Consider the following 53,947-nt stretch of genomic DNA (forward strand, 5'->3'; position numbering starts at 1 on the left):
CGCACGCCTGCTTCTCCCTCCCCTTCATGGGGAGGGATGTCGGCGCGAAGCGACGACAGGGTGGGGTGCGTCCGCCATTCCCCACCCGGTCGCTGCGCCACCACCCTCCCACTTCGGGGAAGGGAGAACGCAGTCCCGGTCTTTGAAAATTGAACGCCCTACGGCCTCGGAACCAGACGCCACATCCTCAGCGGATGCCTCACCGTCCCGGCCTCCTCGCCGGCCGCCGCGCCGCGGCCCATGTAGAAGTCGGCGCGGACCGGGCCGCGGATGGCGCTGCCGGTGTCGAGCGCCATCATCAGGCCGCGATAGCTGTCGCGCGCCCCGACCAGTCCGCCGCCCTCGGCGTCGATCCACACCAGGTCGCCATAGCGCCAGCTGGCCGGGTCCACCGCGATGGCGCGCCGCGCCGGCAGGGGGACGCCCGCCGCCCCCGCCGGATCGCCGCCGTCGTCGGGCTGCATGGCGAAGAAGACATAGCGGGGATTCAGCGCGGTGACCGCGTCCGCCTCGGGACCCCGGTGGGCCGCCAGCCAGGCGCGGATCGCCTCGCCCGAGGCTCCGCCGGCGGGCAACAGCCCCTGTTCGACCATGCGGTTGGCGATGGCCACGAAGGGCCGGCCGTTGTTGGCGGCGTAGGCGGCGCGGCCCCGGCCCCCGTCCTCGAACGTCAGATAGCCCGACCCCTGCAGCTGCATGAAGAACAGCTCCTCGGCCTTCATCCAGGCCAGAACCGCGCCAGGGGGCGCCGCCTCGATCGCGGCCCGGTCGGGGTAGGGGCCGGTCGAGCCGTCGGCCCGGCGCTGCAGGACCCGCGACGGGTCGGCCGGGTCGACGACCAGATCGGCCGGCCGGGCCACCACCGGCGTGTCGAACGGCCCCTGCGGCGTCCGCCGGGCGGCGTATTCGGGTGCGAAATAGGCGGTCAGCCGGCCCTCGCCCTCCGAGGCGACGACGGTGAACCGGGTCTCGAAGAAATCGCGCGCGGCCCGGGCCGTGGCGCCCCCGTCCCGCAGCGCGCGGCCCTGGCGGCAGGCGGCGGCTCCCGCCGGGTCGCGGGCCGCGCCGCAGCCGGCGGCATAGGCGTTCAGCGCCGCCAGATGGTTCTCGTTCGCCCACCCGGGCAGGGTCGTCGGCGAGACGCCCGCGGCCTCGACGGGCGCGGGCGACGGGGCGGGAACAGGCGCTGGCGGAGCCGGCGGCGGGGCGGAGGCGCAGCCGGCGACCAGAAACACGGCCGCGAGGGCGGCGCCCAGGCGTCGCCGCGCGCCGCCCGCGATCATGCGGCGGCGGGCTCGGTGCGGGCCAGGACCCAGTTGGGATCGCTGGCGCCGAGGGTCCGTTCGAAGGTCCACAGTTCGGCGACGCGGCGTTCCTCGATCTGTGGTTCGGCGGCGGCGTCCGCCGAGGTCACCGTATTGCGCAGCTCGGCCAGGAAGCGGACCTTGGCCGTGGCCCGGTTCTCCTCGGCCGAGGCCTGTTCCAGGTCGGCGCGGGCCGGATGCAGGAATTCGGCGATCTCGGTCTCGCCCCGGCTCTCGCGGGCGGCGATGCCGGCCTCGAAGGAGTCCATCACCGCCGGGGTCAGCAGCGGCTTCAGCGTCTCGCGGTCGCCGGCGGCATAGGCCCGCACGATGGTCTCATGGGCCTGGCGGGCGCCTTCGAGGAAGCGGACGGGGTCGAAATTCGGATCGCGCGCCTTCAGGCTGGCGATCGAGGCCAGGGTGACGGCGTCGAGGATGCCCGGACGGCCGGCGGCTTGCTCCGGCCGGGCGCCCGCCGGCGCGAGGACGGCCGGCTTGGATCGCGCATCGTCTTCCGGCTGACGGCCGACCTTCTTGCCCAGCACATTGTACAGCTGGAACAGGACGATGGCGGCGATCACGGCGAAGATGATGATCTGGATCTGGACCGGCGGCACTGGCGTTCCCTGGCTGGCGTCCGCGAAACGGCGGGCGCGGCGACTGACGATTAGGGGCTGATATAGGGTCGCGCAACATGAACCGCTGCTGAGGTCGGGCGAGCGTCGTTGCCGCACCCCCGGCCCCGTGCTAGTCGCCGCGCCTTCCGGGGCGTCTCAAAGGGCGCCGTTCACCCTATTCAGACAGACCCGATCGATGACCGACGCCGCCCCTCCCGCCGACGCCAACACGGCCGCGCCCGCCGACAACGCCGCCCAGGGGCCGCAGGGCCCCGGCTTCCGCATCGTCGCCCAGTACGTCAAGGACCTGTCGTTCGAGAACCCCAAGGCCCCCGACAGCCTCCGCGTCGACGGCAAGCCCGCCATCGACATGGGCGTCGAGATGAACGCCCAGGGCCGCCCCGACGGCCTGTTCGAGGTCGACCTGCGCCTGACCATCAAGGCGACCACCGAGGCGATGACCGTCTTCAACGTCGAACTGCTGTACGGCGGCCTGTTCGCCCTGCACGGCGTGCCCGAGCAGGACATCGAGCCGCTGCTGCTGATCGAATGCCCGCGCTACCTCTTCCCGTTCGCCCGCGAGATCATCGCCCGCGCCACCTCGGACGGCGGCTTCTACCCGCCCTTCATGCTGGACCCGATCGACTTCGCCGGCATCTACGTCGCCCGCCAGCAGTCCATCGCCCGCGGCCCGGCCGAAGCCGGCAAGGCCTAGGCCTCAAGCCGCTCGCCGCCGCGCGGCGAGTGGTAGGCCACAAGAAATGAAGGGGCGTCCGTCAGGCGGCGGACGCCTTTTCCATGTCCAGGCCATAGCCCTTCCACAGCGACCAGTCCTTCAGCGTCGCCCGCAGGAAGGCCTCGTGCGCCGCGTGCTCCGCCTCGCCGCCGCGCGGTTCCAGCGGACGCGGCCGGGGCGGATAGCCCGCCGCCGCATGGGCCGCCGCCGCGGCGCTGACGACGCGCGAGGCCGACAGGTCCAGCCGGCGCTCCTTGCCGCCCTTCAGCTCCAGATAGACCTCGGCCAGCAGCCGGGCGTCGATCAAGGCGCCGTGCAGGCTGCGCTCGACCAGGCTGATCTTGTAGCGCTTGCACAGGGCGTCCAGCGAATTGGCCATGCCCGGAAACCGCGTCTGGGCCAGCTTCAGCGTGTCGATCCAGCGGTCCTCGTGGAACAGGGCCCGGCCGCAGCGGCCGAATTCGTGGTCGATGAAATTGCGGTCGAACTGGGCGTTGTGGGCGATGATCGGCGCGTCGCCGATGAAGTCGCACAGATCGATGACGATCTCGGCGAATTTCGGCGCGTCCTTCACATGATCGTCGGTGATCCCGTGCACCCGGATCGCATCGGCCGGGATCGTCCGCTCGGGATGGATCAGCCGGTGAAAGGTCCGCCCCGTCGGCAGCAGATCCTCGATCTCGATGCAGCCGACCTCGATCATCCGGTCGCCCGTACGCGGGTCGAAGCCGGTGGTTTCGGTGTCGAGAACGATTTCGCGGGACATGCCCCCTTAATGGGGCGGTTCGTCCGCTTTCGGAAGACCGCGCCGGGGCGGCGACCACCCCTCGGCCAGAACCATCCCCACGATTTCCTTCACCCGGGCCCGCGCCGCCTCCAGCCCCTCGCCGGTGTCGACGACGAAGTCGGCCCGGCGGCGTTTCTCGGCGTCGGGCAGTTGCCGCGCCAGGATGGCCTCGAACCGCTCGCGGGTCATGCCGGGCCGCTCCAGAACCCGCGCCGCCTGCACCGCGGCCGGCGCCGTGACCACCACCACCGCATCGACGTCGGCGTCCCCGCCGGTCTCGAACAGCAGCGGAATGTCCAGCACCGCCAGCCTGACGCCCCGCGCCTCGGCCGCCGCCAGATCCTCGATCCGACCCTGCAACACCAGCGGATGAACGATCGCCTCCAGCCGCCGGAAGGCCTGATCGTCCCGCCCCAGCGCCTCGGCCAGACGCGTCCGGTCCACGGCCTCGTCCGCGACCACCCCCGGAAACGCCTCGCCCACCGGACCGACCGCCGCACCGCCCCTGGCGTAGAGCCGGTGCACCGCCTCGTCCGCGTTCCAGACCATGGCCCCGGCGTCGGCGAACATCGCCGTCGTCGTCGACTTGCCCATGCCGATGGAGCCGGTCAGGCCCAGGACGATCATTCGGCCTCTCCCAGGGTCGCCAGCGCCACGGCGCGGACATCCACATCCGGCGGTTCAACGCCGAACAGGGCCCGGAACGACGGCCTCGCCTGACCGATCAGCATGGCCAGCCCGTCCACCGTCGTCAGCCCCCGCGCCCGCCCCTCGGCCAGAAACGGCGTGAGCACCGGGCGATAGGTCATGTCCATCAGCACCGCGTCGGCCGGCAGCGCCGCCGGATCGATCGTCGGCGGCACGCTCAGCGCATTGACCACCAGCGCCGCCTCGCCCAGCGCCCGCGCATCGACCACCGCCACGCCCAGATGATCCGCCAGCGCCTGCGCCCGCTCGGCCGTCCGGTTCAGCACTCCGACTTCCGCTCCCGCCGCCTTCAGCGCCGCCGCCGCCGCGCGCCCCGCCCCGCCCGCGCCCAGCACAACGGCCGGCCGGCCTCGCACGTCGAGCCCAGGCGCCTGTTCAGCCAGGGCCGCCATCAGGCCAAGGCCATCTGTGCTCTCGGCCCGGATCCGGCCGTCCTCGAACACCAGCAGATTGGCCGCGCCGCAGGCCAACGCCGTTTCACCGGCCTCGTCCGCCAGCCCCAGGGCCTGCGCCTTGAACGGCGCCGTCACATTCAGGCCGCGCAGGGCGCCGCGCCGCCCCTGATCGACCAGCTCCGCAAAGGCCTCGGCGTTCGCCGGCCCGAAGGCGCGATAGACCGCGTCCAGCCCGGCCGCCTCGATCCACGCTCCGTGTATGACCGGGCTCAGCGAATGGGCGATCGGCTGGCCGGCGACGCCGGCGACCACGGTCATGACCGCAGCACTCCGGCCCGCCGCAGCTCCGCCAGCACCGGCCACAGCGGCAGGCCCAGGACGGTGAAATAGTCGCCCTCCACAGCCTCGAACAGCTGCGACCCCATCCCCTCCAGCCGATAGGAGCCGACGCAGGCCAGCAACCGCTCGCCCTCGGCCTTCAGATAGGCGTCCAGAAAGGCGTCCGAGAAATTGCGCATCCGCAGATCGACCGTATCGACCCCGGCCCAGACCACCTGCCCGTTCCGCGCCAGGGCCGCGCCCGAATGCAGTTGATGCGTCCGGCCCCGCATCGACGCCAGCTGCCTCCGCGCGTGTTCCAGAGACCCGGCTTTCGACACCAGCCCCCCGTCGAAGGCCAGGGTCTGGTCCGCGCCCAGCACCCAGGCGTCGGCGTCATGACGCGACACCGCCAGCGCCTTCACCCGCGCCAGTTCGACCGCCAGCCCCGCCGCATCGGCGGGATCGTGCGTCGCCTTGACGGCGTTCTCGTCGACGTCGGCGACCTGCACCGCGAACGGCACGCCGGCGCCCTCCAGCATGGCCTGCCGGGCAGCGCTCTTCGAGGCGAGGATGAGACGTTCCCCGCTCACCATGCCGCTCCCAGCCGACGCGTACGGCGCTCGTTCAGGACGTTGATGATCGCCGCCGCCGTCTCCTCGACCGAACGGCGGGTCACGTCGATGACCGGCCAGCCGCGCCGCTCGAAAGCGCGCCTCGCCTTGACCGTCTCGTCGCGCACCGCGTCGTGGTCCACATAGGAGGAAGCCCGGGTGGCGTTCAGCCCGTCCAGCCGGTTCTTGCGGATCTGCACCAGCCGGTCCGGCGACACGGTCAGGCCGACGATCAGGGGGTTCTTCAGCCCAACCAGCCGCTCGCCGTCCTCCTGGCCCGGCACCAGCGGCACATTGGCCGCGCGGATGCCGCGGTGGGCCAGATAGATGCAGGTCGGGGTCTTTGACGTGCGGCTGACTCCGCACAACACCACGTCGGCGCTTTCCAGCTGGGCCGTCGTGCCCTGGCCGTCGTCATGGGCCATGGCGAAGTCCAGCGCCGCAATGCGGTTGAAATAGTCGGTGTCCAGCGCGTGCTGCGCTCCCACGCGGGTCGACAGGGCCGCGCCCAGATAGCGTGACAGGGCCCCGACCAGAGGATCCAGGGCCGCGATCTGGGGCATGTCCAGCTTGCGGCAGCCCGTCTCCAGCTGTTCGCGCAGCTCGCGGTCGACCAGGGTGTGCAGAACCACGCCGGGCGAGGCGGCGATCTCCTCCAGCACCCGCTCCATCTGCTTGTCGTTCCGCACCAGGGCATAGATGTGCTCGATCGGAATGACCCCGTCGAAGCGCGCCACCACGGCCTTGGCCATGGCGTTCAGGGTCTCGCCGGTGGAATCCGACACCAGGTGGACGTGGAAATAGGTCGCCAGCCGCGAAGGGCCCGTCGTGCGGCCCGTCCCCGTTGCGCCCGGCGTCATCGGCAGCTGTCCATATGTGCGAGACTCCTGTGGACGGGGCGGGGCGCCGTTGGTCCGGGGCTGTCAGCCTTTTCCTATAGCCGGACCGGGCGAGGGCGGCGAGCGGGGACAAGGGTGGACGGGACATCCATCGCGGGGGCGGTTCATCCCACGGCCGCGACCCGTCGCCGGTCCGCCTGTGGAGATCCTTAACAAGACCTTAATGGCGCCCAGCCTGCCGACAAGGCGCCGGCTCTGAAACCCCGCCCTTGAGGCCTCGTCAGGATTTATCCCCGCTGTCACCAGACCGGTGAACGGCCGTCCGCCGTCTGTGACTGTTTGCGGAAAACCCGTCCGTCCGCGCCCAAATGCGCCAGCTTATCCCCGCCATCCCCCGCCCTGCCTTCTACCTCCCATTCTTCGAATCTTTCCTGAGAAGGATAAGGAGGGTGCGACACGGGCCGGGCTTGAGCCTGGACCGGGCCGCCGGTAGGACCGGGATCACATGATCACCTCGCCCCCCACACCGTTGCTTCTCAAGGTTCTCGCCGGGGAGACGCCGTCGCGTCCGCCGGTCTGGTTCATGCGTCAGGCCGGGCGCTACCTGCCGGAGTACCGGGCGCTCAGGGCGACGACCCCGGACTTCATCTCCTTCTGTCTGGATCCCGAGAAGGCCGCGGAGGCGACGTTGCAGCCGATGCGGCGGTTCGGATTCGACGCCGCCATCGTCTTCGCCGACATCCTGCTGATCCCCCGGGCGCTGGGCCAGGAGGTCTGGTTCGAGGCCGGAGAGGGGCCGCGGCTGGGCGCCCTGCCTCCCGTCGAGGCCATGCGGGACCTGACATCCGGGGCTGGCGAGGCGCTGAAACAGGTCGGCCAGACCCTGTCGATCGTGCGGTCGCAACTGGAGCCTGAGCGCGCCCTGATCGGCTTCGCCGGCGCGCCCTGGACCGTGGCCACCTATATGCTGGACGGCGAGGCCCGCAGCATCGGCAAGGGCGAACGCGCCCAGGCCCGGACCTACGCCTACAGCGAGCCGGAGAAGGTCGCGGCCCTGCTGGACGTGCTGGTCGAGGCCACGGCCCATTATCTGAAGATGCAGGCCGACGCCGGGGCCCAGGTGCTCAAGATCTTCGAAAGCTGGGCCGAGGGTCTGCCGGAAGACCTGTTCGAAAGCCTGGTCCTGCGGCCTCACCAGCAACTGGTTCGCCGGGTGCGCGAACTGGGCGTCACCGTGCCCCTGATCGGCTTCCCGCGCGGCTCGGCGGCCCTGGCGGAACGCTATGCGGCCGAGGTCGACGTCCAGGGCGTGGCGCTCGATACCGCCTGTCCGCTGGAGATCGGACGCCGCGTCCAGGTGATCAAGCCGATCCAGGGCGCGCTCGATCCCCTGCTGCTGCGCGCCGGGGGTCCGATGCTGGATCGCCGCGTCGACCAGCTGCTCGAGGCCTGGGGGCAGGGGCCGTGGATCTTCAACCTCGGCCACGGCATCCTGCCCGACGTGCCGATCGCCCATGTCGAACAGGTGCTGAAACGGATCGGCGCACAATGACCGGAGCGGCCTCCGGACGACGGATCGCGGTGGTCCTGTTCAATCTGGGCGGGCCTGACGATCCGGCCTCGGTGCGGCCTTTCCTGTTCAACCTGTTCCGCGACCCGGCCATCATCGGCCTGCCCGATCCGTTCCGGACCTGGCTGGCGGGCCTGATCTCCAGCCGACGCGAGACCGGCGCCCAGGCCAACTACGCCCTGATGGGCGGCGGCTCGCCCCTGCTGGCCGAGACGCGCAAACAGTCGGCCGCGCTGGAACAGACGCTGAGGACGCGGCTGCCGGACGACGACGTCCGCGCCTTCATCGCCATGCGCTACTGGTCGCCGCTGAGCGAACAGACGGCCGCCGAGGTGACCGCCTTCGCGCCGGACGAGATCGTCCTGCTGCCCCTTTATCCGCAGTTCTCGACCACGACGACGGACTCGTCGTTGAAGCTGTGGAACACGGTCTATGAGGGCCCGGGCGCGAGCCGCACGATCTGCTGCTATCCGCGGGCCGCGGGATGGATTGAAGCCCAGGCCAGGGCTGTGCGTTCGAAGCTCTCGGAGGCGGGTGGCCGGCCCGTCCGCGTCCTCTTCTCGGCCCACGGCATTCCCGAGAGTCTGATCGCGAAAAAGGGCGATCCCTATCAGGAGCAGATCGAGGCCACCTGCGCCGCCATCGCGCAAGCGGTCGGTCTGGGTGAACGCGAGACCGACTGGACCATCTGCTACCAGAGCCGCGTCGGGCCGATGAAGTGGCTGGGCCCGTCGACCCCCGAGGCCATCCAGCAGGCCGCCCGCGATGGCGTCGGCGTGATCGTGACCCCTGTCGCCTTCGTCTCCGAACACATCGAGACCCTGGTCGAGCTCGACATCGAATACGCCGAACTGGCCCATGAACTGGGCGTCGCGCCGTATCTGCGCGCGCCGGCCGTCGGAGTGGCGGCTCCCTTCATCGGGACCCTGGCCGACGCGGTCCTGGAGGCCTTGTCGCGCGAGGGCGTCGCGCCCCACGGTCCGGGATGCCGGGCGGCCTGGAAGGCGTGCCCGGCCCAATGCGCGCGGAGGGCGGCCTGATGCTGGATGGCACGACATTCGAAATCGTCCGGGGTCTGCATATTCTCGCGGTCATCGCCTGGATGGCCGGCATGCTCTTCCTGCCGCGGCTCTACGCCTATGACGCAGAACAGGCGGACAAGGCCGAACCTCTGCGATCGGAGATGCAATCACTGCTCCGGATCTGGCAGCGGCGGCTGCTGAAGATCATCATCAATCCCGCGATGAGCCTGGCCTGGGTGTTCGGTGTCTGGATGATCTTGATCCACGTCTATGGCTTCGGCGCGGGCTGGGGCTTCCTGGCCCAGCCGTGGATGGCGACAAAGCTGCTGGCCGTCCTGGCCCTCAGCGGCTGGCACGGCTTCCTGTCGAAAGAACTGAAGCGCATCGCAGCCGGGACCTCGACCCGCACGGGCCGGTTCTGGCGGATGACCAACGAAATCCCCTTCGTGATCGCCATCGTGGCGGTGCTCTCGGTCACGACCCAATGGACCTTCGGCTAGGTCCCGCTTGACCTGACGGCCCCCGCGTGGTTCCCCTCATCCCGAACCGTTCCTGGCAGCGCCGGGCGGTCCCTCTCTCCCAGCGACGCCGATCGGATCTCTCCCGTCGGACCCCGTCGTTTCCCTGCCGGCCGCGAGGCCAGACATTGTCAGCCCGCCCGGCCTCGCTTGCGCGAGCGCCCGGCTGCGCATGTGTAAGAAGCCTCCCATGACCGACGTCCGCGACACCGATCCCACCGCTCCTGAAGCCGAAAACCTCGACGGCGATCTGCCGACGACGGAAATCGCCGCCGCCGACCTGCCCATGGTCGATCAGGAGTCCGGGGAGGAAGAGGACGACGGCGAACCGATCGTCCCCAACGGCCGCATCACCCTGCAGGAACTCAACGACAAGACGCCGGAGGAACTGGTCGCCTTCGCCGAGAGCCTCGAGATCGAGAACGCCGGCAACCTGCGCAAGCAGGACCTGCTGTTCGCCATCCTCAAGACCCTGGCCGACGAAGAGGTCGAGATCATCGCCTCCGGGACGCTGGAAATCCTGCCCGACGGCTTCGGTTTCCTGCGCAGCCCCGACGTAAATTATCTTCCGGGTCCGGACGATGTTTATGTCTCCCCCTCGCAGATCCGCCGCTTCGGCCTGCGCTCGGGCGACACCGTCCACGGCGCCGTCCGCGGCCCGCGCGAGGGCGAGCGCTACTTCGCCCTGCTCAAGGTCGACACGATCAATTTCGAGGACCCGGAAACGGTCAAGACCAAGGTCCTGTTCGACAACCTGACCCCGCTCTATCCCGAAGAGCGGCTGCACATGGAAATCCAGGACCCGACGCTGAAGGACCGCTCGGGCCGGGTCATCGACATCGTCGCCCCGCTCGGCAAGGGCCAGCGCTGCCTGATCGTCGCCCCGCCGCGCGTCGGCAAGACGGTGATGCTGCAGAACATCGCCAAGTCGATCGAGCGCAACCACCCCGAGGTGACCCTGATGGTGCTGCTGATCGACGAGCGCCCCGAGGAGGTCACCGACATGCAGCGCACGGTGAAGGGCGAGGTCATCGCCTCGACCTTCGACGAGCCGGCCACCCGCCACGTCGCCGTCGCCGAAATGGTGATCGAAAAGGCCAAACGCCTGGTCGAGCACAAGAAGGACGTCGTCATCCTGCTCGACTCCATCACCCGTCTGGGCCGCGCCTACAACGCCACCGTCCCGTCCTCGGGCAAGGTCCTGACCGGCGGCGTCGACGCCAACGCCCTGCAGCGGCCGAAGCGGTTCTTCGGCGCCGCGCGCAACGTGGAGCAGGGGGGCTCGCTGACCATCATCGCCACCGCCCTGATCGACACCGGCAGCCGGATGGACGAGGTGATCTTCGAAGAGTTCAAGGGCACCGGCAACTCCGAGATCGTGCTTGACCGCAAGGTCGCCGACAAGCGCATCTTCCCCGCCATCGACGTGCTCAAGTCCGGCACCCGCAAGGAAGAGCTGACCACGCCCAAGGACCAGTTGGCCAAGACCTATGTCCTGCGCCGCATCCTCAACCCCATGGGCCCGCAGGACGCGATCGAATTCCTGATCGACAAGCTGCGCCAGTCCAAGAACAATGCGGACTTCTTCCAGTCGATGAACACCTGATGCGGCCCCGGCTGTTTCACGTGAAACATGGAGCGGCGGCATGAAGGTCAATATCGAGATCGAGTGCGAACCGGCCGAGGCGCGCGCCTTCCTCGGCCTGCCAAATGTCGAGCCGCTGAACGATCATCTGGTCGCCGAGATGAAGCGGCGCATGGACGAGAACATGAACGCCATGCAGCCCGACGAACTGATGAAGACTTGGACCAGCTTCGGCCTCCAGGCCCAGGACCAGTTCCGCAAGCTGATGGAGACGGCGGTCGGCGGAGCCAGCAAGCCGTGACAGCGTCTCCTTCCCCTTTATGGGGGAGGTGGCGCGCGCAGCGCGACGGAGGGGGCAAACCCCGGACACCGGCGGATGCGGCCAGCCCCCTCCACCGCTTCGTGGCTCCCCTCCCCCATAAAGGGGGAGGATACACATGACCGACACCATCTTCGCCCTCGCCACCCCCCCGGGCCGAGGCGCCATCGCCATCGTCCGCCTCTCCGGTCCGGCGACCGACGCCGCCCTGATCGCCCTCGGTGCCGGAGGCCTCAAGCCGCGCTTCGCCTCCCTACGCGCCCTGACTCACGCCGGCCGGCCCATCGACCAGGCCCTGGTCCTGCGGTTCCTGGCGCCCAACAGCTACACCGGCGAGGACTGCGCCGAACTCCACCTCCACGGCGGCCGGGCGGTGGTCGAGGCGGCCAGCCAGGCCCTGATCGCGCTCGGCCTGCGCCCGGCCGAACCGGGCGAGTTCACCCGCCGGGCCTTCGAGAACGGCCGTATGGATCTGGCCCAGGCCGAAGCCGTCGCCGACCTGATCGACGCCGAAACCACGGCCCAGGCCTCGCAGGCTCTGGGCCAGCTGGACGGCGCCCTGTCGCGGACCTACACGGGCTTCCGCCGCGACCTGCTCAAGGCCATGGCGCTCGTCGAGGCCGAGATCGACTTCCCCGACGAGGACATCCCCGACAATCTGGCCCGCACCGCCGGTCCTGTTCTGGACCAGCTGATCGAGGATCTGCGCGCCGCCCTGGCCGACGCCCGACGCGGGGAGCGGGTGCGCGAGGGCTACCGCATCGTCCTGATCGGCGAGACCAACGCCGGGAAATCGTCGCTGTTCAACGCCCTCGTCGCGCGCGAGGCCGCCATCGTCACGCCCATCGCCGGCACGACCCGGGATGTGCTGGACGCCGATCTGATCATCGGCGGCTACGCCGTGACCCTGTCCGACACCGCGGGCCTGCGGGAGTCGGGTGATATCGTGGAGGCCGAGGGCGTCCGCCGGGCCCGGGCCCGGGCCGAGGCGGCTGAGCTGCGGCTGTGGGTCCGGGGCCCGGGCGATCCGCCGGGCGTCGCCGCCGACTATGTCCGGCCCGGCGACCTGCTGATCCGCAACAAGTCGGACATCGGCCAGGTCGATCCCGTGGAGGGGCTGGAAGACCTTGTGGTCAGCACAACGACCGGCGAGGGTATGGCAGAACTGCACGACTGGATCGCCGCGCGCCTGGCCCGCGACCTGTCAGGCGCCGACTTCCCGGCCGTGACCCGCGAACGGCATCGCCGACGCCTTGGTGAGGCCCTCGCTGACGTCGAGGCGGCCCGCCGCGCGCTCGACCGCGCGCCGGAGATGGCGGGCGACGACCTGCGCCGCGCGGCGGAAACCCTCGGCCGGGTCACGGGCGCCATCGGCGTCGAAGACATTCTCGGCGAGGTCTTCTCGACCTTCTGCATCGGCAAGTGACGTGTTTCACGTGAAACAGCCAAACGGCCCCGGTGGCGTTTCGGGCGCTTTTCCCCTATGTCCCCGGCCATGAAATCCTTTGATGTCATCGTCATCGGCGGCGGGCACGCCGGCTGCGAGGCCGCGGCCGCGTCGGCGCGCGCCGGCGCGAGGACGGTGCTTCTGACCCAGAAGCTCGAGACCATCGGCGAGATGTCGTGCAACCCGGCCATTGGCGGACTGGGTAAGGGCCATCTGGTCCGCGAGATCGACGCCATGGACGGCGTCATGGGTCGTCTCGGCGACGTCTCGGGCATCCAGTTCCGCCTGCTCAACCGCTCCAAGGGCGCGGCGGTCCAGGGCCCCCGCAGCCAGATCGACCGCCGCCTGTACCGCGAGGCCATGCAGGCCGAGCTGGCGCAGACGCCGAACCTGACCCTCATGGCCGGCACGGCCGAGCGCCTGATCCTCGACGGCGGCCGCGTCGTCGGCGTGGTGACGGGCGAGGGGACCGAGGTCCACGCCGGCGCCGTGGTCCTGACCACGGGCACCTTCCTGAACGGCGTCATCCACAAGGGCGACCAGCGCATTCCCGCCGGCCGCCACGGCGAGGCGCCCTCGACCGGCCTGGCCGCCGATCTCTATGGCGCCGGCCTGCAGATGGGCCGGCTCAAGACCGGCACGCCCGCCCGTCTGGACGGCCGCACCATCGCCTGGGACCGGCTGGAAATGCAGTCGGCCGACGCCGAGCCCGTGCCGTTCAGCTTCCTGACCGACCGGATCACCACGCCCCAGATCGCCTGCGGGGTGACCCACACCACGGCCGAGACGCACCGGATCATCGCCGACAACCTGGGCGACAGCGCCGTCTATGGGGGCCACCTGTCCGGCCGGGGCCCGCGCTACTGTCCCTCGATCGAGGACAAGGTGGTCCGGTTCGCCGACAAGACCTCGCACCAGATCTTCCTCGAGCCCGAGGGCCTGGATGACCCGACCGTCTACCCCAACGGCATTTCGACCTCGGTGTCCGACACGACCCAGGCCGCCTTCCTGCGAACCATCCCGGGCCTCGAGGCGGTCGAGGTGTTCCGCTTCGGCTACGCCATCGAATACGACTACGTCGACCCGCGCGAGCTGACCCCGGCGCTGGAGGTCAAGAAGCGTCCCGGCCTGTATCTGGCTGGCCAGATCAACGGCACCACGGGCTATGAGGAGGCGGGGGCGCAAGGTCTGATCGCCGGGCTGAACGCCGCCCGCGCCGCCGCCGGCTCGGACCCGATCGTTCTCGGCCGGGACCAGGCCTATATCGGCGTCATGATCGACGATCTGGTCACACGTGGCGTGACCGAGCCCTACCGGATGTTCACCAGCCGGGCCGAATACCGGCTGACGCTGCGGGCCGACAACGCCGATCAACGGTTGACCCCCCTGGCGATGGAGGCGGGCATCGTCTCTTCCCGTCGTGGCGAGGCTTTCCGGGCCAAGTCCGCCCAGCTGGCCGAGGCGGCGGCTGTTTCACGTGAAACGGTGTTCACGCCCAAGGAGGCTGCGGCGCTCGGGATTCACGTAAACGCCGATGGCCAGCGCCGTTCGATCCGCGACCTTCTGGCCTTCCCCGGTGTGACCCTGGAGACCTTCGCCTCGACCCGTCCGGAGATCGCGGGCTGGTCGAATCAGGTCCGCCAGCAGATCGAGATCGACGCGGGCTACGCCGGTTATCTCGATCGTCAGGCCTCGGACGCCGAGGCCTTGCGGCGCGAGGGGGCCCTGGCCCTCCCGGTCGACCTCGACTACGCCGCCGTCGGCAGTCTCTCGAACGAGGTCCGCGAGAAGCTGACCCTGGTCCAGCCCCGCACCCTCGGTCAGGCCGGCCGCATCGAGGGCATGACCCCCGGGGCGCTGACCGCGCTTCTGTCCCACGTCAAACGGACGCGGGTGGCGGCATGATCCAACGCCCGTCTCCTCCCCATGCCATGGGGAGGGGGACCCCGAAGGGGTGGAGGGGACCCATCCGTCATGCCGCCGCGCGGCGCGGCGCCTCCCCATTTCATGGGGAGGAGACCCGTCGATGACTCCCGAAGAATTCCAGATCCAGACCGACGCGACCCCCGCGCAGATGGCCGACCTCGAGACCTTCATCGCCCGCCTGACCGAGGCCAATGCGGTGATGAACCTCGTCGGGCCCGACAGCCTGCCCGACGTCTGGAACCGCCACATCTGGGATTCGGCCCAGCTGCTGGAGATGAAGCCCACCGCAAAAACCTGGGCCGATCTCGGCGCCGGCGCCGGCTTCCCCGGCTTGGTGCTCGCCATCCTGCTGAAGGACCGGTCCGACAGCCATGTCTGGCTGATCGACAGTCTGGGCAAGCGCTGCCGCTTCCTGCAGGAGGTGGTTGAGACCTTGTCCCTGCGGGCCACGGTCATCAACGGCCGGGCCGAGGAGCAGAGGGTCAAGGTCGACGTCGTCACCGCCCGCGCCGTCGCTCCGATGGAGAAGCTTCTCGGCTATGCACAGCCTTATCTACAGCGGGGCGCACAGGGGCTGTTTCTCAAGGGGGAAAAGGCCGAGGCTGAGTTGATCGACGCCCGCAAGGTCTGGCAGTTCGATAGCGACCTCTCCGTCTCGCGCAGCGATCCGCGCGGCCGTATCGTTTCCGTCCGGAGCCTCCGCCGTGTCCCCCACCGGTAAGACCCGCGTCCTCGCCGTTTCGAACCAGAAGGGCGGCGTCGGCAAGACCACCACGGCGATCAATCTGGGCACCGCCCTGGCCGCGATCGGCGAGAAGGTGCTGATCGTCGACATGGATCCGCAAGGCAATGCCTCCACGGGTCTGGGTGTTCCACGTGAAACACGGCGGGTGACGATCTATGACGTGATCGTCGATGGGCGCTCTGTCGACGATTCCGCCGTCCAGACGTCGGTCCCGGGTCTGCATATCATCCCCGCCGACGCCGACATGTCGGGCGTGGAGATCGAACTGAGCCAGGCCGACCGTCGCTCGTTCCGCCTGCGCGATGCGCTCGCCGGGCAGGGGGCGGACGGCCAGACCCGGTATGACTATGTGCTGATCGACTGCCCGCCGTCGCTGAACCTGCTGACCCTCAACGCCATGGCCGCGGCCGACGCCGTGCTGGTGCCGCTGCAGTGCGAATTCTTCGCCCTCGAGGGGCTGACCCAGCTGATGAAGACCATCGAGATGGTCCGCCAGAGTCTGAACCCGACACTGGAGATCCAGGGGCTGGTCCTGACCATGTTCGACCGGCGCAGCGCCCTGTCGGGACAGGTCGCCAACGACGTGCGGAACCACTTCGGCGACAAGGTCTATGAATCGGTCATTCCGCGGAATGTGCGGGTGGCCGAGGCGCCGTCGTTCGGCAAGCCGGCCCTGATCTACGACCTGAAATGCGCTGGCAGCCAGGCCTATCTGCGCCTCGCCCGCGAGGTGGTGGCGCGCGAGAAATCCCGTCGGCTTCAGGCCGCGTGATTAGAAGAATGGAATCAGTGTCTTGAGCGAACGTCAGCGCGGTCTGGGGCGGGGTCTTTCCGCCCTTCTGGGTGAACAGGTGGCCGAGAGCGCCCCGATCGACGGCGCGCCCGCGCCCGCCGGCGTGCGCATGGCCCCGATCGAGAGCCTCAAGCCCAACCCGGAACAGCCCCGCAAGCTGTTCAACAACGAGGATCTGGCCGAGCTGTCGGCGTCGATCCGCGACAAGGGGGTGCTGCAGCCGATCCTGGTGCGGTCGCAGCCGGGCCATGACGGGGTCTGGCAGATCATCGCCGGCGAACGCCGCTGGCGCGCTGCCCAGCTGGCGCGTCTGACCGAAGTGCCGGTCGTCGTCCGCGAGATGGACGATGTCGAGGTGTTCGAGGTGGCGATCATCGAGAACGTCCAGCGCAGCGACCTGAACCCGCTGGAGGAGGCGGACGCCTATCGCATGCTGATGGAGCGGTTCGGCCGCACCCAGGACGCCGTCGCCGGCGTGGTGGGCAAGAGCCGCAGCCATGTGGCCAACACCCTGCGTCTGCTCCAGTTGCCGGAAGAGGTTCTCTGGTTCGTACGGCACGGCAAGATGAGCGCCGGCCACGCCCGCGCCCTGATCACGGCCCCCAACCCGGGCGTCCTGGCCCAGCAGATCGTCGACGAGGGACTGAACGTCCGTCAGGCCGAGGCCCTGGCGCGGCGCGCCGCCGAAGGGCCGAAGCCCGACAAGGCGCGGGCGAAGGTCTCGTCGTCGGGCGAGGGCGCGGCCGATGTCGCCGCGCTTGAGCAGGATCTGGCCGACGCCCTCGGCCTGAAGGTGCAGCTGGCGGACAAGGGCGGCAGGGGCGAGATCACCATCCGCTACGGCTCGCTGGAACAGCTGGACGACCTGTGCCGCCGGCTGATGCGGGGCTGACGGCAACCTGTGCTAGGCTGGGGTCATGACCGACAAGCCGAGCAATCCGACCGCCGAAGCCATGAAGCGCGCCCTCGCCGCCAAGAAGGCGGGCGGGGGACCGTCCCACGGCGGCCTCCACGGCTCGGCCCGCGCCGAGGAAAAGGCCCAGCAGGCCCGCAGCGCCGCCCTGGCCAAGCCCGCCTTCCGCAAGGCGTCGAAGCGGGGGTGATGGCCGGTCTCCTCCCCACGCGTGGGGAGGTGGCGCGGCTTCGCGCCGTGACGGAGGGGGGGCGACGCCGGTCTCGACCGTCTGTATCCCCTGTCTCCCGTTTCTTCCGATCCGTGGTCGAATTCCTCGCGAATCCGTCGCTGAATTCCTCGGCGTTTTCGGGCGGTTTTAAAGCCCGAGTCGCCGCGCCCGGGCGGAGATTTCCAGCAGCAGCCGTTCGGCGATCAGCTGGTCGGGCGAACCGGTGGTCTTGGTCGCCACGTCGGCCGTGTTGATGCTGTCCAGCACCCTGTCGAGATCCTCCAGCCGCCAGCTGCGCGCCTGACGCAGCATCTCGGCCTCCTGTTTCCAGAACACCCCCGCCGCCTTGGCCGCCTCCTTGGCTCCGGCGCCATTGGCCTGAAGCACATTGATGCGGCGCAGGCGGCCCAGGTGGATCGAGGCCTGTCTCACCGCCATGACAGGCGATTCCCCCTCGGCCAGGGCGCGCCGCAGGCCGGACTGGGCCGGGGCCGGGCGGCCGCCGAAGGCCTGCAGCGCGGCGTCCTGAAGGGAGGCGTCGGCCTCGACCCCCAGGTGCTGCTCCAGTTCGGCCACGTCGATGGTCTTGCCCGAGCCGGGGCCGATATAGAGGGCGAGACGCTCGATCTCCTGCCGCATCAGACCGCGTTCGCGGGGCAGGCGGCTGACGAACCGGTCCAGGGCGTCGCCGGTCAGGCCGACCTTGTCCGCCGCCAGGGCCTCGCGCGTCATCCGGGCCACATCGCCCGTCTCATCCTCATAACAGGCGATGCCGACGGCGCCGGACGCCCCCTCGGCGGCCTTGCGCAAGGCGGAATCCCGGCCCAGGGCCCCGGCCTCGATCACCAGCATGGCGTCAGGATTGTAGGCGCCCTCGGCATGGCGCTTGAGCGCCGCGGCCAGCATCTTGTCGATCGAGGCCTTCTCGGACCCCAGCCTCACCCGAACCAGACGGCGGCCGCCGATCATGCTGAGCGCGGTCAGGGCCTCCTCCAGACGCGCCTCGTCGCCGTCGATGTCGCTGTCGGTCAGGACGGTCACGTTGAAGGGGTCGTTCAGGTCGGGGGTGATCGCCCTGCACAGGATTTCGGCGCGTTCACCGACGCCCGAGCGGTCCTTGCCATGGATGACGGCGGCGCGGACGCCGCGGTCGGGCGCGGACAGAAAGCGGTCGACCTCCGGCCGTTTGGTCAGGATCATGCGGCGACCCTCAAGGCCGCGCCGACAGCGCCCGCAGGATGTCCAGCCGGATCAGGCGCGCCAGTTCGGCGGCGGCGCGTTCCTCGCCGTCCTGCTGGGCGGCGATGGCGGCATAGGGCTGGTCGGCGGCGGCGTAGGTGGTGGTGACGGTCTCGACGCCGGCGATCGGTTCGCCGCCGCCCACGGGGGTCAGGGTCCAGGCCCCGCGCACGGTCAATTCATAGCGGGTGGCCGTGTCGTCGATCCGGCGTCCCAACGACTGACGCGACTGCTCAAGCGTGGTCTGCAGCCGCCACAGGGGCTCTCGCGACCCGTCGCGGCCCAGGGCGTCCTGCAGCTGCTCGCGCACGCGATAGCCGAGCCGGTCGTCCTGGGTGGCCACGGCGATCCGCGACAGGGACGAGCCCGCCCCCGCGTCGCCGTACAGGGGCGTGAAGCCGCAGCCGGATAGTCCCACAAGAGAGACAAGCGCGATTACAGACGCCAGTCGGGAGCGAAGCATCAGCCGACCACCAGATTGACGATGCGATCCTTGACCACCACGATCTTCCTCACCGTCTGACCCTCCAGTCGCGCCTGCACATCGGCGTCGGCCATGACGATCGCCTCGACCTCGGCCGGCTCCAGGCCGCGGGCGACGCGGATTTCGCCGCGGCGCTTGCCGTTGACCTGGATCGGCAGGACCACTTCGTCATCCGCCGCCAGGGCCGGATCGAACGCCGGCCAGGGCGCGTCCAGCACCATCCCCCGTTCGCCGAGGCGCGTCCAGCACTCCTCGGCCAGGTGGGGGGTGAAGGGGGCGATCAGCCGGGTCAGGGCGGACAGGGCCTCGCGCCGCGCCGCGCCGCCGGCCCTGGGCGTGTCGCGGATGGTGGCGATGAAGCCGTACAGCTTGGCGATCGCCGAGTTGAAGCGGAAGGCGGCGACGCCTTCGGACACGGCCTTGATGGCCTTGTGCGTCTCGCGGACCAGAGCCGCGTCGGCCTCGGGTTCGCCGGCGGCGGCGGCGTCGAAGCCATCGACCTCGGCCCAGACGCGCTGGACGAACCGGCCGGCGCCCTCGACCCCGCCGGGGGTCCATTGCACGTCGCGTTCGGGTGGACTGTCGCTGAGCACGAACAGGCGGCCGGCGTCGACGCCGTACCCCTCGACGATCTCCTGCGGGGCGACAACGTTCTTCTTAGACTTCGACATCTTCTCGATGTCGCCGATGATCAGGGTCTCGCCGGTCGACAGCTGGCGGGCCGAGCGTTTGCCGGCGTCATTGGTCAGTTCGACATCGGTGGGCTCGACCCAGCCGCCGTCGGCGCGGCGGTAGGTCTCGTGCACCACCATGCCCTGGGTGAACAGGCCGGCGAACGGCTCGCGCACCGACATCAGGCCGGCGTCGCTGAGGGCGCGGCTGATGAAGCGGGCGTAGAGCAGGTGCAGGACGGCGTGTTCGACGCCGCCGATATACTGGTCGACCGGCAGCCATTTGTCGGCGGCCGCCTTCGAGATCGGCTCGGCGGCGGTCGGGTCGGTGAAGCGGGCGAAATACCAGCTGGAGTCGACGAAGGTGTCGAGCGTGTCCGTCTCGCGCACCGCCTCGCCGCCACAGGTCGGGCAGGGGACATGCTTCCATGTCGGGTGCCGGTCCAGCGGATTGCCGGGCGTGTCGAAGGTCACGTCCTTCGGCAGTTCGACCGGCAGCTGGTCGGTCGGCACGCCCACCGGGCCGCATTTGGCGCAGTGGATCACGGGGATGGGACATCCCCAGTATCGCTGGCGGCTGACGCCCCAGTCGCGCAGGCGATAGATGGTCGCGCCCTGGCCCTGACCCGCCGCCTCGACGCGGGCGATGGCCGCGGCCTTGGCCGCTTCGATCTCCATTCCGTCCATGAAATCGGACTGGAACAGGCGACCCGGCCCGACATAAGCCTCTGTAGCGACAGCGAAATCATCGCCCGTCCCGTCGGGCCTCACGACCGGGATCACGGGCAGGGAATATTTGCGGGCGAAGTCGAGGTCGCGCTGGTCGTGGGCCGGGCAGCCGAAGATAGCGCCGGTGCCGTATTCCGACAGGATGAAGTTGGCGATCCAGACCGAGACCTCGCGGCCGTCGAACGGATGGAGCACCTTCAGGCCAGTGTCGAAGCCGATCTTCTCGGCCTGTTCGATCTCGGCCTGGGTCGAGCCGCCCTTTCGGCATTCGGCGATGAAGGCGGCGGCTGCCGGATCGGTTTCGGCGATCTCGCGGGCGATCGGGTGGTCGGGGGCCACGCCCATGAAGCTGGCGCCGAACAGGGTGTCGGGGCGGGTGGTGTAGATCTCCAGACCGTCGGGCGCGGCGGCGGGCGCGTCGCCGGCCCATTTCCATGTCATCTGCAGGCCCTTCGACCGGCCGATCCAGTTCTCCTGCATCAGCCGGACCTTGTCGGGCCAGCGGCCTTCCAGTTCCTTGAGCCCCTCGATCAGGTCGTCGGCGTAGTCGGTGATGCGCAGGAACCACTGGTTCAGCTTGCGCTTCTCGACAATCGCGCCCGAGCGCCAGCCGCGGCCGTCGACGACCTGCTCATTGGCCAGGACGGTGTTGTCGACGGGGTCCCAGTTGACCACCGAGTCCTTGCGATAGACCAGGCCGCGCTTGAACAACTCCAGGAACCAGGCCTGCTGCTTGCCGTAATAGGCCGGGTCGCAGGTGGCGAACTCTCTGGACCAGTCCAGCGACAGGCCCAGCAGCTTCAGCTGGTCGCGCATGGCCGCGATGTTGGACCAGGTCCAGTCGCCGGGATGGACGCCGCGTTCGATGGCCGCGTTCTCGGCGGGCAGGCCGAAGGCGTCCCAGCCCATCGGGTGCAGGACGTCGAACCCCTGCGCCCGCTTCGAGCGCGCCACGACGTCGCCCATGACGTAGTTGCGGGCGTGGCCCATGTGGATGGCCCCCGACGGATAGGGGAACATCTCCAGCACATAGTATTTGGGCTTGCCCGTGCTTTCCGTGGGCGTGCGGAAGGCGTCGGCGGCCGCCCAGCGGGCCTGCTGGCGGGGTTCGGCGGTCTTGGGCTCGTATCGGGCCACGGGAATCCTTCAGGCGTCGCTCCTGAAGGCCGGGCCAGAAGGAGGCGGGGGTCGTAGGGGGAGGGTTAGCCGGCGTTCTGGAGGTTGAGCTGGCGCGCCTTGGTCAGGATGGCGTTTTCCAGGTCGGTCTCGGTCTGGGCCGCCACGCGTGCGCCGATCCACTGGCCGGTCGCGTCGCGGACTTCCTTGGTCACGGTCACGTTCAGCGCGTCGGCGCGCAGACGCGTGTCGAGGATGAAGACCGTGGCCTTGAACCGCTCGTTCGGCGTCGCCGGGTCGGTGTACCAGTCGTAGTTGATGACGCCGCCCCAGGGATCGGCGTTGGCCAGGGGCATGAAGGCCATGGTGTCGAGGGTGGCGCGCCACAGGAAGGCGTTGACGCCGATGCCGGGCTGGCTTGAGGCGGCCGACCGTCGGGCGCCGTCCATGCCGAACACGTCGCCCACCGTGGGCCCGAAGGGGCGTTCGGCCGTGCAGCCGCCAAGCAGGACGCCCGAGGCGATCAGGGCGAGCGTCGCGCCGCGAACCAGCACCATCGAGAAACTCCATTCGATCGAGACGTGCGGCGGACCGTTTCCACCCACGCGCTGGCTCGCCCGAACGTGGGTCGCAGCCGAAGCGAGGCTCTATAACACGGCGAAAAGGGGCGATGACAAGGCGAAGACGCGTCCGGAGCCCAAGGATCGTGTCGGGCGGCGGGCGTTCGCGTGTCGCGAGAGCCGGCGGGCCGTGACGCTCGCGCCACAGGAGTCTTCCAGAGTCGCGCGGAACCCCCCTCCAGCGGCGCCGTTTCGTTGACCGGGCTGACCAGCGGTGTCTAGTTGCTGGAAGAGATCGCGGCGGGACCCCGTCGCGGCGTGAAGGGCAGGACATGCGCGGAAAAAGCGCCGTCATCGCTGGACTGGCCGCGGGGCTTGCGCTCCTGGCCGTGGCCGACGTCGCGTCGGCCCAGACCGCTGCCCGGACCCGCGCGCCCGCCGTCTCCCTGACCGAAGCCCAGTCCGCCCGCGTGGTCGGCAGCCCTTCGCGCCTGCGCTTCACCGAACGCGGCCGCTGGGGCCTCGACCTGAACCTCAGCCAGCCGGAAACGCGCGACAGCAATGTCGGCGACGTCGAGGCCGGCGCCTATTACCGCGTCAATCCGCGCCTTCGCGTGGGCGCCGCCGCCGGCCTCGCCGAGACCGACACCGATCCGGCCCGCGGCCCCCAGACCGAGCGACGCTCGGCTCCGCGCTTCCGGCTGGAATCGATCTTCCGCTTCTGACGCGGGTCAGGCGCTGAACGCCGCCTGGATCGCCGACACCCCCGCCAGACCGCACGCGCCCGAGCCGATGAGGCCGCGCGCGTTCCCGGCGTCTATTCCGCCCAGGGCGTAAACGGGGACGGCCGCCGCCGCCGCCAGCGCCCGGAAAGCCGCCAGTCCCAGCGCGGGCGTATCTGACGAGGCGCCGCCCGCCGCGAAGACCGGCGACAGGACCCGCGCGTGGAGATGCGGGGCGTCCAGCGCGGCGCCGGCGTGAGCCGCGCCGGTGATCAGCCAGTCGGGGCGCGTCTCTGACAGGGACCGGGCCTGATCCAGCGCCCGTTCGGGCAGATGAAGGCCGTCCGCACCGACGGCCCCGGCCAGATCCGCATCGAGACCGATCAGCAGGATTACACCGCCCGCCGCCGTGGTCTCGCGCAGCCGCAACGCCGTTTCACGGGCGTCCGGTCGGCCGAAATGGCGGAACACGACGCCGGAGCCCGCGGGCAAGCCCGCGGCCGTCTCCCAGGGACGCGGGGTGCGGACAGGGTCGGTGAAGAACAGCAGGGGCGGCAGAGGCCGCGGCGAGCGGCTGACTTTGGCGGCGTCGCGTGCGAGGACACGGGCGACTTCCCACAGGGTTTCGGCGTCCGAGCGGTTCATGGCCTCCTCATCCCCCGATCACACGGGCGCGTCCAGCGTCGCCCGCCGCCTCGAGGCGGTCCAGCGGCGGATGGCCGAGGCCAGCGCCGCCGCCGGCCGCGCGCCCGACAGCGTCGTCCTGACCACCGTGACCAAGACCCAGCCGCCCGAGGCGATCGACGCCATTCTCGCGGCCGGCCAGCGGGTGTTCGGCGAGAACCGGGTGCAGGAGGCCCGGGCGCGATGGGCGGAGCGCCGCGCGGCGACGCCTGATCTCGAACTGCGCCTCATCGGGCCGCTGCAGACCAACAAGGCCGCGGACGCCGTCGCCCTGTTCGACGTGATCGAGACGCTGGACCGGCCGAAATTGGCCGAGGTCCTGGCGGCCGCGGGCGCGAAGGCCGGCAAGACGCCGCGGGTGCTGGTCCAGGTCAACACCGGGGCCGAGCCGCAGAAGGCCGGCGTCCTGCCCGGGGACGCCGACGCCCTGATCGCGCAGGCCCGGGCGCTGGGCCTGAGGGTCGAGGGGCTGATGTGCATTCCGCCCGCGGACGAAGAGCCGGACTCCCACTTCGCCCTGCTGGGAGAGATCGCCCGTCGCAACGGGCTGGCGGTCCTGTCGATGGGGATGAGCGGCGACTATGAGACCGCCATCCGCTTCGGCGCGACCCATGTGCGAGTCGGTTCGGCGCTGTTCGGGGAACGAAACACCCTTCAAACACCCTCTATGGACTGAAAACCGCGCCGCTTGCGGTCCAACCCTTGGCGGAACCGCCGACGCTCGCCATTCTGGTACCCATGCCCACGCCCAAGACCATATTGATCATCGACGACGACGACGACCTGCGCGAGGCGCTGGCCGAGCAACTCGCGTTGCACGAAGCCTTCCGGCCGGTGCAGGCCTCGACCGCCGCCGAAGGCGTCCGCATGGGGCGCGAGGTGCGCGCCGACCTGATCCTGCTGGATGTCGATCTGCCTGACATGGACGGCCGCGAGGCCTGCCGGCTGCTGCGCAAGGACGGGGTGTCGACGCCGATCATCATGCTGACCGGCCAGACGTCGGATTCCGACACCGTGCTGGGGCTGGAGTCGGGGGCCAACGACTATGTCACCAAGCCCTTCCGCTTCGCCGTCCTGCTGGCCCGCATCCGGGCCCATCTGCGCAGCCACGAACAGTCCGAGGACGCCGTCTTCCGCATCGGCCCCTATGAGTTCCGGCCCGCCGCCAAGGTCCTGGTCGACGACAAGGCGCGCAAGGTGCGCCTGACCGAGAAGGAAACCAGCATCCTGAAATACCTCTATCGCGCCGGGGCCAAGGCCGTGTCGCGCGAAGAGCTGCTGACCGAGGTCTGGGGCTATAACGCCGGGGTCACGACCCACACGCTGGAAACCCACATCTACCGCCTGCGCCAGAAGATCGAGCCCGAGCCGGGCCAGGCGCGGCTGCTGCTGACCGACGCGGGCGGGTACCGGCTGCAGCCGTGATCCGGTGGCGTTGGGCCGAAACGGCCTTCCGCATCAGGATTGTCCGCCGGCCTGCCGGGGAAGCGCCGGAATGGGTGCGGGACGCATGGATCGGCATCGAGATCCCGCTGCTGGTCGCGGAGCCGGTGTCGACATCCGGCTTCGGCGTTCTGACCGGTCCCAAGAATATCGTTCTCGACTGGTTTCTATGCCTTGCCGGACGAGCGAAGCCGGTCGCAGGCTATGTGGTCGCGGCGGATACCGCGGTCGCCTGCTTGGCCGAGCATGCGCCCGCCGCTGCCGACTGGTGGCGAACCGAGGTCCCTTATCTTGTCAGACCGGGGGCGCGGTTCGTGTTCGATGAGCCGTCCTCTGAACGGATTGGCTAGACCGCCAGATCGACCGTGACCGGCGCGTGGTCGCTGGGCTGGGTCCATTCGCGGACCGTGTCGTGGATGCGGGCCGAGCCGGCGGCGACCGCCGGGGTCAGGCCGGGCGAGGTCCAGAGGTGGTCGAGGCGCAGGCCGCGGTTGGACTTGCGGAAGTCGGCGGCGCGGTAGCTCCACCAGCTGGCCAGTTTGGTCGGTTCGGGGATCTGGTCGCGGACCACGTCGGCGAAGCCGCCGGCGGCCTGGAGGCGGCGCAGGGTCTCGACCTCCAGCGGCGTGTGGCTGACGATCTTCGACATGTAGCGGTGGTTCCAGACGTCGTTCTCGCCCGGGGCGATGTTGAAGTCGCCCGCCAGCACCAGCGGGCGCTGTCTGTCCCGGCCCGCCATCTCGGCGGTGAGCCGCTCGTAGAAGTCCATCTTGTGATCGAATTTCGGGTTCAGCGCCCGGTCGGGCGTGTCGCCGCCGGCGGGGATGTAGAAATTCTGGATCTCGACACCTTCGACGACCACCCCGACGCAACGGGCGTGTTTCTCACGGCAGACGTCGAGCGCCGGGGCCGCCGTGATCGGCTTGCGGCTGGCGATGGCGACGCCGTGCCAGCCCTTCTGGCCGCCGATCTTCAGGTGGGGCAGGCCCATGGCCTCGAAGGCGGCGCGGGGGAACTGGTCCTCGAGGCATTTGATCTCCTGCAGGCACAGGACGTCGGTGCCGCTCTCCTCGACGAAGCGAGCGACCTGGTCGATGCGCAGGCGGACGGAGTTGATGTTCCAGGTGGCGATGCGAAGCATGGCTGGGCTCTAGCACACAAAAAAGCGCCCGATCGGAGGGACCGGGCGCTGGAAGGTTCGTCTCTCGCCGCCGGGAAGGGGATGAAATCCGTAGCGGTCAGGCCGACTCCCGCCGACCTGTTGCCAAAGTGCCACGCGCCGGAAAAAATGTCAAACTCCCCTCGGGCGGGAATCAGCTCCGGCGGGGGCGGCGCGTCGGATCGCTGAGCTGGAACAGGCTGGCGGCGAGGCCGGGGGCCGGCTGCAGAGAGGTCAGCTGGGTGCGGGTGCGGCCGCCCTGGGCGTCGGTGATCGTCCATTCGTGCAGACGCAGGGGCGAACCCGCGAAGGACAGGATGACCGAACCGTCATTGGGACGACGGTTGTCCCGGGCGGTGATGGCGAAGGCGCCCGAGGCCATGCGGGTCACGCGGTCGATGCGCACGCCCTGGTCCAGACGCACGGTCCGGGCGAGGAAGGTCGACAGCGGGGTCGAACCCAGCGGCACCTGACGGAAGACGTTCAGGCGCGGGTCGTAGCGTTTGACGTTCGAACCGTCCGACACGACCAGCAGGCCGGCCGGGTTGGTGTATTCGAAGCGCATCTTGCCCGGGCGCTGCAGCCAGAAGCGGCCCTCGCGGCGCTGGGCCCCCGAGGTCTCGACGAAATTGCCCCGGGCCGAGGTCAGGCCCTGCAGATAGGCCTGGGCCTGGGCCACGACGGCGCGGTCCTCGGCCGACAGGCCGGACTGGGCGGCCGCCGGCAGGGCGGCGACCGCGGCGAGGGCGGCGGATCCAAGAGCGAAGGCGCGGCGCGAGACGGTCATAGGGGTCTTCTCCCGTTCGGGATGGTTGTCGATCATGCCGTCATGCGGAACGCGAAAGGCCGGGGCATGGCCCGAGCCTGACCATATTCCGGCGCTGCGATGAAGCCCTGTTCAGCTTCACCCGGGGACGGCGGGCCCTGACGAACGCGGACAGGGCCGCTCCGTTGCGCAGAACCGGAGGGAGAGTCCGCTCGCAAACAGGGGACATTGCGGACACATCGGACTCTTTTCCCTCTCCTTCCAGCGCCGCGAAACAGCGACCCTCCATCATACCGCCGCCGCCGAGGGCGCCAGGAATAAGGGCGAAAAAAATGGAAAGCCGTGTGAAATCAGCGCGATGGGCTCCCGCCGACTGCTACATTGGCGGCGGGCCGGCGAGGATGTCGCGCTTGCCGGCGTGGTTGGCCTGGCTGACGACGCCTTCCTGCTCCATCCGTTCGATCAGGGAGGCGGCGCGGTTGTAGCCGATCTGCAGGCGGCGCTGGATGTAGCTGGTCGAGGCCTTGCGGTCGCGGGTGACCACGGCCACGGCGCGGTCGTAGAGGTCGTCGCCCGAGCCGCCGCCGCCCTCGTCGTCGAAGGCCGCGTCGCCGTCGCCGTCCGGATCGTCGGTGATCAGGTCGAGGTAGTCGGGCTCGGCCTGGCCGCGCAGGTGTTTGCAGACCTCGTCGACCTCCTGGTCCGTCACGAACGGGCCGTGCAGGCGGGTGATGCGGCCGCCGCCGGCCATGTAGAGCATGTCGCCCTGGCCCAGCAGCTGTTCGCCGCCCTGTTCGCCGAGGATGGTGCGGCTGTCGATCTTCGAGGTGACCTGGAAGCTGATCCGGGTCGGGAAATTGGCCTTGATGGTGCCGGTGATGACGTCGACCGACGGGCGCTGGGTGGCCATGATCAGGTGGATGCCGGCGGCCCGGGCCATCTGGGCCAGACGCTGCACCGCGCCCTCGACGTCCTTGCCGGCGACCAGCATCAGGTCGGCCATCTCGTCCATGACGACGACGAGGAAGGGCAGGGGTTCGGGGCGGATCTTCTCGGACTCGTAGACGGGACGGCCCTGGTCGTCGAAGCCGGTCTGGACGGTGCGCTCGAAATGCTCGCCCTTGGCCACGGCCTCGCGGGCGCGCTCGTTGTAGGAGGCGATATTGCGCACGCCGAGCTTGGACATGCGGCGATAGCGGTCCTCCATCTCGCGCACGGTCCATTTCAGTGCGACGACGGCCTTCTTGGGATCGGTGACGACCGGGGCCAGCAGGTGCGGGATGCCGTCATAGACCGACAGCTCCAGCATCTTGGGGTCGATCATGATGAAGCGGCACTCGGCCGGCGTCATCCGGTAGAGGATCGACAGGATCATCGCATTGACGCCGACCGACTTGCCCGAGCCGGTGGTGCCGGCGATCAGCAGGTGGGGCATGCGCGCCAGGTCGGCGACATAGGGCTCGCCGCCGATGGTCTCGCCCAGGGCCAGCGGCAGCAGGTGGGCGGGCTTGTCGTATTCGGTCGAGGCCAGCAGGTCGCGCAGATAGACGGTCTCGCGCCTGGCGTTGGGCAGTTCGATGCCGATGGCGTTGCGGCCGGGGACGACCGAGATGCGGCAGGCGCGGGCGGACATGGAGCGGGCGATGTCGTCGGACAGGGCCACCACGCGGCCGTGCTTGACCCCGGGCGCGGGCACCAGTTCGTACAGGGTGACGACGGGGCCGGGGCGGATCTGGTCGATGACGCCGCGCACGCCGAATTCCTGCAGCACGCCCTCCAGCATCTTGGCGTTCTGCTTCAGCGCCTCCTCGTCGACCGAGGCGACCCGCTTGGCCGGCTTGGTCAGCATGCCCAGCGGCGGCAGTTCGAATCCGCCGGAAGGCCGGGCGAAGTCGAAGGCGGCCTGGCTGTCGTCGAGCTCGCGCTTCGAGGCCTTGGGGGCCTTGGCGGCGGCGACCTTCGGCTCGGGCGCGTCGCGGGCGGGGACGGGACCGTCCCACGGCGGCTCATCCCGCGCGTCGAGCCCGATCGGGGCATAGTCGTCGGGTTCGGGCGCCGGGCGCGGGCGGGGCGGCGCCTTGACGGCGGCGCGGCGGGCTTTCGCCGGAGGCGGGGCCATGGAGCGGCCGCTGCGGGCCCAGGCGAAGGCGTCGCCGAGGTCGGACGCGCGCAGGCCGATGGCGTAACCGATAGCCCACAGCGCCATGGGCAGGAATAGCACGCCGGCGATGACCGGAGCGCCGGGAAGGCGCAGGGCCGTGCAGGCCATGCGGATCAGGCCGACGATGGCGTCGCCCCACAGGCCGCCGAGGCCCGCGGCCAGCGGCCAGGCAGCGGGCGGGGCCAGCGCCGACAGGGCCGCGGACAGGGCCAGGACGCCGCCGGCGGCCGAGAGCGCCTTCAACGCCGTGGGCTTGAGCCGTTGCTGGATCACGTCGCCGATGGCCGCGGCCAGACCGAAGGCGATCAGCAGCAGGGCGGCGGGAAAGGCGGCCAGGCCCAGCGACTGCATGAACAGGTCGGCGAACAGGGCGCCGTTCAGGCCCAGCCAGTTGGTCGGGGCGACGCCGGAGGCGGCGTTGAGGCTGGGATCGGCCGGATTCCACGACACCAGGGCGGCCAGCAGCAGCGCCGCCAGCAGGGCCTGGAGCACGCCGCGGAATTTGATGGCGATGGGCGCGCCCCAGACGATGCGGGCGCTCTCGAAGGCGCGATGGCCGATGGCGAGGGCGGCGGACATTGCGGCGACGGACTCCGGAGGATCGAACTGAACCGTCATTGTCGCCCTCGCAGGGTTAAGAGGCTGTTTACCAGCTCCGTCGAACCGCGACCTTGCGGCACTGGACGCGCCCCCGATCCGGCGCGACAACCGCGGCATGAGCACGCCCGACCGTCATGACGTCATCATCGCCGGCGCCGGCCTGGCCGGGGCGACCTTCGCCCTTGCCGCCGCACAGGGCGGGCTGAAGGTCGTGCTGTTCGATCCGCAGCCGTTCTCGCTGCAGCTGGCGCCGACGTTCGACGGACGGTCGACGGCCATCGCCTTCTCGACCTTCCGCATGCTGGACGCGCTGGGGGTCGGCGCGGCCCTGCGGCCCCACGCCTGCCGGATGGACCGGATTCTGGTCACCGACGGGCGGCGGCCGGGGGCGGCGTCGCGGCCCGCCGGATCCGCCTTCCTGCGCTTCGACGCCGACGAGATCGGCGACCGCACCGACGGCGAGCCCCTCGGCTATATGGTCGAGAACCGGCGTATCCGGACGGCGCTGGCCGAGGCCGTCACGGCCGCCGGGATCGAGATCCGGGCGCCCGCCGCCGCCGCCAGGATCGAAGCCGGGCCCGGTCTTTCGACCGTGACGCTGACGGACGGCTCCCGGCTTCAGGCGCCCCTGGTCGTGGGCGCGGAGGGCCGCTTCTCGCCTGTGAGACAAAGCGCGGGCATCGAGACGGTCGGCTGGGGCTATGGACAGAGCGGGGTCGTGGCGACCGTGTCCCTGGGCCGGGACCATGGCAATGTCGCCCATGAGTATTTCCTGCCCTCTGGCCCGTTCGCCATCCTGCCGCTGACGGAACAGCGCGCCAGCCTGGTGTGGACCGAGACGACGCGCCGGGCGGAGGCGCTGAAGGCCGCCTCGGACGCCGCCTTCCAGTCGCATCTGATGCGGCGGTTCGGCGACTTCCTCGAGGATGTGACGGTGGTCGGGCCGCGCTTCGTCTATCCGTTGTCGCTGCAGCTGGCCGAGGCCCTGACCGGCCCGCGCGCCGCCCTGATCGGCGACGCCGCCCACGGGGTGCATCCGGTGGCGGGCCAGGGGCTGAACATGGGGCTGAAGGACGCGGCCGCCCTGGCCGAGGTGCTGGTCGAGGCCATGCGGCTGGGCGAGGACATCGGCTCGGAGACGGTGCTGGACCGCTACGCCCGCTGGCGGCGGTTCGACAACGTCGCCCTGGCGGCGGGGTTCGACGCCTTCGTGCGGCTGTTCTCGAACGACGTCGCGCCGGTGCGCCTGGCCCGGGGTCTGGGCATCGCCGCCGTCAATCGCATCCCGGCCCTGCGCCGCGCCTTCATGCACGAGGCGGGCGGGGCGACGGGGGACTTGCCGCGGTTGCTGAGGGGCGAGGCGGTCTAGTTTTCTCTCCGCTCAACCCGGCTTTCGCCGGGATGAGCGGAGTGGCGTTAGTCCAGCGTCCGCGCCTCTTCCGGCAGCATGATCGGCACGCCGTCGCGGATCGGATAGGCCAGCTTCGCGCCCTTCGACACCAGCTCCTGACGCTCGCGGTCATAGGTCAGCTTGCCGCGCGTGACCGGGCAGACCAGCACTTCCAGCAGGCGGGGATCGACCGAGGCGGGGGTGTGGAAGGTGTCGGACATGGCTCGGTGGCTAGTGGCTGGTGACGAGGAAGACCGTAGGGCGCCGAGGCAGTGTTGGCGACAGCCGGAATGCCGCGCACCAATCACCAGCCGCCAGCCCCTGCCCTCACTGGATCGACGGCGTCTCGCCCTCGCCGTCGCTGGCGGCGTCGATGGTCAGCAGGGCGGTCAGGACGGCGGAGCGGTCGGTCAGGCTGACGGCTTCCAGCAGGGCCTGTTTCTCCGGCGGCTCGAACGGCAGGGCCATGGACAGGCTGTTGATCAGGGCCTCGGGCGGGGCGGTCTCGGCGGTGTCCCAGTCTATGTCGAGGCCGCGCGTCTCGAGATAGGCGCGCAGGGCGTCCAGCAGGCCGTCCCGGTCAAGGCCGACGTCATCGACGGGCGGCGCGCTGAGGTCGTTCTCGAAGGGGGCGAAGTCGGCGCGGATCTGGCGATAGGGCGTCTGGGCGGGCAGTTCGCTGGCCAGACGGAAGCGGGCGCAGCCGGTCAGGGTGATCAGATAGCGGCCGTCCGAGGTCTCGGCGAAGCTGGTGATGCGGCCGGCGCAGCCGACCGGGGCCAGGCTGGGCAGACGGCGCGGCCCCACCTGGGGCTGCAGCATGCCGATGATGCGGTCGCCGGCCATGGCGTCGTCGACCATGTTCAGATAGCGCGGCTCGAAGATGTTCAGGGGCAGCTGGCCGCGCGGCAGCAGGATGGCGCCCGGCAGCGGGAACACCGGGATCACCTGCGGCAGGTCGACGGCCTTCACATATCCCTGCGCCACCCGGGTCTCCTATGCGAACAGGATGGAGGACAGGCGGCGGCGCCCGTCGCGGGCGACCTCGGACGCCCCGCCGGCGGCGTCGAACACGACCAGCAGCTGTTTGCGGGCGGCCTGGTCGTTCCACTCCCGGTCGGCGGCGACGATGGCCAGCAGGCTCTCGACCGCCCCCTGCAGATCGCCGGCCGCGGCCTGGGCCAAGGACAGGTCGTAGCGGGCCTGATGGTCGGCCGGATCGGCGGCGACCCGGGCTTCCAGTTCGGATGCGGCGCCGCTCGGGGCGGCCGAGGCGAGCGACAACTGCGCACGCACGCTCTGGACCGTCGGCTCTCTGGAATCCTGCGGCGCCATGGCGATGGTCTGGCGGGCCTGGTCCGTGTCGCCGTCGGCGAGATAGACGCGCGCCATGCCGGCGATGGCCTTTTCGTTGGCCGGCTCCAGCGTCAGCAGCTGGGCGAAGGCCTGGGCCGCGCCGCCGAGGTCGTTCAGCGACAGGGACTCCTCGCCCAGGGACAGCAGCTGTTCGATGTCGGAGTTGGCGCTCTCGCCGCCGGTCAGCTTGTCGATGAAGGCCTTGAGCTGGCTGTCGGGCACGGCGCCCTGGAAGCCGTCGACCGGCTGGCCGTTGACGAAGGCGTAGACGGTGGGGATCGACTGGACGCGCAGCTGGCCGGCGTAGGCCGGGTTCTTGTCGACATCGATCTTGACCAGTTTGACGGCCCCGCCGGCGGCGCGCACGGCCTTTTCGATCATCGGCGTCAGCGTCCGGCACGGCCCGCACCAGGTGGCCCAGAAATCGACCAGCACGGGCTGGGTCTTCGAGGCCTCGATGACGTCGGTCATGAAGCCGGCGTCGGAGCCGTCCTTGATCAGGTCATCCGGCAGGGTGATGGGGTCGGCGAGGCTCATGATCGTCCTTGGGGGGTCGGTGGTCCGAAAGGTAACGCGGCAGTCCCCAGATGGTCGCGGCGACCGTTCGTCTCAAGGGCGGCGGTCAGGAAGGATCGCCGCCCGCCCCGGCGGGGCTCAGTTTCCAGCGGATCTTGGTTTCGGAATCGGTGCGGGCCGAGCCGCGCACCACGATCTGCAGCGAGCGACGGCTCAGCCCCTCGTCGATATGGACGGAAGGCTCGATGGCCACGTCCGGCCCGTCGGTGCGGAACCACCAGCCCCGGCCTGAATGGCCGCGCAGCAGGATGGAGCGGCGGTCGCGGGCCAGAGAGGCCTGAACGCCGGGTTCGAGCTGGAAGCGTACGGCATAGGGGGCGGCGATGGCGCGGACCACGTCCCTGTGGCCGGGGGCGGGGTGCAGCCGTTCCTCGGCGCGCAGTTCGTCGAGCCGCTGGTCCAGATAGAGGCGGCGCTGGTGCAGCAGGCCGTAGTCGTGAACCCAGCCGTCGTGTTCGACCTCGAGCCAGACCGCGCCCTCGCCGTCGCGCTGGTCGACGGCGAGGTGCAGCGGCCGGCCGACCAGACGATGGCCCAGCAGCTCGCCGCGCCAGCCGCCCAGGGGTTCGCCGGTCGAGCCTTCTCCCAGGGTGAGGGTCGAATGGCCGGGGGCGAGGCGCAGGCCCTGGCGATCGGGGGCGCGCGGGGTCCAGCCGCAGCCGGTGACGATCCGGTCCTTGCCGCAGACGATCTCCAGCGCCATCGGCTGGGCGCAGGCCGCGCCGGACCAGGCGCCGCGCGCGGGGGCGGCGATGTCGGCGGCGATCGTCAGCAGGGGGCTGCGGATGCGGGCGACGCCGGCGACCGTGCCGCTGACGGCGTCGCTGTGGGCGTCGTCATGGGCCCGGCCGGCGGCGACCCGGGCGGCCGTCGAGGGCCCGCCGCCCTGCAGGGTGATCAGCCGGCCGTCGGGCAGGGTCTGCAGCCGCAGGGCGTGGGTCAGGCGCCGGATCGTGGCGCGCACGGCGTCGGGGGTCGCTTCCGAGACCTGCGACAGGGCGTCGTCCAGCGTCAGCAGGTCGAGCAACAGTTCGAGCCCGGCTTCCGGGCTGCGGCTGGCGTGGCCGCCGTCGGGGCCGACGGTGCGGTCCAGCGCGCCGGGCAGGCCGCGCAGGGCGGAGCGCCGCAGACCGGCGCCCGTCCCGCCGGCGAGGGTGCAGCCGGCGATGGCGGCGGCGGTCAGGCGCCCGGCCTTGCCGGCGAGACCGCCGGGGGGCCGCAGGAGCTGACGGCCTTGCCGGCCGAGGATGTCGGCCAGCCGGAGCCGCTCGGCCTCCGTCGCCACCTGGCCCATGCGGCGGGCGGCGCAGGCCAGGTTGATGGTGCGCCGGGCGAGGATCTCGGGACCCCAGGCGAAGGGCGACCAGCGGGCGAAGGCGTCGGCCCATGCCAGGGTCAGCCGCACCGCCTCGCGCGCGCCGCGCTCGCCCTGCAGCATCAGCGACGGCAGCCAGGCGAAGCTGTGCAGCTCGACCGCGAAGGCGCGGGTCGGGCTGGCCCGGTTCCAGGGGTCGGCGGGCGCGGCGGCCTCGAGGCTGGATCCGGCGAGCGCGAATTTTCCGCCGAGCACCGTCTTGCCTTGGGCGGGATCGACCGGACGGAAGTCGCGCGGCGTGGCCGCGAAGCCTTGGGCCGGGCGGCCCTTCAGGGTCAGGCTGTAGCCGGGCAGGCCATAGAGTTCGATCCACAGCTGGCGGGTCAGCAGGCGACCGATGACGGCGGGCCAGAGGCCGGGTCCGCTGGACGCGCCGCTGGTCCGGACCGGCGTCCGCATCGGGGCGCCGCGCAGGCCCGGAATCTGTCCCGGCGCGGGACTGTCGGCTTCGGGGCGGGCGAAGGGGCCGAGAGGGCTCACGCTGCCTTCAGGGCCTGGATGTTGGCGGCGTAGGCGGACGGCCCGCCCCGGAACACGGCGGTGCCGGCGACCAGGGCGTCGGCGCCCGCGGCGACGCAGGCGCCGGCGTTGGCGGCGGTGACCCCCCCGTCGACCTGCAGGTGCGCCTTTGATCCGGCGGCGTCGAGCAGGGCGCGGGCCCGCTCGATCTTGCGCAGGGTGGCGGCGATGAAGGACTGGCCGCCGAAGCCCGGGTTGACCGACATCAGCAGCACCAGGTCGACCAGGTCGATGACGTCTTCCAGAACGCCGAGCGGCGTCCCCGGATTCAGGACCACGCCGGCCTTCGCCCCCAGCTGGCGGATGCGGCCCAGGGTCCGGTGCAGGTGCGGCCCGCTTTCCGGATGGACCGTGAGGATATCGGCCCCGGCCTCGCGATAGGCCTCCAGCCAGGGATCGACCGGGGCGACCATCAGGTGGACGTCGAACGGCAGGGCGGTGTGCGGACGCAGCGCCTTCACCACATCCGGGCCGATGGTGATGTTGGGCACGAAATGCCCGTCCATCACGTCGACGTGAATCCAGTCGGCGCCCGCGGCGTCGAGCGCGCGAACCTCCTCGCCGAGGCGGGCGAAGTCGCTGGCGAGGATCGAGGGGCAGATCAGGGGCGCGGCCATGTCAGCGGGATAAGGCGGGTCGGGGGCGGGAGCAAGGCGCAGGCTTGGGTCGGGAGGGTTCCGGCGCTACACGGTTCGGTCATCACCGCAGGGAAACCGTCATGAGTGAACATCTCGCCACCGTGGAATGGAGCCGCGGCGATCAGGATTTCACCGGCGCCCGCTACTCGCGCGCCCACGACTGGCGCTTCGACGGCGGGGCGGTGGTGCGCGGCTCGTCTGCGCCGTCCGCCCTCGTGCCGGCGCCGCTGTCGGATCCGGCCGCGGTCGACCCTGAGGAGGCGCTCGTGGCGGCCCTGAGCAGCTGCCACATGCTGTTCTTCCTCGCCTTTGCGGCCAGGGCCGGCTTCACCGTCGATTCCTACCGCGACGAGGCGGTCGGAGTTCTGGCGCGGGACGAACGCGGCAAGACCTCGATCACGACCGTCGCGCTGAGGCCCGCCGTCGTGTTCTCCGGCGACCAGACGCCCGACGCCGTCGCCATCGACGATCTGCATCACCGGGCTCACAGCGCCTGCTACATCGCGAACTCGATCCGGGCCGAGGTGACGATCGAGCCGCGCTAGACCTTCGGCGCCACGGCGACGTCGTTCAGCAGGGCGGTGAAGCGCCGCACGGCCTCGTCGGCCAGTTCGGGATGATAACGCATCGGCGGCGCCGTCATGGGCTCGTCGAAGGAATGGGTGCCGTCGGCGATCCAGGTCTCGACCTCGACCCCGCAGCGGCGGACCATGTCGTGCACGCGCTCGGCGTTGCGGACGGTGGTGAGGTGATCGGTGCGCGAGATCACGGCCAGGGTCTTCGGACAATGGGTCCATGGCCGCATCCGGTTCACCGCGCCGACGCCGACGTAGGGATAGGCCAGATAGGCGCCGACCACGCCGTCGAGCGGGACAGCCCCGGGGTCCTCGACGCCCAGCATGCGGCGCCCGCGTGGCGAGCTCATCGCCTCCATGATGCCCCAGCCGCCATGGCTCCAGCCGGCCAGCACGATCTTCGAGGCGTCGACGTCGGGCCGTCGCGACACGCCGTGCAAGGCGGCCAGCACGTCGCCCGCCCTCTGCGAGCCGTGCAGCAGGACGCCCGTGCAAACCATGGCCATGGCGAACTGGCGGCTCCAGCCGCGCGGCGCATAGGAGTCGACGATCACGGCGCGCCAGCCCGCGGCGACAGCGGCCGCGGCGTAGCGGGGCAGGTGATCACGCAGGCCGCCGCAGCCGTGGAACAGGATGACGGTCGGGCGCGCCCGGTCGTCGTCGGGGCCGACGACGGTCGTGTGCGGCTCGAGCATCGACCAGCGCTGGGAGAGGGTTTGCATGGCTTTCACCTATCCCTTCTCCCCTTGCGGGAGAAGGCGGCCCGCGTAGCGGGTCGGATGAGGGGTTTCACGGGCGTTGCCGGGCCGGCGGTGCGACCCCTCGCCCGTCGGCGCAAGGGGAGAGGGAGCGCGGCTAGTGCCGGAAGACCCGCACTCCCGTAAAAGCCATCGTTACCCCGGCCTCGTCGGCGGCGGCGATGACCTCGTCGTCGCGGATCGAGCCGCCGGGCTGGATCACCGCCGTTGCGCCCGCCGCGACCGCTTCCAGAAGACCGTCGGCGAAGGGGAAGAAGGCTTCCGAAGCACAGGCGGAGCCCTCCGCCAGCGAATGCGCCAGACCCTTGGCCTCGCCAGCCTCGCGGGCGCGGATGGCGGCGATGCGGGCCGAGTCGCGGCGGTTCATCTGGCCGGCGCCGATGCCGGCGGTCTGGCCGTCCTTCGCATAGACGATGGCGTTGGATTTCACATGCTTGGCCACGGTGAAGGCGAACAGCATGTCCTCGATCTCCTGCGGCGTCGGCTGGCGACGGGTGACGATCTTCAGATCGGAGGCGGCGATGCGGCTGCGGTCGCGCGACTGGACCAGAAAGCCGCCGGCCACCGAGCGGAACACCTCGCCGGCGGCCAGCGGGTCGGGCAGGCCGTCGGTCAGCAGCAGGCGCAGGTTCTTCTTGGCGGCGAAGATCGCTTGGGCCTCGTCGTCGGCGCCGGGGGCGATGACCACCTCGGTGAAGATGTCGGTGATCAGTTTCGCATCGGCGCCCGACAGCGGCCGGTTCACCGCGACCACCCCGCCGAAGGCCGAGACGGCGTCGCATTCCAGGGCGCGGGCGTAGGCGGCCGACAGGTCATTGCCCACGGCCACGCCGCAGGGATTGGCGTGTTTGACGATGACGCAGGCGGGGCTCTCGAACTCGGCCACCAGCTCATAGGCGGCGTCGGCGTCGGCGATGTTGTTGTAGCCCAGCTCCTTGCCCTGCAGCTGGCGGGCGTGGGCGACGCCGGGTCGCGCGTCGCCGGTACGGTAGAAGGCGCCGGTCTGGTGCGGGTTCTCGCCATAGCGCAGCGTCTGGGCCAGGGCGCCGCTGATCGATTTGCGCGCCGGGGCGGCGTCGCCGACCTGGCCGGCGAACCAGCCGGAGACGGCGGCGTCATAGGCGGCCGTGCGGGCGAAGGCGCGGGCGGCGAGGCGTTTGCGCAGGGCCAGGGTGGTGGCGCCCTCGGCCTTCAGGGCCTCCAGCAGTTCGGCGACCGAGGCCGGGTCGACGCAGACGGCGACATAGCCGTGGTTCTTCGAGCCCGAGCGGATCATGGCCGGGCCGCCGATGTCGATGTTCTCGACCACGGCGTCGAAGCCGCCGCCCGAAGCGACCGTGGCCTCGAACGGATACAGGTCGACCCAGACGATATCGATGGGGCCGATGCCGTGGGTGGTCATGGCCTCGGCGTGGGCGGCGGCGCCGCGCACCCCCAGCAGGCCGCCGTGGACCACGGGATGCAGGGTCTTGACCCGGCCGTCCATCATCTCGGGGAAGCCGGTCAGGTCGGCGACGTCCTTCACCGGTACGCCGAAGCCGGCGATCGCGGCGCGGGTGCCGCCGGTCGAGACCAGTTCGACGCCGAGGCCGTGCAGGGTGCGGGCGGCCTCTTGCAGCCCGGCCTTGTCGGACAGGGAGATCAGGGCGCGCTTCGGCGCCACGCGGTCCGGCGCGGGGGGAAAGTCGGGAGCGGCGGGCATGGCGGCGTCCGTATCTGGCGTGAGGGGTCGGGGAGACGCGCCGCCTCTAGCACCGGACGCGCCGCGATAGAACCGCCGGGGTGGATCAGACCGCCGAAATCGACCCCGATCGGCGCGTGGACGGGAAGAGCGGGTCCGGCTGGAGAAGGCCGGATCTTCCGGATGTCGCAGGGGCTTAAACCGGCATCAGATCATGGCGAACATCGCAATCGCCGCAGCGGCCATGCAGCCGGTCGCGAACCAGCCCGTCAGGCGCAGCGGCAGCGGGGCGACGAACGCGCCCATTTCGTCGCGACGCGACGCGACGATCATCATCGCGGCCATCAGGGGCACCGCGATCACGCCGTTGACCACGGCGCTCCAGAACAGCGCCTTGATGGGATCGAGCGGCGAATAATCGACCGCCACGCCGACCAGGACCGCCAGCCCGATCACCGCGTAGAAGCCCACCGCGTCGCGCGGCTTGTGCTCGAGCCCGACCGGCCAGCCGCGCGATTCGCAGACGGCATAGGCCGCCGATCCCGCCAGCACGGGCACCGCGAGGAGGCCGGCGCCGATGACGCCCAGGCTGAACAGCCCATAGGCCAGGTCGCCCGCGATCGGACGCAGCGCGCGGGCCGCGTCAGCGGAGGTCTGGATGTTGGTCACGCCCGCGGCGTGCAGGGTGACGGCCGTGGTCAGGATGATGAAGAAGGCGGCCAGATTGGCGAAGCCCATGCCGAAATAGGTGTCCCAGCGGATGCGGCTGAGCTGGGAAGGCCCCTGTTCGGGATGCTCGATCAGCGGGTCCGTCGTCGGATCGGCCTCGTCGTCCTCGACTTCCTCGGACGCCTGCCAGAACAGCAGGTAGGGACTGATCGTGGTGCCGAAGAGCGCCACGATCATCGTCACCGCCGCCCCGGTGAGCGAGAGCTGCGGCATGACGGTGCGCCGCGCGACTTCGCCCCAGTCGACATGCACCGTGAGCGCGACGGCGAAATAGGCCAGCAGCGCCAGCGTCAGCCATTTGAGGAAGCGGACATAGCGATGATAGGGCACCAGGATCTGAAGCGTCAGGGATACGCCCGCGAAGACCAGGGTGAAGACGTGACGCCCCCAGCCCAGGGCCAGTTCCGCCGCCGCGCCCATCGCGGCGAGATCCGCGCCGATGTTGATCGTGTTGGCGATGAACAGGAGCGCCACCAGGGCGGTGACCACGGGCTGTGGAAACACCCGACGCAGATTGGCGGCGAGACCATGTCCGGTGACGCGGCCGATCCTGGCGCTGATCAGCTGGATCGAGGACACCAGCGGATACAGGAAGACCATGGCCCAAAGCATGTTGACGCCAAACTGCGCGCCGGCCTGCGAATAGGTGGCGATGCCGCTCGGATCGTCGCCAGCCCCGCCCGTTATGAGCCCCGGGCCCAGCCGCTTGAGCAACGCCGCGCGGCGCAGTCTGCCGGAGGTCGGTTTCATCGTCTTGTCCCGTCCCGCCGGCGCCCCGGGCGCATGCTCAAATCCAGACGTGCGCTTAATCGATAGGGGAGGGCGCCGCATAACAGCGCGATCCCGCCCACAATGATGGCTTGGCCATACCGAGTCTATTCCATGATCTGGATGAGGGATGTGGGCCGCGAGAGGCGCATGCCGGAATCCGCTGCGCGGCGTCGGCGCCGGGTTCGCACGCGGATCCCTTGGGCCGGTCCCGGAAGCGGGCGTCAGGCCGCCAGTTGACTGAAATCCACCACCATCGGCTCCCGCCCGATCAACGACAGAAAGCGCCGGAACGCGGCCTGATCCAGCGCCGTCGTCGCGGTGTTGGTCAGGGGATGGAAATTGACGATATCGGCATCCCACAGGGCCTTGTCGAGGACGAAGGTCACCCGCCGGTCGGGGTCGTTGATCAGGCCCAGGGCCGTGACAGAGCCGCCGCGCACGCCCAGGGTCTCGTACAGCAGGGCCTCGGCGCCGAAGGATAGTTTGTCCGAGCCGATCGTCCGGGGCGCGCGCTTCAGATCGACGACCGTGTCCTGACGCGCCGAGATCAGCCACAGCCGGCCCTTCCTGTCCTTGAGGAACAGGTTCTTGGTGTGGGCGCCGGGCATGGCGGCCTTGAGCTCCAGCCCCTCCTCGACGCGGAAGACGGCCGGGTGGTCGTGGGTGGTCCGGGCGACGCCATGGTCATCCATCCACGCCATCAGGCGATCGCGGTCGAAGGCGGGCTCGGGCGTCTTGTCTTCGGTCATGAGGGGCCGCTAGGGATGGAAACGTCACTCGATACCGCCCGGAGCCCGCTCGTGGAACTCGAATGCTATCCGATGACGCAGACGCCGCCGGACCTGGTGCCCGGACGCCAGTCGCGCAACTGGATGGACGCCTTCGCCAGCCGCCACCCCTATCGCTGCCTGCCGCTGACCATGGCCAACACCACGGGCTGGGAGCTCCTGTGCCCCCTGACCTTCACCGCCGAATGGAACGGCGGACCCAGCCAAGCGGACATCGTCATCACGCCCGAGCGTCCGACCGCCGACCTGACCCATGTGGTGACCTCGCATTTCTCGCGCGGGGTCCTGACCATGCATCCGCAGTATCTGTTCCGCACGCCGCCGGGCTGGGGCCTTCTGGCCGGCGGCTCGCCCAACCACATGAAGGACGGCATCCAGCCGCTGACCGGCCTGATCGAGACCGACTGGCTGCCCTTCCCCTTCACCATGAACTGGCTCTTCACCCGGCCCGGCCGGGTGAAGTTCGAGAAGGGCGAACCCTTCTGCTTCATCACCCCGATCGAGCACCGCAAGGTCGAGACCATGCAGCCGGTGATCCGGTCGCTGGAGTCCAATCCGGTCATGCACGGCCAATTCGAGGCCTGGAACCGGGCCCGCACCGACTTCAACAAACGGCTGGCCTCGGGCGACCCGGACGCCGCCAAGGAGGCGTGGCAGCGCTATTATTTCAAGGGCGAGATTCCCGAGGATCTCGGCGCGGCGCCGGAAACCCACGTCAACAAGCGCCGGCTCAAGTCGCCGCGCGTGGGCTGAACTCTCCCCGCCGAAGCGGGGAGGTCAGGGTTACATCGGCCGGGTGACGCGGGGGCCGAGGTTGGAGATGACCTCGCCAGCGTCGAAGGCGTTGGGGTCGCCGGCCGGTTTGGGGCCGCGGCCCATGACGATCTCGGCGGAGGCCTCGAAGCGGTCGATCTCGCGCACGTCGAAATCGCGGGCGAACGGATCGCCCCACGGGCTCCAGTAGCCGCGGCGATAGTAGCGCCACGACGGACCCCAGTAGGGGCCGTACCGGTCGTAGTAGAAGGGGTCGGGCGTGGCCTGCAGGCGGACGTCGCGGTCGGTGGCGCGGTTGACCGTGGCGAACCAGTCATAGCCGTTTTCGCGGGTGATCTCGGCGGCGCGCAGCAGCAGGGCCATCTCGACCTGGTCGCGCGAGGTGACGGAATTGCCCGAGAAGCTGACGCGGTAGCGGTCGGCGTCGACGCGCTGTTCGGAATAGCCATAGCGGCTGTCGACGCCGGCGGGTCCGTAGGGGGTGGCCGTGGCGCAGGCGGACAGGGCCAGGGCCGCCGTCGCCGCCAGTAGCACGGGCTTGAGGAACCGGTATCTCATGGGAACTCTCCTTGACGCGTCATGACGCGCCCTGCCTGCTGAACGGGACATGAACAGCGCGGTTCCGTCTGGCCGCAAGCCCTTATAAACGCGAAACAATAAGGACGGCGGCGGCCAGCAGCAAAACACCGGTCATGAGGGCGAAACCCTTGCGGAAACGTGGCTCGTTCATGCGCCGCGCAAGGGCGGCTCCCCCCAGACCGTAGGCGGACATCGAAAGCACGTCCATGCCGATGGTGGCGAGGGCGAACAGGGCCAGCTGGGGGACCGCGGGGCGGTTCACGTCGAGGAAGGGCGGCAGGACGGCGGTGAAGAAGAGTATGGCCTTGGGGTTGGCGATCTGGACCATGAAGCCGTCGACCAGGGCGCTGCGCCCCATCCGGACGGTCGGCGCATCGGGGTCCGCGGCGGTGCGGAAGGCGCCGCGCAGGGCGTTGAGTCCCAGCCAGGCCACATAGAGGGCGCCGCCGATCGAGATCAGCCGGAACACCTGCGGAAAGGCGATCACCAGGGCCCCCAGCCCAAGGGCGGCGGCTGCGAACCAGACCAGGGTGGCGGCGTTCATGCCGACCACGCCCAGAAGCGCCCCGGCCTTGCCGCGCTGGACCCCGTTGGCGACCGAGAAGATGTTGGCCGGCCCCGGGGTGATCGCCATCACCGTCATGACCCCGAGGAAGGTCAGATACAGGTGCGGATCGACGGGAAGGCTGGCCATGCCGTCCTGTCGGGCGGGCGGCGGTTGCGGTCAAGCCTGTCGGGCGGCTCAGTAGCCGGTGGAGGGCTGGGTGTTGCGCGGTTGCTCGGGCGCGGAGCGGGCCTGTTGCGCCAGACCGGCGCGGACCTGATCGGGGACGCCGCGGACCCGGGCGACGCTGGCGGCGCCGGTCTGGACGATCGAGGCGCGGGCTTCGTCCGTGGCCGCCGCCGCGGCGCGCCGGCTGAACCAGGCCTCGAGCTGGACGGCGAAACTCTCGAACCCCGGCTGATACCGCGCCAGGACTTCCTCCACGCGCGCCGACGCCCGGCGGCGGCTGGATCCGGCGGCCTGCACGGCGGCGCGGACCTCGGCGTTCATCGCCTCGACCTGGGTGCGAAACGCATCCGCCGCGGTGTTGATGTCGGCGTCGGACGGGGCGAGGGCCCGGGCGGGCGCCGGCGCCGCATCCTGTGCGAGGGCGGGAGCGCCGATGGCGAGGCCGGCGGCAAGGGCGAGGATCAGACCGGAAGGCATGGCTCTCTCCTGTCGGCGCGCCCCCCGGGCGCCATGTCAGACCGGCCGATCAGGTCCCGTCGTCGTGTTCCGGGGCTTCGTCCGTTTCGTCAGCGTCTTCGGCGCGGCCGGCGGCGACTTCGACCTGCGCTTCGTCCAGCGAATCCATGGCCTCGCCGACGGCGTATTCGGCGACCAGGCCGTAGGTGACCATGTGTTCCGGATCGTTGGAGGCCCAGGAGCCGTTCGTGGCGATGCCCTGGGCGACGGCCAGGGCGCCCGGGACCTGGGCCATGGCGTCCGAGACGACCGCGCCGACATCGACCCCGGCCAGGGCCTCGGCGACGATCGCATTCACATCGATCGCGGCCAGGGCCTCGGCGGCGATCGACGAGGCGTGCTGCGTGGCCACGGTGGTGAAGGCGGTGACGTCGGGCTGATATTCGGTCCAGAGAGCGGCGATGCGGAGCTCGCGCTGATCCTCGGTCAGGCTCTTGTCTTCGGAAATGGCCTCGGCGCGTTCGCCGAAGGCCTCCATGCGCGCCTCGAATGCGTTGGCGGCGGCTTCCAGCGCGTCCTCGGACGGGCCGCGCGCGTCCTCGGCGACGGCGGCCGAGAGCGGCAGCAGGGCCAGGGCGGCGGCGAGGGAGAGGGCCTTGATCATCGGTCGGGTTCCTTGAGCGAGCCCACCGAGGTTCCGCCGAACGCCGTCCGCTCTCAAGTGAAATCGCGGTAAGGCGGCGGACCCGGAGCCGCCGCCTTCCGGATCAATAACTTATTGCGGCGTCGCAGGCGCGGCGGGCGCCGCCGCGGCCGCGGCGGCCTGTGTGATCTGGCCGCGCACCATGGCCGGCAGGCCCTGGATCATGGGCACGACGGTCGAGGCCGCCGACGCCATCTCCGCCTTCTCTTCCTCGGTCCCGGCGGCCGCCTTCGCGTCGAAGAACGCCTTGAGCTCGGCGCTGAAGGCGTCGGCGTCAGGCTGGTAGCGCGCGACGATGGCGTCCAGCGCGGCGTCGGCGGCGGCCGTATCGCCCGCCGCAGCGGTGACGGCGGCCTGCATTTCACCGCCCATGGCTTCCATGCGGGCGCCGAAGGCTTCGCCCTTCGCGTCCAGCGCGGCTTCGGCCGGATCGACCGCTTCGGCGGCCGGCGGCGCAGCGGGCCCGTCCTGGGCGAAGGCGGGGACGGCGAAGGCCAGGGCGGCCGAGGCGGCGAGGATCATTCGGATGGACATGACGGTTCCTGGTGCGGGGAAGGAGCCCGTGCTCCCGTCCGCAGGATGACGGATATTCCGGAACGGAGCGAGGCCAATCTCCCGGGATCAGCCCCGGTCGCGCGCGTCCCGCTTGCCCAGCACCCGAAGGCGCAGGGCGTTCAACTTGATGAAGCCGGCGGCGTCCTTCTGGTCATAGGCCACGGCGCCGTCCTCGAAGGTGACCAGCTCCTGGTCGTACAGGCTCTCGGCGCTCTCGCGACCGATGACGGTCGCGTTGCCCTTGTACAGCTTGACCCGCACCGTGCCCGAGACCTTCGCCTGCGAATGGTCGATGGCCGCCTGCAGCATCTCGCGCTCGGGCGAGAACCAGAAGCCGTTGTAGACCAGATGGGCGTATTTGACCGCCAGCTCGTCCTTCAGATGCATGGCCCCGCCGTCGAGGGTGATGGACTCGATCCCACGGTGGGCGGCCAGCAGGATGGTCCCGCCGGGGGTCTCATAGACGCCGCGCGACTTCATGCCGACGAAGCGGTTCTCGACCAGGTCCAGCCGGCCGATGCCGTTGTCGTGGCCGTACTGGTTCAGGGCGGTCAGCAGGGTCGCCGGCGACATGGCGTCGCCGTTGATCGAGACAGGATCGCCCTTCTCGAAGCCGATGGTGATGACGGTGGCGACGTCGGGCGCGTCCTCCGGCGACAGGGTGCGCTGGTGCACGAATTCGGGGGCCTCGACCGACGGATCCTCAAGCACCTTGCCCTCGGAGGAGCTGTGCAGAAGGTTGGCGTCGACGCTGAACGGGGCCTCGCCGCGCTTGTCCTTGGCGATCGGGATCTGGTGCTTCTCGGCGAAGTCCAGCAGGTGCTCGCGCGACTTGAAGGCCCATTCGCGCCACGGCGCGATGACGCGGATGTCGGGCTCGAGCGCATAGTAGCCCAGCTCGAAGCGGACCTGATCGTTGCCCTTGCCGGTGGCGCCGTGACAGACGGCGTCGGCGCCGACCATGCGGGCGATCTCGATCTGGCGCTTGGCGATCAGCGGCCGCGCGATCGAGGTGCCCAGCAGATACTGGCCCTCGTACAGGGCGTTGGCCCGGAACATGGGGAAGACGTAGTCGCGCACGAACTCCTCGCGCAGGTCGTCGATGAAGATGTTCTCTTCCTTGATGCCCAGCTTCAGCGCCTTCTCGCGCGCCGGCGCCAGCTCCTCGCCCTGGCCGAGGTCGGCGGTGAAGGTGACCACCTCCGCGCCGTATTCGGTCTGCAGCCATTTCAGGATGATCGAGGTGTCGAGACCGCCGGAATAGGCGAGGACGACCTTCTTGGGCGCGGACTGGGTCATGCGGAATCCTTCGTAGAACGCGGGGAGGCGTTCGGCGGCGTTGCGCGCGCTTAAAGGACCAGACGCCCCGCGATGCAAGGGCGGGAATGCGGCAGGATCAGCCCCAGGGGCCCGAGCGGCCGGCGGGCGTGACGGGGACGCTGGTCGTCGCCGTCCCGGGCGCGGCGTCTGCGAAGGCTGCACGGCGCGGCGCCCGACCGATCTTCGTCCCCATCTCCATCAGCGCCTTCACCCGGTTGCCGGTGGCCGGATGGGTCGAGAACAGGTTGTCGGCCCCGCGGCCTGCCAAGGGGTTGATGATGAACAGCTGGCCCGAGGCCGGATTGCGCTCCGCCGTCGGATTGACGATCCGGCGGGCCGAGGCGTCGATCTTCTGCAGCGCCGCGGCCAGCGCATGCGGATCGCCGGCGATGTCCGCGCCGACGCGGTCGGCCTCGTATTCGCGCGAGCGGCTGATGGCCATCTGCACCAGGCCGGCGGCCATGGGCGCGAGGATCATCAGGGCCAGGGTCCCGACGACGCCACCCGGCCGTTCCCGGTCGTCGCCGCCGCCGAAGAACATCGCGAAATTGGCCAGGGCGGCGATGGCCCCGGCGACGGTGGCGGTGACCGTCATGGTCAGGGTGTCGCGGTTCCGCACATGGGCCAGTTCGTGGGCCATGACGCCGCGAATCTCGTCGCGCGTCAGCATGTCCAGCAGGCCGGTGGTGGCGCAGACGGCGGCGTTGGCCGGATTGCGGCCGGTGGCGAAGGCGTTGGGCTGGTCGTTGGGGATGATGGCGATGACGGGCCGGGGCAGGCCGGCGTTCCGGGCCATCTGCGCCACGTCGGCGACATAGGCGCGGACCACGGCGTTGGGGTGCTGTTCGTCGACCGGCTGGGCCCGGTACATCTTCAGCACGATCCTGTCGGCGTTCCAGTAGCTGAACAGGTTCAGGCCGCCGGCGACGACCAGGGCGATCAGCATCCCCGTCGCGCCGCCGATCATGTAGCCGACGCCCATGAACAGGGCGGTCAGGGCGGCGAGAAGAATGAAGGTCTTCAGGTGGTTCATGTCGGTTTTACCGGAACGCCGCTGGCGCCTTCGGGGAGAAGGCCTAACTTGTGGGGTTCAACGCCCAGGCTCAAGGCGAGGCCGCTGTGACCGATCATCCCACCCCCGAACCCGGCGCCGCGCCGCAGCTGAACCAGGACGTGCCCCACGCCGCGCCCGACCGGCCGCTGAGCGACGCCGCGCGCCGGGCCCTGCTGGAAGCCGCCGGGCGCCGCGCCGCCGCGACGGCAGCCGAGCCCCAGACCGAACACGGCGGGCCGCGCGGGCCCGAACCGACCCGCTACGGCGACTGGGAGAAGAAGGGTCTGGCGGTCGATTTCTAAGCCGATTTCCAGGCCGGGCGAACGAAGGCGGGCGAACGGCGTTAACCGTTCCGTTCAGGAGACGCCGCCGATGTTACGACCGCTCGCCGCCGCAGCTCTCGCCACGCTCGCGCTCGCCGGGGCCGCCTCGGCCCAGACCTACGGGCAGCCGATCTATCTCAATGCATACGGCCGGCCCGTTGGCGGGACGCCGCTGTCCGAGGTGGAGACCCGCTCCTACGTCGAGACCGGACGCTGGGGCGACGGCTATTCCGATCGGCCGCAGGTCTATGTGCCCGCGCCCGGCTATGGGCGGCCCTATGTCCGCTACGGCAGCGGCTACCGGTCCTACGGCTCCCATGGCCATGGCGCCTACGGCTATGACCGGGGTTATCGATATGGCGGCCATTACGACCCGCCCCCCCGCCCCGGCTATCGGGACGCGTGGGGTTACAACGACGACCGGCCGCCGTCGGCCTGGAGAGGGCGCGGCGAGCGGCGGGTGCGCCATCAGCATGACCGCGATTGCGGCTGTCCGGATGTCTATTTCTATGACCGCTGATCCGGCGGACATCGCGCCGGCAAGGTTAAATTGGAGGGTCACAGGGGAATGAAGCCGTCCCGGTTTCACCCCTGCGGTGTAATCCGAACCCTTTTCTTTCCAGAGACTTAGGATGGCTCCAACACCGGAGCCTGTCTCATGCGTATGCTTACCGTCGCGGCCGGAGCCGCCTTCCTGATCCTCGCCGCCGGCCCCGCCATGGCGAGCGGCCCCACGGGCGGTCATGGCGGCCATCCGGGCGGCGGTTGCGGCAGCTGCGGCGGCGGCGGGAACCGCAACATCAACGTCAACGTCAATGCGAACGCCAGCGCCAGCGCATCCGCGAGCGCCTCGGCCCGCTCGTACCTGAACGCCCGCGCCTACAGCGTCGGCGGCGCGCGGGGCGCGGTCGGCGGCGGAACGGTCTATGTCGGCGGCGGCTACGGCGGGGACGCCGGCGGCTATTACGGCGGGCCGGTCCATTACAACGAGGTCGCCTATGAGGGCCGCGCCTGCGCACCGGCTCCGTTCGGCTATGTGCTGGGCGGCTTCGGGCGCGACGAGCGCTACGCCCCCGTCTGCGGCAATCGGTACTATGAGGATGCCGACCGGGGCGGCCGCTACGGCTACAGCGAGCGGCGGGATTCCTATGCGGAGAGCCGGTACGAGGAAAACCGGTACGAGTCCCGGGAGGCGTACAGTTCGTTCGAAGGCGGGGCCGTCTGGCGAGACGCCGACCATGGGCGCCGGGAAGAGCGGTACGAGGACCGCGGCGGCCATGACGTCGAATATGGCGCCCGCGAGTACGACCGGGGCTATATGGACGGACGGCGCGATTGCGATTGCCGCCCGGACGGTCGGGACGGCGAGCCCTATGTCCATGCGCCCGAGCCGGCCCCGTATGGCTATGCGCCCGAGCCGCCGCCCGCGCCCGTCTATGAAGCGCCCATGACCCCGAACCAGTACTATGGCATCGGCGGTGAAGCGCCGCCGCCCCGGCAGTATTACAGCCAGGAACCTGGCGAGCGCGGCTAGGCGGCGCTCATCTCGGCGACGATGGCTGCCGCGGCCTGAGCCGGATCGTCAGCGCCGACCACCGGCCGGGCGACGACCAGATGGGTCGCGCCGGCGCGCAGGGCGTCGGCGGGCGTCGCCACGCGCTGCTGGTCGCCCCTGTCGGCGCCGGCGGGCCGCACGCCCGGGGTGACGATCAGGAAGTCGGGCCGGCCCGCCGCGACGGCGATCTCGCGCACCCGGGCCGCCTCCAGCGGGCTGGAGACCACGCCGTCGACGCCGCAGTCCAGCGCCTGTCGCACCCGCCGCTCGACAAGCTCGGCCGCCGAGAAGCCGTAGCCGAGCTCGGTCAGGTCCGCGTCCGACAGGCTGGTCAGGACGGTGACGGCCAGCAGTTTCGTGTCCGACCCGGACGCGTCCCGGCCCCTGACCGCGCCGCGCATCACCTGGGGTTCGGCGTGGACGGTCAGCAGGTCGCAGCCGCCCTCGGCCACGGAGCGCGCGGCGCCTTCGACCTGGGCCCCGATGTCGTGCAGCTTCCAGTCCTGAAACACGGATTTGCCCGCCGATCGGAGTTCATGGGCGAAGGCGACGCCTCCGGGACGGGCCAGGAGGGTCAGGCCGATCTTGTAGGAGATCACCGCCTCGCCCAGCCGGTCGACCATGGCGCGGGCGGCGTCGACGGAGGGCAGGTCCAGGCCGACGATCAGGCGGGGGTCGGTCTTCGCAGCCGTCATGACGTCTCCGTTCCGACGCAGGGGGTGGACGCGCGCGATCGCGTCGGCCCTTATGCGTTCGATTCAATTGGGGGCGAGGTCAGCACATGGACGCGGTCGATCTGGGGGTCAACCTGTTCGTGGCCCTGTTCGCCCTGGTGGATCCGATCGGCAATATCCCGATCTTCGCCGCGGCGACGGCGGGAGCCACGACGCGCCAGCGGCTGTCGGTCGCCGCCCTGATCTGCCTGTTTGCGGCGGCCTTCCTGGCCTTCTTCTTCTTCACCGGTCTGGGCCTGCTGCAGTTCTTCGGCATTTCGCTGGCGGCGTTCCGCATCGCCGGCGGCATCCTGCTGCTGCTGCTGGGCCTCGACATGACGCGCGGGGACTTCCTCAAATCCTTCGCTGACAACGACCCGGACAGCAATCCGGCCGACGTGCGCGGCTATGCCCGACGGCGGTTCCAGCGGCTGGTGGTGCCCTTCGCCATGCCCCTGATGATCGGGCCGGGGGCCATCTCGACCATCATCATCCAGGCCGGCGAGGCGTCGAAGATCGGCTATCAGGGCCAGGTCGCGGGCATGGCGGCCATCATCGCGGCCTGTATCGCCACCTTCCTGTGCTTCGCCCTGACGGGTCCCATCAGCCGCATGCTGGGCGAGGTCGGCATGTCGATCATCGTCCGCGTGCTGGGCCTGATCCTGTGCGCCCTCGCCGTCCAGTTCATCCTGATGGGCCTGTCCGAAGCCCTGCCCGGCATGATCTCGGGCGCCGTGACCACGCCCTATCCGACGGGCGGTCACTGACGCCGAAAGACCTGCGGAAGGCGGCGAATTCCGTCGAGGAATTGGAAGACGGTTTTCGGAGGAATTCGAAGACGGTTTCCGGCCCGAAAGTGCGACATGGAATACAGCGGAGACTGCGTCCGGGTCAGATCCGCTTCAGCCGCTTCGCATGGCCGCCGACCATGTTCAGGGCGACGCGATCCGGCAGGTGTTTGGCCAGCCCGGCCAGCAGATTGTTCATCACCCCCGGCGTGACCTTCGGGCGGTTGGCCTCGCAGGCGGCGTAGCCGACGCGGGCGACGTGGTCGGCCGTCTGCCACATCCAGGCGGGATAGGCGGTCGAGACCTCCTCGCGCGTGCCGTTGACGTCGTGGAACTCGGTCAGGGTGTAGCCGGGGCACAGGGCGGTGACGTGGACGCCCGTTCCGCGCAGCTCGAGGTACAGGCCCTGCGAGGCCTTGATCAGGAAGCTCTTGATGGGCCCGTACAGGGTGTCGCCGCCGGTGGCGGGCATCTGGCCGGCCAGGGAGGCGACGTTGAGGATGCGGCCATAGTCCCGCTCGACCATGCCGGGGGCGAACAGCCGGGCCAGTTCGACCGGGGCGGCCAGCATGACGCGGATCATGGCGGCGTGGGCCGCCGGGTCGGTGTTGAGAAAGCCCGCCGTGCGGCTGAAACCGGCGTTGTTGACCAGACCGTCCACCGTCAGGCCCCGCTGCGCGATGGCGCCGAACAGGCGGCGGGGCGCTTCCGGGTCGGCGAGATCTTCCGTCAGGACGGTGCTGGCCGCGCCCGCATGGGCAAGCTCTTCGGCGAGGGCCTTCAGCGGCGTCTCGCGCCGCGCCGTCAGCACCAGGTCCCAGCCGTGCCCGGCATAGACCCGGGCGAGGGCGGCGCCGATGCCGGCGGACGCGCCCGTGACCAGCATGACCGGCCTCGGCCGCGAGGGCAGGCTCATCTCAGGCGGCGACCGGGCAGGATGGGTGCGGAGCGAACGCCTTCAGCGAGACGGGGTCCTGGTCCAGCAGGTCGGCGATGGTGATCTTCGACAGGGCCGCGCCGGCGGCCTGGTCGGCGGCGGTCAGGGCCCTGGCCACCTGACGGGGGATGTGTTCGCTGACCGGACAGCCCTTGGCCCCCGCGGGCGGCGAGCCGAGGTGGGCGCAGCCGTTGACGGCGCGCAGCACGGTCTCGAGCGAGATGTCCTCCGGCCGGTGCAGCAACCAGGCGCCGCCCGAGGCCCCCGGACGGGTGGCGATCAGCCCGGCCTTGGCCAGCAGGGCGGTCACGCGCCGAACGACGACGGGATTGGTCGGAATGGAGGCCGCCAGAATCGCGCTCGCCGCCGCGTCGGCGGGCGAATAGGCGCCCTTGTGGGCCAGATAGGCCAGGGTGTGGGCGGCGACGGGGAAACGTTGGCTGTCTGACATGATGCAGCCTCCAAGATAGGCGTTGCCAAGCTCTTTCACAAACCGGACATCTTCAGGGCGGCGCCCTTGCAACCTTCGCACTCGCAGTACGATTGAACCGCGGAATGAAAGAGCCTAAAGGCTCGCCGCTCTTTTGATGGGAACCGCGTTGTGCGGGGTCCCGGAGGAACTCTATGGCCGGGGCCTCTCCCCAAGGTGAAGACGGCGCCGGCGCCGCCACCTCCAATTCGCAAACTCCCTCCGACAAGTCCGTCGCTCCGGCCCATCCGCATCCCGCGGCGGCCGGCGAGGGCGGTCACGTCAAGGCCGGCAAATGGGGCCTGATCATCGGCGCCATCGGCGTGGTGTTCGGCGACATCGGCACCAGCCCGCTCTACGCCATGCGTGAGGCCCTGCACCACTCGAGGGGCGGCGGGGCGGAAGAACTGGCCGTCCTGGGCGTCGTCTCCCTGGTGTTCTGGGCGCTGCTGCTGGTCGTGACCCTGAAATACGTGGTCTTTCTGATGAAGGCCGACAACAAGGGCGAGGGCGGGACCCTGGCTCTGATGGCTCTGGCCCAGCACGCCATCGGACGGCGCTCCGGGCTCATCTTCATCCTCGGGGTTTGCGGCGCGGCCCTGTTCTACGGCGACGGGGTGATCACGCCCGCCATCTCGGTCGTTTCGGCGGTGGAAGGTCTGCGCGACGCGCCGGGCGTCAGCGACGCCCTCAGTCCCTACGTCGTACCGATCGCGGCCGGCATCCTGATCGCCCTGTTCCTGATCCAGTCGCGCGGCACCGCCAGCGTGGCGCGGTTCTTCGGCCCCCTCACGCTCGTCTGGTTCCTGATCCTGGCCGCGTTGGGCGTCTATCACATCTTCGACGACCCCTCGATCCTGCGCGCCCTGTCGCCCCACTACGGAGTGCTGTTCCTGTTCGACAACGGCTTCCTGGGCTTCGTGATCCTCGGCAGCGTCTTCCTCGCCGTCACCGGGGCCGAGGCTCTCTATGCCGACATGGGCCATTTCGGAAAGGCGCCGATCAGGCTGGGCTGGCTCTGGGTCGTTCTGCCCTGCCTGACCCTCAACTATCTCGGTCAGGGCGCCCTGGTGCTCGACACCCGCGCCGCGGCGGCCAATCCCTTCTGGATGATGGTCCCGGACGTCGTGTACTGGCCGGTCCTGATCATGGCCACGATCGCCACCGTTATCGCCTCGCAGGCGGTCATCACCGGCGCCTTCTCGGTGACGCAGCAGGCGGTGCAACTGGGTCTGCTGCCGCGCATCGACATCCGCAACACCTCGGAAAGCCAGGCCGGCCAGATCTTCGTGCCCTCGATCAACATGATGCTGATGGTGGGGGTTCTGGCTCTGCTGGTGACCTTCCAGACCTCAACCAGTCTGGCCGCCGCCTACGGCATTGCGGTTACCGGATCGATGTTCGTCGACAGCCTGCTGGCCTGGTTCATCGTCCGCAAGCTGTGGAAATGGAGTCTGCCCCTGTCGCTGGCGGCGATCAGCCCGCTGGTGGCCATCGACCTGGTCTTCCTGACCTCCAACATGCTGAAAATCCCGCAGGGGGCGTGGTTCCCGCTGGTGCTGGGCGCGGCGCTGGTCCTGCTGATGTGGACCTGGGTGCGCGGCACGCAGATTCTGTCGGAAAAGACCCGCAAGGACAGCCTGCCGCTGACCGATCTGATCGAGATGCTGCGGGCCCGCCCGCCGCACCGGGCCCCTGGCACGGCCATCTTCCTGACCAGCGACCCCGACGTCGCCCCGGTCGCCCTGATGCACAATCTCAAGCACAACAAGGTGCTGCACGAGAAGAACGTCATCCTGACCGTCCGCACCACCGACAGGCCGCGCGTGCCGGACAGCCAGCGGGTGACGATCGAGCCGATCTCGGATGACTTCAAGAAGCTGACCATCAGCTACGGCTTCATGGAACAGCCCAACATACCCAAGGCCCTGGGCGTGTGCCGGAAGCAGGGGCTGAAGTTCGACATCATGTCGACCAGCTTCTTCCTCGGCCGGCGCTCGGTGGTCGCCTCGGCGTCGCAGGGCATGCCGCTGTGGCAGGACCGGCTGTTCATCTTCCTGACCCGCAACGCCGCCAACCCGACCGACTTCTTCCACATCCCGCCGGGCCGGGTGGTCGAGCTGGGTACACA

At 70.1% G+C, this 53,947-nt stretch carries 57 protein-coding genes and 1 pseudogene (1 of these 58 cut by a window edge); 24 read left to right on the forward strand and 34 right to left on the reverse strand.

Annotated features, from left to right (window positions below):
- Nucleotides 1-158: 158 nt before the first annotated feature.
- The gene (locus ASD59_RS11520; RefSeq protein ID WP_055831796.1) at nucleotides 159-1,283 is read right to left on the reverse strand and encodes an MltA domain-containing protein; all 1,125 of its coding nucleotides are present in this window, start codon (nucleotides 1,281-1,283) and stop codon (nucleotides 159-161) included.
- Nucleotides 1,280-1,921 carry a TIM44-related membrane protein TimA gene (gene timA / locus ASD59_RS11525; RefSeq protein ID WP_156377020.1) on the reverse strand — a complete coding sequence of 214 codons (642 nt, stop codon included), beginning with the start codon at nucleotides 1,919-1,921 and terminating at the stop codon, nucleotides 1,280-1,282. The genes ASD59_RS11520 and timA overlap by 4 nt, the downstream gene beginning before the upstream one ends.
- A 196-nt stretch (nucleotides 1,922-2,117) precedes the next feature.
- On the opposite strand from timA, the gene secB reads away from it, so the two are divergent.
- Nucleotides 2,118-2,636, forward strand: a complete 519-nt coding sequence (secB, locus tag ASD59_RS11530) for a protein-export chaperone SecB (protein WP_055831797.1) — start codon at nucleotides 2,118-2,120, stop codon at nucleotides 2,634-2,636.
- A gap of 61 nt (nucleotides 2,637-2,697) precedes the next feature.
- Here the strand turns inward: secB and dnaQ are convergent, their stop codons facing one another.
- From dnaQ to ASD59_RS11555, 5 genes are read right to left on the reverse strand one after another with little or no spacing between them, the layout of a single operon-like run.
- The gene (gene dnaQ, locus ASD59_RS11535) at nucleotides 2,698-3,423 is read right to left on the reverse strand and encodes a DNA polymerase III subunit epsilon (RefSeq protein ID WP_055831799.1); all 726 of its coding nucleotides are present in this window, start codon (nucleotides 3,421-3,423) and stop codon (nucleotides 2,698-2,700) included.
- Nucleotides 3,424-3,429: 6 nt separating this feature from the next.
- Nucleotides 3,430-4,071: a dephospho-CoA kinase gene (gene coaE, locus ASD59_RS11540; protein WP_055831801.1), complete on the reverse strand. Its 642-nt coding sequence runs from the start codon at nucleotides 4,069-4,071 to the stop codon at nucleotides 3,430-3,432.
- Nucleotides 4,068-4,865, reverse strand: a complete 798-nt coding sequence (locus tag ASD59_RS11545; RefSeq protein ID WP_055831803.1) for a shikimate dehydrogenase family protein — start codon at nucleotides 4,863-4,865, stop codon at nucleotides 4,068-4,070. Before ASD59_RS11545 ends, coaE begins: the two co-directional genes overlap by 4 nt.
- Nucleotides 4,862-5,461: a Maf family protein gene (locus ASD59_RS11550; protein WP_055831804.1), complete on the reverse strand. Its 600-nt coding sequence runs from the start codon at nucleotides 5,459-5,461 to the stop codon at nucleotides 4,862-4,864. Before ASD59_RS11550 ends, ASD59_RS11545 begins: the two co-directional genes overlap by 4 nt.
- Nucleotides 5,455-6,339, reverse strand: coding sequence for a pyruvate, water dikinase regulatory protein (locus ASD59_RS11555; protein ID WP_055831805.1), 885 nt, complete (start codon nucleotides 6,337-6,339; stop codon nucleotides 5,455-5,457). The genes ASD59_RS11550 and ASD59_RS11555 overlap by 7 nt, the downstream gene beginning before the upstream one ends.
- 484 nt (nucleotides 6,340-6,823) lie before the next feature.
- Here ASD59_RS11555 and hemE point away from each other — a divergent pair, with 484 nt between their 5' ends.
- The 11 genes and pseudogenes from hemE to ASD59_RS11610 all read left to right on the forward strand — a co-directional run bounded on the left by hemE (nucleotide 6,824) and on the right by ASD59_RS11610 (nucleotide 17,346).
- Nucleotides 6,824-7,870, forward strand: coding sequence for a uroporphyrinogen decarboxylase (gene hemE / locus ASD59_RS11560; RefSeq protein ID WP_055831806.1), 1,047 nt, complete (start codon nucleotides 6,824-6,826; stop codon nucleotides 7,868-7,870).
- A complete protein-coding gene (hemH, locus tag ASD59_RS11565) occupies nucleotides 7,867-8,928 on the forward strand; it encodes a ferrochelatase (RefSeq protein ID WP_055831807.1) in 1,062 nt (353 codons plus the stop codon). Before hemE ends, hemH begins: the two co-directional genes overlap by 4 nt.
- Complete coding sequence (locus tag ASD59_RS11570; protein WP_055831989.1) at nucleotides 8,928-9,410, forward strand: CopD family protein; 483 nt, start codon at nucleotides 8,928-8,930, stop codon at nucleotides 9,408-9,410. The genes hemH and ASD59_RS11570 overlap by 1 nt, the downstream gene beginning before the upstream one ends.
- A gap of 322 nt (nucleotides 9,411-9,732) precedes the next feature.
- Nucleotides 9,733-11,034, forward strand: a pseudogene (gene rho, locus ASD59_RS11575) (transcription termination factor Rho); the annotation flags it as partial.
- A gap of 40 nt (nucleotides 11,035-11,074) precedes the next feature.
- A complete protein-coding gene (locus ASD59_RS11580; RefSeq protein WP_055831809.1) occupies nucleotides 11,075-11,314 on the forward strand; it encodes a DUF6489 family protein in 240 nt (79 codons plus the stop codon).
- A 136-nt stretch (nucleotides 11,315-11,450) separates the two neighbouring features.
- Nucleotides 11,451-12,758, forward strand: a complete 1,308-nt coding sequence (gene mnmE, locus ASD59_RS11585; RefSeq protein WP_055831810.1) for a tRNA uridine-5-carboxymethylaminomethyl(34) synthesis GTPase MnmE — start codon at nucleotides 11,451-11,453, stop codon at nucleotides 12,756-12,758.
- Nucleotides 12,759-12,827: 69 nt separating this feature from the next.
- Nucleotides 12,828-14,684 carry a tRNA uridine-5-carboxymethylaminomethyl(34) synthesis enzyme MnmG gene (mnmG, locus tag ASD59_RS11590; RefSeq protein ID WP_235561812.1) on the forward strand — a complete coding sequence of 619 codons (1,857 nt, stop codon included), beginning with the start codon at nucleotides 12,828-12,830 and terminating at the stop codon, nucleotides 14,682-14,684.
- A gap of 121 nt (nucleotides 14,685-14,805) precedes the next feature.
- Nucleotides 14,806-15,426 (forward strand): 16S rRNA (guanine(527)-N(7))-methyltransferase RsmG, encoded by a 621-nt coding sequence (gene rsmG, locus ASD59_RS11595; protein ID WP_055831813.1) that lies wholly within the window; start codon nucleotides 14,806-14,808, stop codon nucleotides 15,424-15,426.
- Nucleotides 15,410-16,222: a ParA family protein gene (locus ASD59_RS11600; RefSeq protein ID WP_055831815.1), complete on the forward strand. Its 813-nt coding sequence runs from the start codon at nucleotides 15,410-15,412 to the stop codon at nucleotides 16,220-16,222. The genes rsmG and ASD59_RS11600 overlap by 17 nt, the downstream gene beginning before the upstream one ends.
- Nucleotides 16,223-16,244: 22 nt before the next feature.
- Nucleotides 16,245-17,135: a ParB/RepB/Spo0J family partition protein gene (locus tag ASD59_RS11605; protein ID WP_055831818.1), complete on the forward strand. Its 891-nt coding sequence runs from the start codon at nucleotides 16,245-16,247 to the stop codon at nucleotides 17,133-17,135.
- Nucleotides 17,136-17,160: 25 nt separating this feature from the next.
- Nucleotides 17,161-17,346, forward strand: coding sequence for a hypothetical protein (locus ASD59_RS11610; RefSeq protein ID WP_055831819.1), 186 nt, complete (start codon nucleotides 17,161-17,163; stop codon nucleotides 17,344-17,346).
- Between the two features lie 168 nt (nucleotides 17,347-17,514).
- Here the strand turns inward: ASD59_RS11610 and holA are convergent, their stop codons facing one another.
- The 4 genes from holA to ASD59_RS11630 all read right to left on the reverse strand — a co-directional run bounded on the left by holA (nucleotide 17,515) and on the right by ASD59_RS11630 (nucleotide 22,163).
- Nucleotides 17,515-18,567, reverse strand: coding sequence for a DNA polymerase III subunit delta (gene holA, locus ASD59_RS11615; protein WP_055831822.1), 1,053 nt, complete (start codon nucleotides 18,565-18,567; stop codon nucleotides 17,515-17,517).
- Nucleotides 18,568-18,577: 10 nt separating this feature from the next.
- Nucleotides 18,578-19,069, reverse strand: coding sequence for an LPS assembly lipoprotein LptE (gene lptE / locus ASD59_RS11620; protein ID WP_055831823.1), 492 nt, complete (start codon nucleotides 19,067-19,069; stop codon nucleotides 18,578-18,580).
- Nucleotides 19,069-21,627, reverse strand: coding sequence for a leucine--tRNA ligase (gene leuS / locus ASD59_RS11625; protein WP_055831825.1), 2,559 nt, complete (start codon nucleotides 21,625-21,627; stop codon nucleotides 19,069-19,071). Before leuS ends, lptE begins: the two co-directional genes overlap by 1 nt.
- Nucleotides 21,628-21,692: 65 nt before the next feature.
- On the reverse strand, nucleotides 21,693-22,163 hold the full coding sequence (locus ASD59_RS11630; protein ID WP_055831827.1) for a DUF3576 domain-containing protein: 471 nt from the start codon (nucleotides 22,161-22,163) through the stop codon (nucleotides 21,693-21,695).
- 335 nt (nucleotides 22,164-22,498) lie between these two features.
- Here ASD59_RS11630 and ASD59_RS11635 point away from each other — a divergent pair, with 335 nt between their 5' ends.
- The gene (locus tag ASD59_RS11635; RefSeq protein WP_055831829.1) at nucleotides 22,499-22,891 is read left to right on the forward strand and encodes an NtrZ family periplasmic regulatory protein; all 393 of its coding nucleotides are present in this window, start codon (nucleotides 22,499-22,501) and stop codon (nucleotides 22,889-22,891) included.
- Nucleotides 22,892-22,897: 6 nt separating this feature from the next.
- Here ASD59_RS11635 and ASD59_RS11640 read toward each other — a convergent pair whose 3' ends face one another.
- On the reverse strand, nucleotides 22,898-23,533 hold the full coding sequence (locus ASD59_RS11640) for a thiamine phosphate synthase (protein ID WP_055831831.1): 636 nt from the start codon (nucleotides 23,531-23,533) through the stop codon (nucleotides 22,898-22,900).
- Between ASD59_RS11640 and ASD59_RS11645 the strand changes: the two genes are divergently transcribed.
- From ASD59_RS11645 to ASD59_RS11655, 3 genes are all read left to right on the forward strand, one after another.
- The gene (locus ASD59_RS11645; RefSeq protein WP_055831834.1) at nucleotides 23,532-24,248 is read left to right on the forward strand and encodes a YggS family pyridoxal phosphate-dependent enzyme; all 717 of its coding nucleotides are present in this window, start codon (nucleotides 23,532-23,534) and stop codon (nucleotides 24,246-24,248) included. The two genes, ASD59_RS11640 and ASD59_RS11645, sit on opposite strands and share 2 nt — an antisense overlap.
- A gap of 62 nt (nucleotides 24,249-24,310) precedes the next feature.
- Nucleotides 24,311-24,997: a response regulator transcription factor gene (locus tag ASD59_RS11650; RefSeq protein ID WP_055831835.1), complete on the forward strand. Its 687-nt coding sequence runs from the start codon at nucleotides 24,311-24,313 to the stop codon at nucleotides 24,995-24,997.
- The gene (locus ASD59_RS11655; protein ID WP_055831837.1) at nucleotides 24,994-25,365 is read left to right on the forward strand and encodes a hypothetical protein; all 372 of its coding nucleotides are present in this window, start codon (nucleotides 24,994-24,996) and stop codon (nucleotides 25,363-25,365) included. The genes ASD59_RS11650 and ASD59_RS11655 overlap by 4 nt, the downstream gene beginning before the upstream one ends.
- Here ASD59_RS11655 and ASD59_RS11660 read toward each other — a convergent pair.
- From ASD59_RS11660 to ASD59_RS11670, 3 genes are all read right to left on the reverse strand, one after another.
- Entirely contained in the window at nucleotides 25,362-26,156 is a 795-nt protein-coding gene (locus tag ASD59_RS11660; protein WP_055831840.1) for an exodeoxyribonuclease III, read from the reverse strand. The genes ASD59_RS11655 and ASD59_RS11660 overlap by 4 nt on opposite strands.
- 172 nt (nucleotides 26,157-26,328) lie before the next feature.
- Nucleotides 26,329-26,961, reverse strand: coding sequence for a LolA family protein (locus ASD59_RS11665; protein ID WP_055831991.1), 633 nt, complete (start codon nucleotides 26,959-26,961; stop codon nucleotides 26,329-26,331).
- Between the two features lie 355 nt (nucleotides 26,962-27,316).
- On the reverse strand, nucleotides 27,317-29,680 hold the full coding sequence (locus tag ASD59_RS11670; protein WP_055831993.1) for an FtsK/SpoIIIE family DNA translocase: 2,364 nt from the start codon (nucleotides 29,678-29,680) through the stop codon (nucleotides 27,317-27,319).
- Between the two features lie 136 nt (nucleotides 29,681-29,816).
- Here ASD59_RS11670 and ASD59_RS11675 point away from each other — a divergent pair, with 136 nt between their 5' ends.
- Entirely contained in the window at nucleotides 29,817-31,070 is a 1,254-nt protein-coding gene (locus ASD59_RS11675; protein WP_055831842.1) for a UbiH/UbiF/VisC/COQ6 family ubiquinone biosynthesis hydroxylase, read from the forward strand.
- A gap of 47 nt (nucleotides 31,071-31,117) precedes the next feature.
- Here ASD59_RS11675 and ASD59_RS11680 read toward each other — a convergent pair whose 3' ends face one another.
- From ASD59_RS11680 to rpe, 5 genes are all read right to left on the reverse strand, one after another.
- The gene (locus tag ASD59_RS11680) at nucleotides 31,118-31,312 is read right to left on the reverse strand and encodes a Trm112 family protein (protein ID WP_055831844.1); all 195 of its coding nucleotides are present in this window, start codon (nucleotides 31,310-31,312) and stop codon (nucleotides 31,118-31,120) included.
- Between the two features lie 106 nt (nucleotides 31,313-31,418).
- Nucleotides 31,419-32,078 (reverse strand): LON peptidase substrate-binding domain-containing protein, encoded by a 660-nt coding sequence (locus ASD59_RS11685; RefSeq protein WP_055831846.1) that lies wholly within the window; start codon nucleotides 32,076-32,078, stop codon nucleotides 31,419-31,421.
- A 9-nt stretch (nucleotides 32,079-32,087) separates the two neighbouring features.
- Nucleotides 32,088-32,984: a thioredoxin gene (trxA, locus tag ASD59_RS11690; protein ID WP_055831848.1), complete on the reverse strand. Its 897-nt coding sequence runs from the start codon at nucleotides 32,982-32,984 to the stop codon at nucleotides 32,088-32,090.
- Between the two features lie 85 nt (nucleotides 32,985-33,069).
- Entirely contained in the window at nucleotides 33,070-34,878 is a 1,809-nt protein-coding gene (locus ASD59_RS11695; protein WP_055831850.1) for a heparinase II/III family protein, read from the reverse strand.
- A complete protein-coding gene (gene rpe, locus ASD59_RS11700; protein WP_055831851.1) occupies nucleotides 34,875-35,534 on the reverse strand; it encodes a ribulose-phosphate 3-epimerase in 660 nt (219 codons plus the stop codon). The genes ASD59_RS11695 and rpe overlap by 4 nt, the downstream gene beginning before the upstream one ends.
- 101 nt (nucleotides 35,535-35,635) lie before the next feature.
- Between rpe and ASD59_RS11705 the strand changes: the two genes are divergently transcribed.
- The gene (locus tag ASD59_RS11705) at nucleotides 35,636-36,100 is read left to right on the forward strand and encodes an OsmC family protein (RefSeq protein WP_055831854.1); all 465 of its coding nucleotides are present in this window, start codon (nucleotides 35,636-35,638) and stop codon (nucleotides 36,098-36,100) included.
- Here the strand turns inward: ASD59_RS11705 and ASD59_RS11710 are convergent.
- The 4 genes from ASD59_RS11710 to ASD59_RS11725 all read right to left on the reverse strand — a co-directional run bounded on the left by ASD59_RS11710 (nucleotide 36,097) and on the right by ASD59_RS11725 (nucleotide 40,818).
- A complete protein-coding gene (locus ASD59_RS11710) occupies nucleotides 36,097-36,852 on the reverse strand; it encodes a dienelactone hydrolase family protein (protein WP_055831856.1) in 756 nt (251 codons plus the stop codon). The two genes, ASD59_RS11705 and ASD59_RS11710, sit on opposite strands and share 4 nt — an antisense overlap.
- 133 nt (nucleotides 36,853-36,985) lie before the next feature.
- Nucleotides 36,986-38,590: a bifunctional phosphoribosylaminoimidazolecarboxamide formyltransferase/IMP cyclohydrolase gene (purH, locus tag ASD59_RS11715; protein WP_055831858.1), complete on the reverse strand. Its 1,605-nt coding sequence runs from the start codon at nucleotides 38,588-38,590 to the stop codon at nucleotides 36,986-36,988.
- 186 nt (nucleotides 38,591-38,776) lie between these two features.
- Nucleotides 38,777-40,048, reverse strand: a complete 1,272-nt coding sequence (locus ASD59_RS11720) for an NRAMP family divalent metal transporter (RefSeq protein WP_055831860.1) — start codon at nucleotides 40,046-40,048, stop codon at nucleotides 38,777-38,779.
- A gap of 242 nt (nucleotides 40,049-40,290) precedes the next feature.
- Nucleotides 40,291-40,818: a prolyl-tRNA synthetase associated domain-containing protein gene (locus ASD59_RS11725; RefSeq protein WP_055831862.1), complete on the reverse strand. Its 528-nt coding sequence runs from the start codon at nucleotides 40,816-40,818 to the stop codon at nucleotides 40,291-40,293.
- A 51-nt stretch (nucleotides 40,819-40,869) separates the two neighbouring features.
- Here ASD59_RS11725 and ASD59_RS11730 point away from each other — a divergent pair, with 51 nt between their 5' ends.
- Nucleotides 40,870-41,610 carry a DUF6065 family protein gene (locus ASD59_RS11730; RefSeq protein ID WP_055831864.1) on the forward strand — a complete coding sequence of 247 codons (741 nt, stop codon included), beginning with the start codon at nucleotides 40,870-40,872 and terminating at the stop codon, nucleotides 41,608-41,610.
- 30 nt (nucleotides 41,611-41,640) lie between these two features.
- Here ASD59_RS11730 and ASD59_RS11735 read toward each other — a convergent pair whose 3' ends face one another.
- The 7 genes from ASD59_RS11735 to htpX all read right to left on the reverse strand — a co-directional run bounded on the left by ASD59_RS11735 (nucleotide 41,641) and on the right by htpX (nucleotide 47,010).
- Nucleotides 41,641-42,189, reverse strand: coding sequence for a CC0125/CC1285 family lipoprotein (locus ASD59_RS11735; protein WP_055831865.1), 549 nt, complete (start codon nucleotides 42,187-42,189; stop codon nucleotides 41,641-41,643).
- Nucleotides 42,190-42,271: 82 nt separating this feature from the next.
- Nucleotides 42,272-42,904 carry a LysE family translocator gene (locus tag ASD59_RS11740; protein WP_055831867.1) on the reverse strand — a complete coding sequence of 211 codons (633 nt, stop codon included), beginning with the start codon at nucleotides 42,902-42,904 and terminating at the stop codon, nucleotides 42,272-42,274.
- A 48-nt stretch (nucleotides 42,905-42,952) separates the two neighbouring features.
- On the reverse strand, nucleotides 42,953-43,420 hold the full coding sequence (locus ASD59_RS11745; protein ID WP_055831869.1) for a hypothetical protein: 468 nt from the start codon (nucleotides 43,418-43,420) through the stop codon (nucleotides 42,953-42,955).
- Nucleotides 43,421-43,469: 49 nt separating this feature from the next.
- Nucleotides 43,470-44,063: a hypothetical protein gene (locus tag ASD59_RS11750; protein WP_055831872.1), complete on the reverse strand. Its 594-nt coding sequence runs from the start codon at nucleotides 44,061-44,063 to the stop codon at nucleotides 43,470-43,472.
- Between the two features lie 111 nt (nucleotides 44,064-44,174).
- Entirely contained in the window at nucleotides 44,175-44,636 is a 462-nt protein-coding gene (locus ASD59_RS11755; RefSeq protein ID WP_055831874.1) for a hypothetical protein, read from the reverse strand.
- A gap of 87 nt (nucleotides 44,637-44,723) precedes the next feature.
- Nucleotides 44,724-45,956: an argininosuccinate synthase gene (locus tag ASD59_RS11760; protein WP_055831876.1), complete on the reverse strand. Its 1,233-nt coding sequence runs from the start codon at nucleotides 45,954-45,956 to the stop codon at nucleotides 44,724-44,726.
- 97 nt (nucleotides 45,957-46,053) lie between these two features.
- The gene (gene htpX, locus ASD59_RS11765; RefSeq protein ID WP_055831878.1) at nucleotides 46,054-47,010 is read right to left on the reverse strand and encodes a zinc metalloprotease HtpX; all 957 of its coding nucleotides are present in this window, start codon (nucleotides 47,008-47,010) and stop codon (nucleotides 46,054-46,056) included.
- Nucleotides 47,011-47,096: 86 nt separating this feature from the next.
- Between htpX and ASD59_RS11770 the strand changes: the two genes are divergently transcribed.
- From ASD59_RS11770 to ASD59_RS11780, 3 genes are all read left to right on the forward strand, one after another.
- Complete coding sequence (locus ASD59_RS11770; protein WP_055831995.1) at nucleotides 47,097-47,333, forward strand: DUF1674 domain-containing protein; 237 nt, start codon at nucleotides 47,097-47,099, stop codon at nucleotides 47,331-47,333.
- A 70-nt stretch (nucleotides 47,334-47,403) separates the two neighbouring features.
- A complete protein-coding gene (locus tag ASD59_RS11775; protein ID WP_055831880.1) occupies nucleotides 47,404-47,874 on the forward strand; it encodes a hypothetical protein in 471 nt (156 codons plus the stop codon).
- Between the two features lie 138 nt (nucleotides 47,875-48,012).
- On the forward strand, nucleotides 48,013-48,888 hold the full coding sequence (locus ASD59_RS11780) for a hypothetical protein (protein ID WP_156377021.1): 876 nt from the start codon (nucleotides 48,013-48,015) through the stop codon (nucleotides 48,886-48,888).
- Here ASD59_RS11780 and pyrF read toward each other — a convergent pair.
- Complete coding sequence (gene pyrF / locus ASD59_RS11785; RefSeq protein WP_055831884.1) at nucleotides 48,885-49,604, reverse strand: orotidine-5'-phosphate decarboxylase; 720 nt, start codon at nucleotides 49,602-49,604, stop codon at nucleotides 48,885-48,887. The two genes, ASD59_RS11780 and pyrF, sit on opposite strands and share 4 nt — an antisense overlap.
- A gap of 86 nt (nucleotides 49,605-49,690) precedes the next feature.
- Here pyrF and ASD59_RS11790 point away from each other — a divergent pair, with 86 nt between their 5' ends.
- On the forward strand, nucleotides 49,691-50,389 hold the full coding sequence (locus ASD59_RS11790; protein ID WP_055831886.1) for a MarC family protein: 699 nt from the start codon (nucleotides 49,691-49,693) through the stop codon (nucleotides 50,387-50,389).
- A gap of 124 nt (nucleotides 50,390-50,513) precedes the next feature.
- On the opposite strand, the gene ASD59_RS11795 is transcribed toward ASD59_RS11790, so the two are convergent.
- Both ASD59_RS11795 and ASD59_RS11800 read right to left on the reverse strand, forming a co-directional pair.
- On the reverse strand, nucleotides 50,514-51,296 hold the full coding sequence (locus ASD59_RS11795) for an SDR family NAD(P)-dependent oxidoreductase (protein ID WP_082560176.1): 783 nt from the start codon (nucleotides 51,294-51,296) through the stop codon (nucleotides 50,514-50,516).
- Nucleotides 51,297-51,327: 31 nt separating this feature from the next.
- Entirely contained in the window at nucleotides 51,328-51,798 is a 471-nt protein-coding gene (locus ASD59_RS11800; RefSeq protein ID WP_055831891.1) for an Rrf2 family transcriptional regulator, read from the reverse strand.
- 173 nt (nucleotides 51,799-51,971) lie between these two features.
- On the opposite strand from ASD59_RS11800, the gene ASD59_RS11805 reads away from it, so the two are divergent.
- A protein-coding gene (locus ASD59_RS11805; protein WP_055831893.1) for a potassium transporter Kup crosses the window boundary here: on the forward strand, nucleotides 51,972-53,947 show its 5' portion. It continues 13 nt past the right edge of the window; only the first 1,976 of its 1,989 coding nucleotides appear in the window; it begins with the start codon at nucleotides 51,972-51,974; the stop codon falls past the right edge of the window.

It is taken from the genome of Brevundimonas sp. Root608, assembly GCF_001427825.1.
Lineage (GTDB): Bacteria > Pseudomonadota > Alphaproteobacteria > Caulobacterales > Caulobacteraceae > Brevundimonas.

Bases quoted from the DNA above. Each gene is read 5' to 3' on its own strand.
- mnmG (WP_235561812.1), top strand. From the start codon at position 12,828: ATGAAATCCTTTGATGTCATCGTCATCGGCGGCGGGCACGCCGGCTGC.
- ASD59_RS11720 (WP_055831860.1), bottom strand. From the start codon at position 40,048: ATGAAACCGACCTCCGGCAGACTGCGCCGCGCGGCGTTGCTCAAGCGG.
- ASD59_RS11645 (WP_055831834.1), top strand. From the start codon at position 23,532: ATGGCCTCCTCATCCCCCGATCACACGGGCGCGTCCAGCGTCGCCCGC.
- ASD59_RS11795 (WP_082560176.1), bottom strand. From the start codon at position 51,296: ATGCTGGTCACGGGCGCGTCCGCCGGCATCGGCGCCGCCCTCGCCCGG.
- ASD59_RS11760 (WP_055831876.1), bottom strand. From the start codon at position 45,956: ATGACCCAGTCCGCGCCCAAGAAGGTCGTCCTCGCCTATTCCGGCGGT.
- pyrF (WP_055831884.1), bottom strand. From the start codon at position 49,604: ATGACGGCTGCGAAGACCGACCCCCGCCTGATCGTCGGCCTGGACCTG.
- ASD59_RS11550 (WP_055831804.1), bottom strand. From the start codon at position 5,461: ATGGTGAGCGGGGAACGTCTCATCCTCGCCTCGAAGAGCGCTGCCCGG.
- rpe (WP_055831851.1), bottom strand. From the start codon at position 35,534: ATGGCCGCGCCCCTGATCTGCCCCTCGATCCTCGCCAGCGACTTCGCC.
- hemH (WP_055831807.1), top strand. From the start codon at position 7,867: ATGACCGGAGCGGCCTCCGGACGACGGATCGCGGTGGTCCTGTTCAAT.
- holA (WP_055831822.1), bottom strand. From the start codon at position 18,567: ATGATCCTGACCAAACGGCCGGAGGTCGACCGCTTTCTGTCCGCGCCC.
- ASD59_RS11680 (WP_055831844.1), bottom strand. From the start codon at position 31,312: ATGTCCGACACCTTCCACACCCCCGCCTCGGTCGATCCCCGCCTGCTG.
- ASD59_RS11710 (WP_055831856.1), bottom strand. From the start codon at position 36,852: ATGCAAACCCTCTCCCAGCGCTGGTCGATGCTCGAGCCGCACACGACC.
- ASD59_RS11520 (WP_055831796.1), bottom strand. From the start codon at position 1,283: ATGATCGCGGGCGGCGCGCGGCGACGCCTGGGCGCCGCCCTCGCGGCC.
- purH (WP_055831858.1), bottom strand. From the start codon at position 38,590: ATGCCCGCCGCTCCCGACTTTCCCCCCGCGCCGGACCGCGTGGCGCCG.
- ASD59_RS11775 (WP_055831880.1), top strand. From the start codon at position 47,404: ATGTTACGACCGCTCGCCGCCGCAGCTCTCGCCACGCTCGCGCTCGCC.
- ASD59_RS11555 (WP_055831805.1), bottom strand. From the start codon at position 6,339: ATGACGCCGGGCGCAACGGGGACGGGCCGCACGACGGGCCCTTCGCGG.
- ASD59_RS11640 (WP_055831831.1), bottom strand. From the start codon at position 23,533: ATGAACCGCTCGGACGCCGAAACCCTGTGGGAAGTCGCCCGTGTCCTC.
- secB (WP_055831797.1), top strand. From the start codon at position 2,118: ATGACCGACGCCGCCCCTCCCGCCGACGCCAACACGGCCGCGCCCGCC.
- ASD59_RS11800 (WP_055831891.1), bottom strand. From the start codon at position 51,798: ATGTCAGACAGCCAACGTTTCCCCGTCGCCGCCCACACCCTGGCCTAT.
- ASD59_RS11735 (WP_055831865.1), bottom strand. From the start codon at position 42,189: ATGAGATACCGGTTCCTCAAGCCCGTGCTACTGGCGGCGACGGCGGCC.
- ASD59_RS11670 (WP_055831993.1), bottom strand. From the start codon at position 29,680: ATGTCCGCCGCCCTCGCCATCGGCCATCGCGCCTTCGAGAGCGCCCGC.
- ASD59_RS11790 (WP_055831886.1), top strand. From the start codon at position 49,691: ATGGACGCGGTCGATCTGGGGGTCAACCTGTTCGTGGCCCTGTTCGCC.
- lptE (WP_055831823.1), bottom strand. From the start codon at position 19,069: ATGCTTCGCTCCCGACTGGCGTCTGTAATCGCGCTTGTCTCTCTTGTG.
- dnaQ (WP_055831799.1), bottom strand. From the start codon at position 3,423: ATGTCCCGCGAAATCGTTCTCGACACCGAAACCACCGGCTTCGACCCG.
- trxA (WP_055831848.1), bottom strand. From the start codon at position 32,984: ATGAGCCTCGCCGACCCCATCACCCTGCCGGATGACCTGATCAAGGAC.
- htpX (WP_055831878.1), bottom strand. From the start codon at position 47,010: ATGAACCACCTGAAGACCTTCATTCTTCTCGCCGCCCTGACCGCCCTG.
- ASD59_RS11635 (WP_055831829.1), top strand. From the start codon at position 22,499: ATGCGCGGAAAAAGCGCCGTCATCGCTGGACTGGCCGCGGGGCTTGCG.
- coaE (WP_055831801.1), bottom strand. From the start codon at position 4,071: ATGATCGTCCTGGGCCTGACCGGCTCCATCGGCATGGGCAAGTCGACG.
- mnmE (WP_055831810.1), top strand. From the start codon at position 11,451: ATGACCGACACCATCTTCGCCCTCGCCACCCCCCCGGGCCGAGGCGCC.
- ASD59_RS11780 (WP_156377021.1), top strand. From the start codon at position 48,013: ATGCGTATGCTTACCGTCGCGGCCGGAGCCGCCTTCCTGATCCTCGCC.
- ASD59_RS11745 (WP_055831869.1), bottom strand. From the start codon at position 43,420: ATGCCTTCCGGTCTGATCCTCGCCCTTGCCGCCGGCCTCGCCATCGGC.
- rsmG (WP_055831813.1), top strand. From the start codon at position 14,806: ATGACTCCCGAAGAATTCCAGATCCAGACCGACGCGACCCCCGCGCAG.
- ASD59_RS11675 (WP_055831842.1), top strand. From the start codon at position 29,817: ATGAGCACGCCCGACCGTCATGACGTCATCATCGCCGGCGCCGGCCTG.
- ASD59_RS11650 (WP_055831835.1), top strand. From the start codon at position 24,311: ATGCCCACGCCCAAGACCATATTGATCATCGACGACGACGACGACCTG.
- ASD59_RS11545 (WP_055831803.1), bottom strand. From the start codon at position 4,865: ATGACCGTGGTCGCCGGCGTCGCCGGCCAGCCGATCGCCCATTCGCTG.
- ASD59_RS11755 (WP_055831874.1), bottom strand. From the start codon at position 44,636: ATGTCCATCCGAATGATCCTCGCCGCCTCGGCCGCCCTGGCCTTCGCC.
- hemE (WP_055831806.1), top strand. From the start codon at position 6,824: ATGATCACCTCGCCCCCCACACCGTTGCTTCTCAAGGTTCTCGCCGGG.
- ASD59_RS11630 (WP_055831827.1), bottom strand. From the start codon at position 22,163: ATGGTGCTGGTTCGCGGCGCGACGCTCGCCCTGATCGCCTCGGGCGTC.
- ASD59_RS11610 (WP_055831819.1), top strand. From the start codon at position 17,161: ATGACCGACAAGCCGAGCAATCCGACCGCCGAAGCCATGAAGCGCGCC.
- ASD59_RS11725 (WP_055831862.1), bottom strand. From the start codon at position 40,818: ATGACCGAAGACAAGACGCCCGAGCCCGCCTTCGACCGCGATCGCCTG.
- ASD59_RS11750 (WP_055831872.1), bottom strand. From the start codon at position 44,063: ATGATCAAGGCCCTCTCCCTCGCCGCCGCCCTGGCCCTGCTGCCGCTC.
- ASD59_RS11740 (WP_055831867.1), bottom strand. From the start codon at position 42,904: ATGGCCAGCCTTCCCGTCGATCCGCACCTGTATCTGACCTTCCTCGGG.
- ASD59_RS11570 (WP_055831989.1), top strand. From the start codon at position 8,928: ATGCTGGATGGCACGACATTCGAAATCGTCCGGGGTCTGCATATTCTC.
- ASD59_RS11580 (WP_055831809.1), top strand. From the start codon at position 11,075: ATGAAGGTCAATATCGAGATCGAGTGCGAACCGGCCGAGGCGCGCGCC.
- ASD59_RS11660 (WP_055831840.1), bottom strand. From the start codon at position 26,156: ATGCTTCGCATCGCCACCTGGAACATCAACTCCGTCCGCCTGCGCATC.
- ASD59_RS11705 (WP_055831854.1), top strand. From the start codon at position 35,636: ATGAGTGAACATCTCGCCACCGTGGAATGGAGCCGCGGCGATCAGGAT.
- ASD59_RS11665 (WP_055831991.1), bottom strand. From the start codon at position 26,961: ATGACCGTCTCGCGCCGCGCCTTCGCTCTTGGATCCGCCGCCCTCGCC.